Genomic DNA, 56,608 nt, shown 5'->3' with positions numbered 1-56,608 from the left:
GGCCTTCGGCGTCGGTCATCACCTGGGTCATCGAGGTGGGGGCGGAGCTGGTGCGCTGTACGAGCTGGCGATTGATATGGTACTGATCGAGCATGGCGGTGATGTAGTCGCCATCGTTATCCTCGCCAATCAGGCCGACCGCCTGCAGCGGCAGCCCGGCGTGCATTTTGGCCAGGGTCAGCAGGACATTCAGCGGCGCGCCGCCGGTGGCGCGTTCGCTATGGACAATTTCCACCAGCCAGCCGCGCTCCGGCCACTGCCCGATCTGGTGGACATGATCGACCAGCATGTTGCCTGCGGCAATAATGCCTTTCCGTTCCATGATCGCTACTCCGCGCCGTCATATTCGTTAAGCGTAGCGCACAATCGGCGGAACGATTGTGCGCCTGGTTGCGCTTATTTCACGGTCCAGCCTTTGTAAGAGCTGACGTTATTTTTGTCGATCATCGTCACCGGGATCAGTACCGGCGCGGTCGGCGCCGGTTTGCCCTGCAGGATGTCGTAGCCAATCTCCACCGCCTTCGCCGCCATCACCTGTGGGTCCTGCGCTGGGGTGGCGACGAACAGCGAGTTCTTACGCTTCAGCGCCTCTTCGCCGTCCGGGCTGCCGTCGACGCCGACGATGAAGAACTCGCTGCGCTGCGCCTGTTTCGCTGCCAGATCGGCACCAATCGCCGTCGGATCGTTGATCGCGAACACGCCGTCAATCTTCGGATTGGCCGCCAGCAGGGAGGTCATCACCTCCAGGCCGCCTTCCCGGCTGCCTTTGGCGTTCTGGTTGGCGGAGAGGATTTTAATGTCCGGGTGTTTTTTGAACTCCGTTTCGCAGCCTTCGACGCGGTTTTGTACGGCGGAGACCGGCGGCCCGTTGATGATCACCACGTTGCCTTTGTTGTTCAGGCGGTCGCTAATGTATTTACAGGCCAGCTCGCCCGCCTGGGTGTTATCGGAGGTGATGGTGGCGTCGGCCCCTTCGGCGGCGACGTCAACCGCCACCACCACGATCCCGGCCTCTTTGGCCCGCTTCACCGCCGGGCCAATGCCTTTCGAATCGGCGGCGTTGAGGATGATCATATCGACTTTGGCGGCGATAAAGTTATCGATCTGCGCCACCTGCTGGCCCAGATCGTAGCCGCTGGAGACCAGCGTCACTTTGACGTTATCCCCCGCCAGTTTGCGGGCCTCCAGCTCCGCCCCTTTGGTGATCTGCACAAAGAACGGGTTGGCAAGGTCGCCCACCGTCACGCCAATCGCTTTCAGCTCTTTGGCCGACGCAAAAGGGGAGGCGGCCAGCAGCGCGCCAGCACACAGCGCGGTGACTATCGGTTTTAAACGCATTCGCTTTTCCTCGCAGGTAAGATGTTGTTGTTATGCACTTTGATGATGTCGGGTACGGTATTTGTCGATCAGCACCGCAATGATGATCACCGCCCCTTTGATCACCAGTTGCCAGAAGTAGGAGACCCCCATCAGGGTCATGCCGTTATTGAGGGTGGCGATAATTAGCGCCCCCACCAGCGTACCGGTGATGGTGCCGATACCGCCGACGAAGCTGGTGCCGCCGAGAATGACCGCGGCGATGGCGTCCAGCTCGTAGCCGACGCCGAGGTTGCCGTTGGCACTGTACAGCCGCGAAGCGCTCATCACCCCGCCAAGGCCGGAGAGCAGGCCGCTCATGCCATAGACAAACAGCAGCACCAGCCAGACTTTGATGCCGGTCAGCCGCGCCGCCTGCATGTTGCCGCCCACCGCGTAGATATGCACCCCAAGGGTGGTGCGGCGCAGGATAAACCAGCACACCGCGATCACCGCCAGGGCGATGACTACCAGCCACGGCACCGGGCCGAGGTAGTCATTGCCGATCCACTCGAAGCTGATATCGGAGTTGATCACCGTGGTGCCGTCGGCCAGCAGATAGGCGGCGCCGCGCAGCGCCGTGTAGGTGCCGAGGGTGACGATAAACGGCGGTAGCCCGGCGAAGGCGACCAGCGCGCCGTTGAACAGGCCGAGCAGCAGGCCGAGCATCAGCGCCGCCGGAATCGACAGCAACGCAAACTCCGGGATCAGCGACACCACCATCGCGGCCACTGCGGTGGTGCCAAGGATGGAGCCGACGGAAAGGTCAATGCCGCCGGTGAGGATGATGAAGGTCATTCCCGCCGCCAGCACAATGTTGATCGAGGCCTGGCGGGTGATATTCAGCAGATTGCTTTCCGTGAAAAAGTTGGGGGCGATAAAGCCGAAAACGGCGACGATCAGGATGAGGATCGGCAGAATGCCGACGGTCTGCATCAGGTCGCCCATCAACATTTTTTTCGCTGAAGCGGATTTCGCGACCGGCGCGGAGTTCTCTTTCGGTATGCTCATAGTTGCCCTGCCTTAAGGTGAGAATCGGTCACGCCGGTGGCCAGCGTCATGATACTTTCCTGGCTAATATCACCGGCCTGTAGCTCGCCGGCGATAACGCCCTCGCGCATCACATAGACCCGGTCGCTCATGCCCACCACTTCGGGCAGCTCGCTGGAGATCATCAGAATGGCGACGCCCTGGCGCGCCATGTCGTTCATGATGCGGTAAATTTCGCTTTTCGCGCCGACGTCGACGCCGCGGGTGGGTTCATCGAGGATTAGAATGCGCGGGCCAATCGCCACCCAGCGCGAAATTAACAGCTTCTGCTGGTTGCCGCCGGACAGTCCGCCGGCGCGCACCTGGGCGTGCGGCACGCGGATGTTAAGCAACTGGATGGCGTCATCGGAGATGGTTTGCGCCTTCCGGCGGTTGAGCATTCCCCAGGTCGCGTCGCGCTCCAGCGTCGCCATGGTGATGTTTTCCTGGGCTGCCAGTTCGAGAAACAACCCCTGTTCTTTGCGGTTTTCGGTCAGAAAGCCGATCCCGAGGTCGATGGCTTCCCGCGGCGAGTGGATCACCACCGGCTCGCCGTCGATCTCAATCACCCCGGCGGTGGCTTTGCGCACCCCGAAGATCAGCTGCGCCAGTTCGGAACGCCCGGCGCCGACCAGCCCGGCGAGGCCGACGATTTCGCCGGCATGCACCACCAGGCTGCTGGGCTTAACCTTGCCGCCATCGGTCAGATCCTCGACCCGCAGGCGCGGCTGGCCGCGGGGAATGTCCCGTTCTTTATTGAACAGATCGCTGAGCGGCCGACCGACCATCATGCGCACCAGCTCCGGCGCGTTGAGCTTGTCGCGCACCAGGCTGCCGACATACTGCCCATCGCGCAGGACGCTGACCCGGTCGGAGAGCTCATACACTTCCGCCATGCGGTGGCTGATATAGATGATCGCCATCCCCTCATCGCGCAGGCGCAGGATGAGCTCGAACAGGCGCTGGGTTTCCCGCGAGGAGAGGGCGGCGGTGGGTTCATCCATCACCAGAATGCGGCTTTGACGGTGCAGGGCGCGGGCGATCTCCACCTGCTGTTGTTCGGCGATGGTCAGGGTCATCACCCGGTCGCTGGCTTTGAACTGGGCGCCGAGACGGTCGATCACCGCCTGCGCCTGGCTGAGCATGGCTTTGCGCTGCACCAGACCACCGCGCGCCAGCTCGCTGCCGAGGAAAATGTTTTCCGCGACGGTCAGGTTCGGCGCCAGCTGCATCTCCTGGTAGATCAACGTGATCCCGGCGGCCAGCGCGTCCTTGGGGCCGCGGATCGTTTGCGGTTTTCCGTCGATCAGGATCTCGCCGCTGGTGGCGCTATAGGCGCCGGCGAGGATCTTCATCAGCGTGCTTTTTCCGGCGCCGTTCTCCCCCATCAGAGCATGGATCTCGCCGGGCCAGACCGCCAGGTCGACGCCCTTCAGCGCGTAGAATTTGCCAAAAGCTTTGGCGATATGGCGCATTTCCAGTACCGGGGTGGCGGTCATCGCGGCGCTCCTGTCTGTAAGAACAATAGCTGCAGTCCACCATCGAAAAATAAATGCAGAATGTCAGAATCCATTCATATTTGTCATAGTGATAAATAGTTAACCGCGATCACAGTTACGCGGCGTCATTTTCTGCACCGTCACGCTTATCTGCCGACCGATCCTTCACCGGAGTTGTTATGACCGCTCGCCGATACCCGTTTTTCACCAGCGCCCGTGGCCGCCTGCTCTCCTTTAATCTGCTGATGGTCGTGGTCACCCTGTTGGTCAGCGGCGTGGCGGTGTTCGGCTTTCATCACGCCAGCCAGCTGCAGGAGCAGGTGCAGCGCCAGACTCTCAACGACATGCGAGGCAGTATGGATCTGGCGCGGGACACGGCGAATGTCGCCACGGCGGCGGTGCGCCTGTCGCAGGTGGTGGGGGCGCTGGAGTACAAAAGCGAAGCGGAACGGCTGCTGGCGACGCAGCAGGCGCTGAAGCACTCGCTGGCCCAGCTGGCGGCGGCCCCGCTGGCGCAGCAGGAGCAGGCGCGGGTGGCCAATATTATTCGCCGCAGCAACGCGCTGCAGCAGAGCGTGGCGGAGATGCTGGAGCGCGGCCAGCGCCGCCATCTGCAGCGCAATGCGCTGCTGAGTTCGCTTTACCAGAATCAGAGTAACCTGCGCCATCTCGCCGATCTTAACGATCGCGGCGGGGATAAGGCGATCGATCCGCGCCGGCTGGCCGAGATGGACCGGCTGATCGTGGCTGCGATCCATACCGTCACGCCGCGGTCGATCGTCCTGCAACTCGACCAGCTGCGCGGCGCCCTGCCGACACGCAGCGCCGATCCCGCGCTGGCGTTTGTCCTCCCTGATGTGACCCGCGAACTGGCGACGCTGGCCCCGCTGTCGGCCCAGCTGGAGGAGAGCGACCTGACGATCAGCTGGTACATGTATCACATCAAAGCGCTGGTCGCGTTGCTTAACGAAGATATCAATCAGTACGTGACCCGGGTGGCGGAAGCCTCAGAGCAGCGGGCGGCGCAGAGCCATCGGGAGCTGCGCTCCATCAGTATGTTTATTCTGCTTTCCGCGCTGCTGGCGCTGGCGATCACCGGCTGCGCCGGGTGGTACATCTACCGTAATCTCGGCTCGAACCTGACCGCCATCTCGCGGGCGATGTCGCGGCTGGCTCAGGGAGAGCCGAACGTCTCGGTGCCGGCCCTGCAGCGGCGCGACGAGCTGGGGGAGCTGGCGCGGGCCTTTAACGTTTTCGCCCGCAATATGGCGTCGCTGGAGCACACCACCCGGCTGCTGAAAGAGAAGACCAACCAGATGGAGATCGATCGGATTAAGCGCCAGGAGCTGGAGGAGGCGCTGCTGCATAGTCAGAAGATGAAGGCCGTCGGCCAGCTGACCGGAGGTCTGGCGCATGACTTTAACAACCTGCTGGCGGTGATTATCGGCAGCCTTGAGCTGGTGGAGCCGGATGCGCGCGATGCGCCGCGCCTCTCCAGGGCGCTGAAGGCGGCGGAGCGTGGGGCGCTTCTGACCCAGCGGCTGCTGGCCTTTTCGCGCAAGCAGGCGCTGCATCCCCAGGCGGTGGCGATGGCGCCGCTACTGGAGAACCTCAGCGAGCTGATGCGTCACTCCCTGCCGGCGACCTTAAGCCTGGAGATTGAGGCGCAGTCGCCGGCGTGGCCGGCATGGATAGACGTTGGCCAGCTGGAAAACGCCCTGATCAATCTGGTGATGAACGCCCGCGACGCCATGGCGGGGCGCGACGGGGTCATCAAAATACGCACCTGGAATCAGCGGGTCACCCGCAGCAGCGGCCAGCGGCAGGATATGGTGGCCCTGGAGGTGATCGATCATGGCAGCGGGATGTCGCAGGCGGTGAAAGCCCGGGTGTTTGAACCTTTCTTCACCACCAAAGCCACCGGCAGCGGCAGCGGCCTGGGGCTGTCGATGGTGTATGGCTTTGTGCGCCAGTCTGGCGGCCGGGTGGCGCTGGAGAGCGCGCCGGGGCAGGGGACGACGGTGCGGCTGCAGCTGCCGCGAGCGTTGACCGAGGTTGAGAAGGAGGTGGCGCCAGCGGTGGACGAGCCGTCCCCGGCGGGCGAGCGGCTGGCGCTGGTGCTGGAAGATGAAGAGGATGTCCGCCAGACGCTATGTGAACAGCTGCATCAGCTGGGCTGGCTGACGCTGGAAACCGCCAGCGGTGAAGAGGCGCTGCAGCTGCTGGAGGCCTCGCCGGATATTGCCCTGCTGATTAGCGATCTGATGCTGCCCGGGGCCCTGAGCGGCGCCGATGTGATCCATACCGCCCGACGCCGCTTTCCGGCGCTGCCGGTGCTACTGATCAGCGGCCAGGATTTGCGTCCAGCGCAGAACCCGGCCCTGCCGGAGGTTGAGTGGCTGCGTAAGCCGTTTACCCGAGCCCAGCTGGCGCAGGCGCTGAGCGCGGCGTACGCGAGGATTTGAGATTCCTCCGCTACCCGGGTTTCATGCGGATGATTAAGGTAGCGGCAGGACTCTGATGAGATTGGCCCCGATGAAACGTTACGCAACCGCACTGCTCTTTTGCACTCTGTCGCTGACCAGCCTGGCCGCTCGCGCCGATATTATCGATGACGCGATCGGCAATATTCAGCAAGCCATTAACGACGCCTATAACCCCGGCAGCAGTCGCTCCGATGACGACGACAGATACGATGACGATGGCCGGTATGATGACGGGCGCTATCAGGGGAGCCGTCAGCAGAGCCGTGACAGTCAGCGCCAGTATGACGAGCGGCAACGCCAGCTGGACGAGCGCCGCCGCCAGCTGGATGAACGCCAGCGTCAGCTCGACCGCGATCGTCGTCAGTTAGAAAGCGACCAGCGTCGTCTGGATGATAGCTACTGATCGCCCCCCGCAGGCCAGCGCTTAATCCAGCGCTATTTCCATCCCGTCATAGCCCGCTTCGAAACCTGTCGGCAGCGGGTTATCCATCATCCAGACGTCAAACTGGTGGCTGATATGGGTGAGGATCACCCGCGGACAGCCAATGACCTGGTTAAGGCTGCGGACGGTGTTTAGATCGTTATGGTTACGCGGGGTCTGCGCGCGCGGCTCATGACTGCAGTCGATGATCATCGCCTGCGGGCGGTTATTGAGCAAAAACTTCAGCGACTTGTCCGGCAGCCCGGCGGTATCCGAGAGCCAGGCCAGCCGGCTGTGGGCCGACTCCAGCAGATAACCAAAGGTCAGCTTCGAGTGATTAAGGGGTAGGGGCGTCACCCGCAGCCCCTGCAGGTTAAACATCACAAACGGCGTGACGGTATGGCTAAAGTCAAGCAGACCGGGGTGTTTGAGCAGATCGTCGCAGCCGGCGTCATCCGGCGGGCCATAGACCGGAATCGACGCGCCGACTCCCCAGCGCAGCGGAAACAGCCCCTGCACATGATCCAGATGGTAGTGGGTCAGCAGCACCTGTTGAAAGCTGCCGGCGGGATGATGCTCCATCAGATCCGGTCGTCCGGCATCGAGCAGCGTCACGGCGCTGTTGAACGTGACCACTCCGCTACAGGGGCGGCGTCGGTGGCTCTCCTCGCGGCGGGCGCGTCGGCAGGCCGCGCAGTCGCAGCCGAAGACCGGCACCAGCTGAGCGCCGCCGGTGCCGGTTAAGCGGAGGGTCAGGCTCATCGCGTCACCTTTTGTTTATACCAGTTGATCCGCTTCGCGCGCCGCGTGGCTGCGCAGCAGGCGGAAAAATTCATCGACCGATTGTCGGAGACTGCCGTCGTTATTCAATGTCAGGCAGTTGTCCGGCTTATAGCGCGCGGCGCGTTCCAGACGCTGGGCGATTTCCAGCGCGTTTTCCCGGCCGCGCTGCTCCAGCCGCTGGCGCAGCACCGGCGGCGAGACGGCGAGACAGATCGGCACCAGCACCTCGCCGTAACGTTCCCGGGCCAGCGCCAGATGGGCGCGGGAGCCGTTGGCCACCACGTCAAAGCCGGCGTGCAGCCAGAGGTCGATCTCCACGCCAATGCCATAGTAAGTATTGTTGGCGTGCCAGCTGAGAGCAAAAAGATGCTGCTCGGCGCGGGTAAAAAACTCATGTTCGCTGAGGGCGATATGATTCTCGCTGCCCGCGTTAAACGGGCGGGTTATGTAACGATGGGCCACCAGCAGCTGCGGGTGCTCGCGCTGGCGCAGCGCCGCCAGCAGGCTATCTTTACCGGAGCCGGAGGGGCCCACCAGCCAAATCAGTTTTCCTGGCATTAAAAGACCCTCTTTCCCTGGCGCCAGACATGGTCGATCTGGATATGTTCGCCGCGACGGTGCGCCAGCACCAGGTCGGCGCGTTTTCCCTCGGCGATGACGCCGCGATCGTCAAGGCCCAGCGCCTGCGCCGGATGCTGACTGACCAGACGGATCGCCTGTGGCAGGGTGAAGGCATTGTCCTCGGCGTCGGCGATGCGGAAAGCGGCATCCAGCAGGCTGGCGGGGTAATAGTCAGATGAGAGGATGTCCAGCAAACCGTGGCTCGCCAGCTGGTGGGCGGCGACGTTGCCGGAGTGGGAACCGCCGCGCACGATATTCGGCGCCCCCATCAGGACGTGCATCCCGTGCTGACGTGAAGCCTGCGCCGCGGCCAGCGTGGTGGGAAACTCGGCGATCACGCTCCCTAGCTGGTGGGATTCGGCCACATGCGCCTCGGTGGCGTCGTCGTGGCTGGCGAGGGCGATACGGCGGGCGCGGCACATGGCGGCGATGGTCTGGCGATTGGGCTGCGACCAGGTGGCGGCCAGAGCCATCTGCTCGGCTTCAAAACGGTCCATTTCGTCATGCGTCAGATGATATTTGCCCTGATAATAATCGCGGTACTTGCTGCGATCGGCGTACTGACGCTGGCCCGGCGAGTGGTCCATCAGAGAGACCATGCTCACCGACTCGCGATCGATCAGCTTTTCAAACAGCGGCAGCGTGGTGTGATGCGGCAGCTCGCAGCGCAGGTGCAGGCGGTGTTCGGCGCGGTTGAGACCGCGCTTTTGCGTCTCCTCCACGGCATTGACCATCTTCTCCAGATTCTCAAGACGATCGCCGCCATCGCGCACGTCGCCAATCGCCACGGCGTCCAGCACGGTGGTGATGCCGCTGGCGACCATCATGGCGTCATGGCTGCTCATCGCCGAGTGGGCCGGCCAGTCTACCTTCGGCCGCGGGGTAAAGAACTTGTCGAGGTTATCGGTATGCAGCTCGATAAGGCCCGGCAGCAGCCAGCCGCCTTCCCCATCCAGCGCCTGCGGCAGCCGGCTCTGGCTTTCGGCGAAGGCGAGGATGCGACCGTCCTGGACTTCCAGCGAACCGTGGACCACTTCGTCGTCGAGAACCAGTTTTACGTTATTGATAATCATGCTGTCATTCCCATAGAGTGCAGTCGGTCGGCGACCTGACGGCGTACCCCTTCGTCATGGAAAATCCCCACGATGGCCGCGCCGCGCGTTTTGGCATCGTGGATCAGGTTGACCACGGCAGCACTGTTTTTGTCATCCAGTGAGGCGGTGGGTTCATCAAGGAGCAGGATCGGATAGTCGACCGCAAAACCGCGGGCGATGTTGACCCGCTGCTGCTCGCCGCCGGAAAAGGTGGACGGCGCAAGGTGCCACAGGCGTTCCGGAACGTTGAGGCGGGTCAGGATCTGGGCGGCTTTCGCGGCGCTCGCTTCGCGCGGCGTCCCAAGATCGAGCAGCGGCTGCATCACCACCTCCAGCGCCGAAATGCGCGGGATCACCCGTAGAAACTGGCTGACCCAGCCGATGGTGATTTTGCGCACTTCCAGCACCTTGCGTGGGGTGGCGGTGACCAGGTCCACCCATTCGTCGCCGTGGCGGATATGGATATGGCCGCTGTCCGGCAGATAATTGGCGTACAGCGAACGCAGCAGGGTCGATTTGCCGCTGCCGGAGTGACCGTGGAGCACCACGCACTCCCCGGCGTTAACGGTCAGCGAGGCGTCGGCCAGCACCGGCAGACGCACGCCGTGCTGCTGGTGCAGAACAAAGGTTTTATGGACGTTTTCAACGCGGATCATGTTAGCTCTCACGGGGTTGAGTTGCCGGGTGGCGCTTCGCTTACCCGGCCTACGAATAACGCACCTGTGGGCCGGGTAAGGCGCAGCCGCCACCCGGCAAAACAGCATTAATTCTGTAACACCGACGACACCAGCAGCTGGGTGTAAGGATGGTGCGGATCGTCGAGCACCCGGTCGGTTAAGCCACTCTCCACCACCTGGCCCTGCTTCATCACCAGCAGACGGTTCGCCAGCAGGCGAGCGACGCCGAGATCGTGGGTAACAATCACCACCGCCAGATTCAGCTCCACCGCCAGGCCGCGCAGCAGGTCTAGCAGCCGCGCCTGCACGGACACATCCAGCCCGCCGGTGGGTTCATCCATAAACACCAGCTTCGGCTGGGTGACCAGATTGCGGGCGATCTGCAGACGCTGCTGCATGCCGCCGGAGAAGGTGGTGGGCAGGTCGTCGATGCGCGAGGGCGGGATCTCCACCTCCTGCAGCCACTTTTCGGCGGTGGCGCGAATGTTGCCGTAGTGGCGGGCGCCGGTGGCCATTAGCCGTTCGCCGATGTTGCCCCCGGCAGAGACCTGGCGACGCAGACCGTCCATCGGGTGCTGATGCACTACGCCCCATTCGGTGCGCAACAGGCGTCGGCGTTCGGCTTCGCTCATGGCGTACAGCGAGCGCTGCTGGTACAGCACCTCGCCCTGCTGCGGCGTCAGGCGGCCGGAGATTGCCTTCAGCAGGGTGGTTTTACCGGAGCCGGACTCGCCGACGATGCCGAGCACTTCTCCCGGCCACAGCTCGAAGGAGACATCGCGAAAACCTTTATCCGGGGCGTAGAGATGGGTCAGGTTATTCACAGCAAGTAATGGCTGGTTCATTTTTTCTGCCCCTCGCTCTGCTGGCGGCAATAGTCGGTATCGGAGCAGACAAACATCCGCTGGCCGCTGTCATCCAGCACCACTTCGTCGAGGTAGCTGTGGCGCGAGCCGCAGATGGCGCAGGGCTCATCCCACTCCTGCACGGTAAAGGGATGGTCGTCGAAATCGAGACTCTCCACCGGGGTATAGGGCGGCACGGCGTAGATCCGCTTTTCGCGCCCGGCGCCGAACAGCTGCAGCGCCGGCATCATGTGCATTTTCGGGTTATCGAATTTCGGGATCGGCGAAGGGTCCATCACGTAGCGGCCATTGACCTTCACCGGATAGGCGTAGGTGGTGGCGATATGGCCGAAGCGGGCGATATCTTCATACAGTTTCACCTGCATGACGCCGTACTCTTCCAGGGCGTGCATGGTGCGGGTTTCGGTTTCACGCGGCTCGATAAAGCGCAATGGCTCCGGGATCGGCACCTGGTAGATCAGGATCTGATCTTCCACCAGCGGCGTCTCCGGGATCCGGTGGCGGGTCTGGATCAGGGTGGCGTCTTCGGTACGCTCGGTGGTGGCGACGCCGGTGACGCGCTTAAAGAACTGACGAATCGACACCGCGTTGGTGGTGTCATCCGCGCCCTGGTCAATCACCTTCAGCACGTCGTTCTCACCGATGACGCTGGCGGTCAGCTGGATGCCGCCGGTGCCCCAGCCGTAGGGCATTGGCATTTCGCGCCCGCCGAACGGCACCTGGTAGCCGGGAATCGCTACCGCTTTGAGAATAGCCCGGCGGATCATGCGCTTGGTTTGCTCGTCGAGGTAAGCAAAGTTATAGCCAGTCAGTGGGTTAGCCACGTTCGTTCTCCCGTTGCAGGCGTTTCAGCAGCGCCAGTTCGGCCTGGAAATCGACATAGTGCGGTAGCTTCAGATGCGAGACGAAGCCGGCCGCTTCGACGTTATCGGCGTGGGCCAGCACAAACTCTTCATCCTGCGCCGGGCCGGCAATCTCTTCGTCATAGTCCGGCGCCTGCAGCGCACGGTCGACCAGCGCCATGGCCATCGCTTTGCGCTCGCTCATGCCGAAGGTCAGGCCGTAGCCGCGGGTGAAGTGCGGCGGCTCCTCCTGCGGGGCGACGAAGCCATTAACCATCTCGCACTCGGTCAGCAGCAGCTCGCCAATATTGACGCTAAAGCCCAGCTCTTCCGGGACGATTTCCACCTGCACGTAGCCGCTGCGGATCTCGCCGGCAAACGGATGGTTGCGGCCATAGCCGCGCTGGGTCGAATAGGCCAGCGCCAGCAGGTAGCCTTCATCGCCGCGCATCAGCTGCTGCAGGCGCGAGGAACGCGAGCAGGGGTAGACCGGCGGGGTGCGGGTGATATCGTCGGGCGGCGTGCCGCGATCTTCCTCGGTCTTCGCCAGCCCCTGCTGCGTGAGCAGGCTAAAGACGTGCGGCGTCGGCTCTGCTTCGCCATCGGCTTGCTGCACAGACGGCGCTTCGCCATTGGCCAGCAGGGTAAAATCGAGCAGGCGGTGGGTGTAGTCGTAAGTGGGGCCCAGCAGCTGGCCGCCGGGGATATCTTTATACACTGCGGAGATGCGGCGTTCGAGGCGCATCTCCGCGGTATTAATCGGTTCGCTGACCGCCAGCCGCGGCAGGGTGGTGCGGTAGGCGCGCAGCAGAAATATTGCTTCGACGTTATCGCCGCTGGCCTGCTTCAGCGCCAGCGCCGCCAGTTCGCGGTCGGCGATGCCGCCCTCGGTCATCACCCGGTCCACCGCCAGGCTGAGCTGGTCGCTTATCTGTTCGACGCTCAGTTCGGGAAGCCGTCCATCGCCCCGTCGTTTCTGTTCCTGTAAGGCGTGAGCGGCGCGGATCGCCTTCTCGCCGCCCTTGACGGCAACGTACATTTAGCACACCTCCACGTGGGTGGTGCGCGGGATCGCCAGCAGGCGCTCGCCGCAGGTGAGGATCAGGTCGATGCCCAGCGGGAACGGGTGCGGGCGTTCGGTTAATTCGTCGATGATGCAGTCCGGCAGCTGCGGCGCGATCATTCGCTCTTCGGCAATGCCTGCCCCGGTCAGGCGCAGCATGCGTCCGCCGCTGAGGCTGGCAAGCTGAACGATCAGTGTGACGCCGGTTTCCGGCGCGGTGACGGTGCCAGCGGAAAGGACGTTGAGCTGCTCGGCGCTGATACCGTCATTGGCGACGGCAAAAACCGCCTGCTGCGGCTGGTCCACCAGCGGCGCGCCGGTATGAAAGCGCAGATTCTGTCCCACCAGATCGTTACGCAGAGCGCTGGCGAGCCAGACCGGTGTTTCATGATCGGCAAGGGTCAACAGCAGGCTGGTGGAGGCCACGTTCAATGGCTGCCAGCCGTGCTGAAGCTGCTGCAGGGAGACAATCACCCCCGGCTCGCTCATCGCTTTCAGCAGGCGACGAAAACTGTGTTGGGCATCCTGCACAGCCAGGGTAAAAGCGGGTTGTAAGGTCATACGTTATCTCCGCGAACCAGGGTAAAGAAGTCGACCCGGCTGGCGTTGACTTCGGCGCGTCGGGCTTCAATGCGCGCGCTGCGTAGCGCTTCCAGCGGGGTTATCAGGGTTTCCATTAAGGTGTGAAAATGGCGGGGCGACTGCAGCAGGGCGTCGATCGCCGCGCAGCGTTCAGCGTGCGGGCGGTCGCGGCCTAAGATCCAGCTGTAACCGAGGGTACCGTCAGCCAGGCGTACCGCTGCGCGGGTAAGGGTGGCGTCGCCGGCAAAGAAGCGGTCGCCGATACCGCCCATGCGGGCCTGGAGCTGTACCAGCCCGGTCTCCGGGGTGCGAATCAATTCATATTCCGGCGCCAGCTGCAGGGACTGCATGCGCGCCAGAAGGTCCTGCGGTTCACTGTGGGCCAGCACGGACATCCAGCGCTGGCGGGTGGCGGTATCGAAGTGCATTCAGTGCTCCATGGTAAATTCAATCATGTCGGCGCGGGTCAGGCTGACGGAGTACTCCGCCGTGAGCGACTCGCCCTCGCGGCTATTGAGCGTGCGGACGCAGAGCAGCGGCGCCATATTGGGGATTTCCAGCAGCTTGCTCTCTTTTGCCTGCGCGCGGCGGGCGCTAATTTTGGTGCGTACGCGGGTCAGTTCGACGTCGAGCCGATCGCGTAGCAGATCGTGCAGCGAGCCGTGGCTGAAGGTCTGTAGCACCGGCCAGAAGCGCAGGTCAGCGAAGTAGTGGTCAATCAGGCACAGGGCGACGCCATTGACCCGGCGCAGGGTACGCAGGTGGATCACGTTCTCGCCCTCATTGATGCCAAAGGCCTCGGCGACATGGGCGCTGGCGGGGCGCAGCACCGACAGCAGCTTTTCGCTGGTGGGATCGCTGCCTTGTTCCAGCAGGTTTTGGCTGAAGCGCGCCTGGGCGTTAAGCGGGTAGTCGATGGGGCGCATCAGCACCAGCACACCCACGCCCTGACGGCGCTGAACCCAGCCGCGCTCAACCAGCTGGTCGATAGCCCGGCGCAGGGTGTGGCGGTTAACGTCGAAGCGCGTCGCCAGCTGCTGCTCGGCGGGCAGATAGTCGCCGCAGCGATAGTGGTGGCGCAGCTCCTGCTCAAGTCGGGCGGCGATTTCCTGATAGCGCGTGGGGTAACTGGTCGGATGTCTGGACAGGTGCATGGTCATCAAGCCTCACACAGCATAGGCGAGGAGCTTCCTCGCGTTGTGGGCCGATCCTGACCGGTTTATGTTGCATTTCGGTTAAGTGACGATGACTAAAGGATGAAGAGTTGATGCCAGGCGGATGACAGGGCGGCCGGGCCGCCCTGGGGGCGTCAGCCTTGTTTGACCACGTTGATCATCCAGGGGACGCCAAAGCGGTCGACGACTTTGCCGAAGCCGTGGGCCCAGAAGGTTTCCTGCCAGGCCATCTCAATGCGCCCGCCGACAGCCAGCGCGTCGAACCAGCGCTGGCCTTCAGCGACATCGCTGGGATCGAGGACGAGGGTGAAGCCGGCGTAATGCACATCGGGCCCGAAGGCGCTGTCGCTCAGCATCAGCTCGCCATTATTGATGCGCAGGCTGGCGTGGGCGATAGCATCATCCTCCATCTTCTGGCCAGACGGGCAGCCGTCTGACGCTTCCTGCGCCGGGGGCGGCATTTCGCCAAAGGTCATTTTAAACATCAGCTCTGCGCCCAGCGTCTGCTGGTAGAAGGCGATCGCCTCGGCGCAGTTGCCCGCAAAGGCAAGGTAGGGACTTAAGGACATGGTGAATACCTCAGTGACCGTAACCCGTAAAGCGTAGTCGCCCGGCAGGCGATTGAGCCAGACGGCAGGGCGAAAAGGGGCGCTGAAATATGACGGCAGGCGACAGCGTAAATAGCGGTTGCCGGCGAGGGAAATAACAGGATGCGCCGGGGGACAAACGGCCACCAGGATATCGGGAGCGGCGACGGTTATATGAAAAAATAATCGCGCCGCCTACCCGAAATTAAATCAGTTCTTTTTCACAAATTCCGATTTGAGCTTCATCGGACCAAAACCGTCAATTTTGCAGTCAATATTGTGATCGCCTTCGATCAGACGGATATTTTTCACTTTGGTGCCGATTTTCAGCATCGAAGAGCTGCCTTTAACCTTCAGATCTTTCACGACGGTAACGCTGTCGCCGTCGGCCAGTAAATTGCCATTGGCATCTTTAACGATCAGAATGTCGCTCTCTTCCGTCGCCTCGGCAGGGTTCCACTCATGGGCACATTCCGGGCAGATGTACATGCCGCTATCTTCATAAGTGTAAGTCGAATCGCATTTTGGGCAGTGTGGCAGTTGCATGACGCTCCTCATGATGTCGTCGAAAAACAGGACGTTGGTCCTTTAAACAGCGGCTGATAGCCGAAAGTGGGTATGATTATAGCGCAATCACCCACTTTTGTCGGGTGTTTTTTTGCTAAAAAATAGCCGTGGTGTTATTCCGGAAAGAAGCGAATAAACGCTGAAATTAACCGCCCGAAGTGGAGCAAAATCGACGAAATAATTTCCGCGCGATCGGCAGGAAATGAACTTATTTATTTTCCGACACTCTGTAATGAGGCGGTAAATTTCTGTGAAGTTGATCGCAGATATAAACACTGTTAGGGTAAAAAAGGGGAGCAGGTCAATTTCATCAAGCATCACGATGAGCCGCTCCATTTATTCACCAGTAGCCAGAGCAGGCGTCAACAGGTTCGGTTGTACATTCTGTCAGCAGACAGTGCAGGCAAACCTGCTACGCTTGAAATGAGGAGCACAGCAATTCACCGCTCCTGACGCACGATGCGAATGGCCTTGCCATTCGGCGAAGAGGCGTGCACTCAAGGCGGAGTAGCAGAGGAAAAATATGCTTAAAAGGAAAAAAATAAAGCCCATCACCCTTAAGGATGTGACCATCATCGATGATGGTAAACTGAAAAAGGCGATCACCGCGGCCTCCCTGGGCAACGCGATGGAGTGGTTCGATTTCGGCGTCTATGGCTTTGTGGCCTACGCCTTAGGTAAAGTCTTCTTCCCCGATGCCAACCCAAGCGTGCAGATGATTGCCGCGCTGGGTACCTTCTCCGTACCATTTTTAATTCGTCCGTTAGGCGGCCTGTTCTTCGGGATGCTGGGCGATAAATATGGTCGGCAAAAAATTCTCGCGATAACTATCGTGATCATGTCGATAAGTACTTTCTGTATCGGCCTTATTCCGTCGTATGCCACGATAGGTATCTGGGCGCCGATCCTGCTGCTGCTGTGTAAAATGGCGCAAGGCTTCTCGGTCGGCGGTGAATATACCGGGGCGTCGATCTTCGTCGCGGAATACTCTCCTGACCGCAAGCGCGGCTTTATGGGCAGCTGGCTGGACTTTGGCTCCATCGCCGGGTTTGTGATGGGGGCCGGCGTGGTGGTTCTCATCTCCAGCGTGGTGGGTGAACAGAACTTTCTCGACTGGGGTTGGCGTATCCCGTTCTTCCTGGCGCTACCGTTAGGTATCATTGGTCTCTACCTGCGCCATGCGCTGGAAGAGACGCCGGCGTTCCAGCAGCATGTTGACACCATGGAGCAGGGCGACCGTGAAGGACTGCAGGACGGGCCGAAGGTCTCTTTTAAAGAGATTGCCACCAAGCACTGGCGTAGCCTGCTGACCTGTATCGGTCTGGTGATTTCCACCAACGTGACTTACTACATGCTGCTGACCTACATGCCGAGCTATCTGTCGCATAACCTGCACTACTCGGAAGATCATGGGGTGCTGATCATCATCGCTATCATGGTCGGGATGCTGTTTGTACAGCCGGTTATCGGTATGCTCAGCGACCGTTTCGGCCGTCGCCCGTTTATCCTGATTGGTAGCGTGGCGCTGTTTGCCCTGTCGATCCCGGCCTTCATTATGATCAACAGCAACGTGACTAGCCTGATCTTCGCCGGCCTGCTGCTGCTGGCGGTGGTGCTGAACTGCTTTATCGGGGTGATGGCCTCCTCGCTGCCGGCGATGTTCCCGACGCACATCCGCTTCAGCGCCCTGGCCAGCGCCTTTAACATCTCGGTGCTGATTGCCGGTCTGACGCCAACCCTGGCGGCGTGGCTGGTGGAGACCACCCAAAACCTGATGATGCCGGCGTACTACCTGATGGTTATCGCGGTGGTGGGTATGGCGACGGGCCTGTCGATGAAAGAGACGGCTAACCGTCCGCTGAAAGGGGCGACCCCGGCGGCGTCGGATATCCAGGAAGCGAAAGAAATCCTTGGCGAGCACTACGATAACATCGAGCAAAAAATCGAAGATATCGATCAGGAGATCGCCGATCTGCAGGCAAAACGGTCGCGTCTGGTGCAGCAGCATCCGCGTATCAACGACTAACCGTTTTCACTGTTAATCATGCCGCCTGGGGAAACCCCGGCGGCATTTTTTATGCCTTCGGCAAGGCCAGGCCGTGACGCCGCTGCTGGCTGAGTTTACGGTACTGCTGCGGCGGCATGCCCACGTAACGGGTAAAGGTGCTGTAGAAGCGGCTGCTGGAGCGAAAACCGGCGGTAAGGGCAATATCCAGGATGGTCTTGTCGGTATCGCTCAGCAGCGCCCGCACATGATTGATACGCATGGCGGTAATGTACTGCTTCATGGTCTGCTGCATCACCCGCTGAAAGACCCCCATCGCATAGTTCGGGTTGAGCTTCACGTGCTCGGCAACGGCATTGACGGTCAGCGCCTGGTCGTAGTGGGCAGCGATAAACTCCAGCATCTGGCTGACATAAAACTGCGCGTGGCGCGAGACGCTGTTCTTGTGGGTGCGTGAGGTTTTATTGACCAGAATCGGCTGCCAGCCGGCGAGGCTCAGCCGCTTCAGCATCAGGGCGATTTCATCGATCGCCAGCTGGCGTATCTGTTCATTCTCGTGGCTCAGTTCCTGCTGCCAGCGGCGCACTTCGAAGGCGCTCAACTGCTGCGCAGCGAGGGATTTAATCACCATCCCATGGGTGACGTGGTTGATAAGCTCCCGGTCCAGCGGCCATGAGAGAAACAGATGCATCGGTAGGTTGAATATCGCCATCTGCTGGCAATCGCCGGGGCGGGTCAGCTGATGCGGCGTACAGGCCCAGAACAGAGTGATATAGCCTTTCTCAATGCGCACCACTTCGTTATTAATCAAATACTCCACGTCGCCATCGAACGGCACGTTGACCTCCACCTGGCCGTGCCAGTGGCTGGTGGGCATGGCGTGCGGCGGGCGCAGTTCGATATCCATACGCTGATACTCGGAGTAGAGCGCCAGCGGGCTGCGGCTCTGCTTTTCGTCGCTGCTGCACATAAAGGGATCGGGGGGCAGAGAGGTGAAGCGGTGTTCCATCGTTAGCGTATTCCTGAATTGTCAGAGTGGCTGCATTTTTCGCCAGAACTGACGACAGCTTAGCGGAAGAATCGGCCCATTTTCTCTCCTTTTTGCTCAATCTGTTCCCGAAATCTCAGATTTTGTGGCGCTTAATGGCCGATCTGAGCTTTCGGGAATGCTCCGGCGGGAACAGGGCAGCGCAGCGGGGAGCGGCGTGCCACTCTGCAAGTGTTCAATGACCTGATGGAGAGTGCGTGATGTCTGCCCCAAAAATTACTTTTATCGGCGCCGGTTCGACGGTGTTCGTCAAAAATATTCTCGGTGATGTTTTCCAGCGCCCGGCGCTGAAATCGGCGCATATCGCGCTGATGGATATCGATGAAACCCGGCTGGAAGAGTCGCATATCGTGGTGCGCAAGCTGATGGATTCCGTGGGCGCGAACGGCGAAATCAGCTGCCACCGCGACCGGAAAACCGCCCTGCAGGGCGCCGATTTTGTCGTCGTTGCCTTCCAGATTGGCGGCTATGAGCCCTGTACCGTCACCGATTTTGCAGTCTGCAAGCGCCACGGCCTGGAGCAGACCATTGCCGATACGCTGGGGCCGGGAGGCATTATGCGCGCGCTGCGCACCATCCCGCACCTGTGGGCTATCTGCGACGATATGAGCGAGGTCTGCCCGGACGCCACCATGCTTAACTACGTCAACCCGATGGCGATGAACACCTGGGCGATGTACGCCCGCTACCCGCATATCAAGCAGGTGGGTCTGTGCCACTCGGTGCAAGGCACAGCGGAAGAGCTGGCGCGCGACCTCGATCTCGATCCGGCGGATTTACGCTACCGCTGCGCGGGGATTAACCATATGGCGTTCTATCTGTCGCTGGAGAAAAAGCTCGCGGACGGCAGCTACGTCAGTATCTACCCCGACCTGCTACAGGCCTACGCCGACGGGCGGGCGCCGAAACCGAACCTGCACGGCAACCCGCGCTGCGAAAACATCGTCCGCTATGAAATGCTCAAAAAGCTGGGCTACTTTGTCACCGAGTCCTCGGAGCATTTCGCGGAATACACGCCATGGTTTATCAAGCCGGGCCGCGATGACCTTCTCGCTCGCTATAAAGTGCCGCTGGATGAATACCCTAAACGCTGCGTCGAGCAACTGGCCAACTGGCATCAGGAGCTGGAGAGCTATAAGCGCGGGGAGCGCATTGAGGTGAAACCCTCCCGCGAATATGCCAGCACCATCATGAACGCCATCTGGACCGGCGAGCCAAGCGTGGTGTACGGCAACGTGCGCAATGATAATCTCATCGACAACCTGCCTCAGGGCTGCTGTGTGGAAGTGGCCTGCCTGGTGGACGCCAACGGCATCCAGCCGACCAAAGTGGGCGCGCTGCCGGCGCATCTGGCGGCGCTGATGCAGACCAATATCAACGTGCAGACGCTGCTCACGCAGGCGATCCTCACCGAAAATCGCGATTACGTCTATTACGCCACGATGATGGATCCGCACACCGCCGCGGTGCTGGGGATCGAAGAGATCTACGCGCTGGTGGACGATCTGATCGCCAGCCACGGCGACTGGCTGCCGGCCTGGCTGCACCGTTAATCCTCTTATGCCGCCGGGGGCAACGAACCCGGCGGTGCCTGTCACGCTCTATCAAACGCTGAAGGAGGCGCTGGCGACAGCGACCTGGACCCTATGAGTATTTCAATGACAACAAAGCTCAGCTACGGATTTGGTGCCTTTGGTAAAGATTTCGCTATCGGTATCGTCTACATGTACCTGATGTATTACTACACCGATATTGTTGGCTTATCGGTTGGGGTGGTTGGCACCTTGTTCCTGGTGGCAAGGATCCTCGATGCGATAGCCGATCCGATTATGGGATGGATCGTTAACTGTACGCGATCGCGATGGGGGAAGTTCAAACCGTGGATCCTGATCGGCACGATAACCAACTCGGTGGTGCTGTATATGCTGTTCAGCGCCCACCATTTCAGCGGCGGGGCGCTGCTGGCGTGGGTGTGGCTAACCTACCTGCTGTGGGGCTTCACTTACACCATCATGGATGTGCCGTTCTGGTCGTTGGTGCCGACCATTACCCTCGATAAACGCGAACGCGAGCAGCTGGTGCCTTACCCGCGCTTTTTCGCCAGTCTGGCGGGATTTGTCACGGCCGGCGTCACGCTGCCGTTCGTCAACGCCGTCGGCGGCGCCGATCGCGGTTTCGGTTTTCAGATGTTCACTCTGGTGCTGATCGCCTTCTTCGTCGTTTCCACCCTCGTCACCCTGCGCAACGTGCATGAGGTTTACTCCTCCGACAGTGGTGTGAGCGAAGACTCCAGCCACCTCTCACTGCGCCAGATGGTGGCGCTGATCTATAAAAACGATCAGCTGGCCTGCCTGTTAGGCATGGCGCTGGCCTATAACACGGCGGCGAACATTATCGCTGGCTTTGCGATTTACTACTTTACCTACGTGATTGGCAGCGCGGAGATGTTCCCGTATTACATGTCCTACGCCGGGGCGGCTAATTTGCTGACGCTGATCCTGTTCCCACGACTGGTGAAAGGGCTGTCGCGGCGCATTCTGTGGGCGGGTGCTTCGATCATGCCCGTGTTGGGCTGCGGCGTGCTGTTGCTGATGGCGCTGGGCGGCGTTTACAACATCGCGCTGATTTCGCTGGCCGGGATGCTGTTGAATATCGGCACCGCGCTGTTCTGGGTGCTGCAGGTTATTATGGTGGCCGATACCGTCGACTATGGCGAATATACGATGAATATCCGCTGCGAAAGCATCGCCTATTCCGTTCAAACGCTGGTAGTCAAAGCCGGTTCGGCGTTTGCGGCCTGGTTTATCGCCATCGTGCTGGGTATCATCGGTTATGTGCCGAATGTTGTGCAGTCGCCCCACACGCTGCTGGGGATGCAGGCGATTATGATTGCGCTGCCGACGCTCTTTTTTGCTCTGACGCTGTTTCTCTATTTCCGTTATTACAAACTGAATGGCGATATGCTGCGACGGATTCAGATTCACCTGCTGGATAAATATCGCCGGGTACCGGAAAATGACGTCGAGCCGGAACGGCCGATTGTGGTACCCAATCAGGTGTAAAAAGCGTGCGAAAACCGCTGACGAAAGAGGGGAGGGATGCTCTCTTTTTGAGCAAAAAACAGTGTCTTAAAAAGACAGAAAGAGAAAACTGTAGTTCTCTATTTTATCTCAATTATTTCTCTTTTTGAGTGTTCTGGACTGTTTGTTTCTCCGATTGTTCTCAAATAAAACTCAGAATTGTCTCTTTTTCGTGCTCTTGCGCTGCTTTTTAACTCTTGCTACTCTTTTTGGGTCTTACATTTTTCTCTTATTTGTCTCAGTGATGGAGCAATGCAATGCGCATTTTTATCGATGATGGTTCAACCAATATCAAAATGCTGTGGGAGCAAGATGGCGAAACTTTCACCCATATCAGCCCCAACAGTTTTAAACGCGGCTGGTCTGCCACCTTCGGTTCGGGGAAGCCTTTTAACTACACGGTGGATGATGAAAAGTACTCATTCGACCTGATCACTCCCGATGCGCTCCCAACCAATAACATTGACTGGCAATACAGCCCGTTGAACTCCATCGCTGTCCATCACGCGCTGCTGACCAGCGGTCTTGAGCCACAGGATGTTGAAATTGTGGTCACCCTGCCGCTGACCGAATTTTATGATGAAGATGCGCAATATCGCCTCGACAATATTGAGCGCAAGAAAAAGAGCCTGCTGCGCGACGTTAAACTGAATAAAGGCGTGGTGTTCAATATCACTAAAGTTACCGTGCGCCCGGAATCGATTCCGGCGGGCATCAGCCTATGTGATGAGCTGAAACCGTCGCATTCGGTGCTGATTATCGACCTTGGCGGCACCACGCTGGATATTTCAATGGTCGCCGGGCAGATGACCTCGGTTTCGCGCATTTACGGCGACCCGAAGCTGGGCGTATCGCTGGTGACCGACGCCGTTAAGCTGGCGCTGGCCCGGGCGAATACCGACACCTCCAGCTATAACGTCGACCAGATAATCATCAACCGCCACGACGAAGAATACCTGACCGATAACATCAACGATCCGGATGCGGTTTCTGAGGTGAAGAAGGTGATCAATAACAGTATCGAACGTCTGACCACGCGTGTCCTGACGGCCATCGATAGCTTTAAAGGCTATTCGCACGCGATCGTCATTGGCGGCGGCGCGCCGCTGGTTGCCGACGCCATTCGTGAACGGATGGGTCTGCGCGAGGATCGTTTCGTGGTGGCTGAAGAGCCGCAGTTTGCCCTGGTGCGTGGTCTGAAAATTATTGGTTAAGGAGCGTCTATGACTCTGGATCGCAGAAAAGTGCTGATTTACCTGCGCCCGGATATCAGCGCCAGCGAGCGCTTCGCGGACGCAAAAATTGAGGCCCATCACCGTGGCGACCGCGGCGATATGTCGCGTACCGCGCTGCTGGCGGGGCTGGCGTTAGGGGAAGTCGATAGCCGCTTGCCGTCGATGCTGGCGGCGTTGCTGGCGGAAGATACTAAACCGGAAACGCTGCGTAAGATGCTGGCCTCGTTCCTTGAGATCCAGCCGGCCTCTCCCGCCCCGGCAGCCGCGCCAACAGCCGCCCCGGCTAAGGCGCCGGAGCCGCCCGCGCCGGTGAGCGAGAGCGTCTCCGCGCGTAATCTCGCCGGTTCGTTACCGGATTAAGCGCTATTCCCGGTTTGCGCGACCCGGGAAACTCCCCTGCTTGCGCTGCGCTTAGTTTGTAGGCCGGGTAAGGCGTAGCCGCCACCCGGCATACAGGCGGCTCCCTGGCTGGGGCCATGCCCGGCGGCGCTACGCTTGCGCGGGCCTACGGATCCAGTGCAATGGTGGGTCCAGTGCCATTTGTAGGCCGGGTAAGGCGTAGCCGCCACCCGGCAAACAGGCGGCTCCCTGGCTGGGGCCATGCCCGGCGGCGTTACGCTCGCGCGGGCCTACGGATCCAGTGCAATGGTGGGACCAGTGCCATTTGTAGGCCGGGTAAGGCGTAGCCGCCACCCGGCATACAGGCGGCTCCCTGGCTGTGGCCGTGCCCGGCGGCGCTACGCTTGCGCGGGCCTACGGATCCAGTGCAATGGTGGGCTCCAGTGCCATTTGTAGGCCGGGTAAGGCGTAGCCGCCACCCGGCATACAGGCGGCTCCCTGGCTGGGGCCATGCCCGGCGGCGCTACGCTTGCGCGGGCCTACGGATCCAGTTCAATGGTGGGCACTGTGCCGTTTGTAGGCCGGGTAAGGTGTAGCCGCCACCCGGCATACAGGCGGCTCCCTGGCTGTGGCCATGCCCGGCGGCGCTACGCTTGCGCGGGCCTACGGATCCAGTGTAATGGTGGGTCCAGTGCCATTTGTAGGCCGGGTAAGGCGTAGCCGCCACCCGGCATACAGGCGGCTCCCTGGCTGGGGCCATGCCCGGCGGCGCTACGCTTGCGCGGGCCTGCGGATCCAGTGTAATGGTGGGCCCAGTGCCGTTTGTAGGCCGGGTAAGGCGTAGCCGCCATCCGGCATACAGGCGGCTCCCTGGCTGAGGCCATGCCCGGCGGCGCTACGCTTGCGCGGGCCTACGGATCCAGTGTAATGGTGGGTCCAGTGCCATTTGTATGCCGGGTAAGGCGTAGCCGCCACCCGGCGCGAAGACGGAACGCCACGACCCGGGATGTCGCCCCTATCCGTGGGCGAGGAAGCGCGCCAGGCGCTGCTGCAGCAGGCGATTTTCGCGGGTCAGCCGCGCGTTCTCATCCAGCAGGGTCAGCGCCACCGCAATTCCCGGCCAGTCCAGCTCCAGCTCATTACGCAGGCGTACCGCGCGGTGCACGATTGTCACCGCGCTGTCGTCGAACAGCCAGGTGTCCGCCTGCGGCTGGTGTGGCTCAATCATCCCTAAGCCGACGATCTCCGTCAGCTCCTCTTCCGACACCCCGGTACGCAGGCACAATTCGGTAATGGTAAACGTCACTGTTACTGTAGCCATCAGGCTTTCCCCCATGTCTTACGCGGATCGAAGCTGGCTTCGGCGGCGGCCAATTGTTGCCAGAGCTCACGCGCTTTTTCATCTGGTTTTGGCGGCATCACTATTTTAATAACGGCAAACAAATCGCCGGTGTGGGTTTTGCTCACGAGCCCTTTCCCTTTGATACGCAGTCGCTGCCCTGCCTGACTGCCCGGCGGCACCGTCAGCAGAATGCTCTCTTTCAGGGTGGGCACCGTCACTTTCGCGCCCAGCGCGGCCTCCCATGGCGCCAGCGGCAGGACGATCTCCAGGTTATGACCGACAATATCGAATAGCGGATGCGGGGCGATGTGGATAACCAGCCACAGATCGCCGTTCGGGCCGCCATTCTCCCCCGGCGTCCCCTGGCCTTTCAGGCGGATACGCTGACCATCGACTACCCCGGCGGGGATCTTCACATTCAGCGTTTTCGGCGTTTCGCTTTCGATCATGCCAAACACGTTGTACACCGGCAGGTTATAGCTGATGGTGCGCGTCTGCTCGGCCAGCGTCTCTTCAAGGAACACCGCCACTTCGATCTCCAGATCGTGGCCGCGCGCCGCGTGTTGACGACGACGCTGATGCGCCTGCTGGCCAAACATGGAGGAGAAGATGTCGTCGAAATCTTGCTGACTGTAGCTCTGCTCGTGGGTCTGTCGCTGGCGACCGAAGCCGGGATCGTTGCGATGCTGCCAGAGCTGATCGTATTCGGCGCGCCGTTGCTCATCTTTCAGGACTTCCCAGGCTTCGGCGAGATCCTTAAATTTGGCTTCGGCATCGTTTTCTTTACTGACGTCGGGGTGATATTTGCGCGCCAGGCGGCGGTAGGCGGTCTTGATGGTTTTCAGATCGTCGGTTGGTTGCACCCCGAGAATGGCATAATAATCCTTCAATTCCATGATTTTATCTCATCTATGCTCAGTGCGGTGGTTACATATTCCCTGGAACAGGCGTCAGTATAAAGCGTAGGGCAAATGCGCCCTGACGGGGAAGAAAAGTGGCGGAAACTTGACGCCGTCGGGGTCGACGGCGCCGTGGATAAGATTAATCTTTCGCCTGCGGCCGTGGGCGGCGGCGCCATCCGGTGAATAGCACCAGCAGCGCGCCGACGGCGCCAGCCAGGCGCGCGGTGCCCTCGCCGGCGCTGGGAAACAGCTGGCGAATGGTAGGGTCGCTGACCAGCATTGACCCGGCAATCCAGCCGATGAGCATCCCGCCCAGCAGCACCACCGTGGGAAAGCGGGTGAGCAGGACCAGCACCAGCTTGCTGCCGGCGACAATAACCGGAATGCTGATCGCCACGCCGAGGGCGACCAGCGCAATGTGCCCTTTCCCCGCAGCAGCTACCGCCAGTACGTTATCCAGCGACATAATCACATCGGCAACGGTGATGGTGATCGCGGTGCGCCACAGGCTGCCAGAGCTGCTAACCTCGCTCTCTTCTTCCTCATTCCTGACCAGCTTGATGCCAATCCACATCAGGAGCAGCGCGCCGACTATTTTCAGCCACGGCAGCGACAGGAGATACAAAGCGATCGCCAGCAGCAGAACGCGCGCCAGGATGGCGCCCACGGTACCGATGATGATCGCTTTGGTGCGTTTCTGCGGCGGCAGTTTGCGGCAGGCCATGGCGATCACCACGGCATTGTCGCCACCCAGCAGTAAGTCGATGGCGACAATCTGCAGCATAATCACTGCCATGTCCCATTGTTGAAGAAATGCATGCATATCGAGAGAAACCACCTGAAAAAAGAGCAAGAAAAACCGCTGCGCAGGGTACTCCGCCTGGGCCGCGTTGACCACTGGCGCAGACCTGCGCTATCGCGCGGGAAAGAGAGAGCCTGAAAAATAAAGTTACGAATCAAGGCGCCGTTGGGCAAGGCTTCGGCGAAAAAGGGTGATATTTTGTCACCCAGACTCACCTGCCGTTCACTTATCGCAAGGATCCCCACTATGTCTGGCCACAAGAAATACCTCTCTGTCGCCCTGCTGAGCGCTGTCTTACTGCCGGCGATGGCCTCTGCCGCTGACGCGCCGGCGACTTTCACCCCGGAACAGGAGGCGAAAATCGGCAAAATCGCCGCCGACTATCTGGTCGCCCACCCGGAAGTCCTGCTGCAGGCGAGCCAGAAACTGCAGCAAATTCAGGCTGAGCAGCAGGCCAGCGCGGCCACTCAGGCGGTGCTGAAGAACGCCGCCGTGTTGACCCAGGATAAAAATACCCCGACCTACGGCCCGGCCAACGGCAAAGTCACGGTGATCGAATTCTTCGACTACCAGTGCGTCTACTGCAGCCGTCTGGCGCCGGTGATGGAGCAGGTGATTAAAGCGCACCCGCAGACCCGCTTCGCCTTCAAAGAGTGGCCGATTTTCGGCGGCCGCTGGGAAAGCTCGCTGGAGGCGGCAAAAACCGGCCTGCAGATCTATCAACAGAAAGGGGCGGATGCCTATCTGGCCTACCATAACGGGATTTACGCTACCGGCCATAACGAAGGCAAGCTGACGACGGCGGATATCCAGCAGCAGGCGAAGAAAGCCGGCTTCGATGCGAAGAAGGCCGCCGACGTCGAACCGGTGCTGCAGAGCATAAACGATCTGGCGCAGGAGATTGGTCTGAGCGGCACGCCGGGCGTGATCGTGATGCCGACCACCGGCGCCACGGAAGCCAGCATCACCGTCTTCCCGGGGCTGGCAGACAAAGCCTCGCTGGAAGCCGCCATCAAAAAAGCCGGCGGCTAATCCCCGGCGTATTACCTGTCCAGGCCGCCGACGGCGGCCTTGCTCTCATGCGTCATCGCTCTCTTCCTGCGGCGGCGGTAACGCGTGGCTTTTTAAATCAATAATCTGCCCGATTTGATCGTGGTAAACGGTGAGCAAATTATAGCGGCTCATCTCCGAGATAATCTGCGGCGCGACGTTAAAGCTGCTCGCCAGCTCATCGTCGCGCAGAGCGAGCACCGCGGTATGACGCCGGGTACGGGCGCGGCGCCGGTTGTAGTGATACCAGAGGATCAACAGCCAGCCGTTCAGCGCGGCAATCAGCAGATACACCAGCGCCGTATTCAGGGAGTCCATCAGCGATTCCCAGCGCGGAGAGGGCGGCGCGATGAACTGCATCAGCAAATTGGCGTACAGAAAGAACAGAAAACCGAGCCAGGCCAGCAGCGTTAAGCCGGCGTCGACCAGCCGGGGCAGCACCCGATGTTCGGTTAAGATGTGCGTGTTTTCATTCATCACAGGCTTCCTTTTCCCCGGTCCGGGCTCACCCAGCGCGCGCGGGAACGTTGACGTTTCACCATCACTTTCGGAAAAGCGACCAGCGTGGTCAGCAGGCCGATCATCCAGTAGACCATCGGGAACCAGATCACCCAGAACAGCGATTTGGCGACCTTTTTCTCATAGCGCCGCTCGATATACAGGCTGGCGACGAACTGCAGCAGGCACATCAGGCCGAGCAGCATGCCGGTGAATTCCGGTGGAAACAGGCTATGCACCGCCAGATTGTCAGGCAGCGGCATCAGGCGGCTGAGGATAAACAGCAGAATGGTGATCGCATAGGCAAAGGCCCACAGCGTGGAACAGGCATACTCCAGAAACAGCGGCCACATCCGGTGATGCTGCCAGTGAAACAGGCGGCGCAGATTGACCAGAAAGACTTCGGCGCCGCCCTGGGCCCAGCGCAGACGCTGCTTCCATAACCCTTTGAGGGTCTCCGGCATCAGGATCCAGCACAGCGCTCGCGGCTCGAAAAAGATGTCCCAGTGGCGGAGCTGAAGCTTCCAGCTGATATCAATATCTTCAGTGATCATATCCGGGCTCCAGTAGCCGACGTCCGCCAGCGCCTGGCGCCGGAAGGCGGCGATTACGCCGGAGACGGTAAAGACCCGGCCATAGATCCGCTGCGTCCGTTTGATAAGCCCAATGATCGACGAGAACTCCCCAACCTGAATGCGGCCGATCAGCGTGGATCGGGTGCGGATCCGCGGATTGCCGGTGACCGCCCCGACGTGCGGATAATGGATCAACGGCGCGACCAGCCAGGCCGCGGTATCCCGGTCCAGCAGGGCGTCGCCATCGATGCAGACCAGCAGATCGCCGCGGGCGGCGGCGGCGCCCGCTTTGAGCGCCACCGCTTTTCCCTGATTGGCGGCCAGATGGATCACCCGCAGCCTCGGCTCCTCCTGCGCCAGCTGCTGGAGCACCTGGGCGGTGTTGTCCGAAGAGCCGTCGTTAATCGCGATCACTTCAAGATTGGCGTAACGCTGGGCCAGCGCTGCGCTGATGGTTTCCCGGGCGTTTTTCTCCTCGTTAAAGCAGGGGATCAGGATCGAGATCAGTGGATTGCCCGGCAGCGTCGGCGGCGGGGTATCCTCCCCCCACGGCCAGTGACGTTCCAGCTGAAACCAGAAGTAGAGACCCCCGGTGATCCACAACACTGACATAAACAGCGGCCAGAAAAAGACAAAGTCGAGGATAAGCTCGCCGGTAAATACCGCTGCGACACCTAACGGCAGCCCGAATACGAGGCATAAAATGCACAATGCGATAATGCGATCAGTCATGGTCAGGGTACCACCAGGAAGAAAATTGCGGCCTGATACGAGAGATATCAGGCTGGTTGTTAATAAAATCGTCAGGGTAGTAGCCGTAGTTTTTGACGCCGTTCAGCCGCAGCAAACGCATCCAGTCCGCCAGCTGCTGGTCGGGAATGGCGTTTTGCTGGCGTCGATTCCAGTCTCTGGCCTGCAGTTCAAAGATGGTTTTCTTCAGCGCGCCCGGGTGGCGGGCGACGGCCTGCACCAGCCGCGTCAGCCAGGCCTGGCTGGCGTCGATCGGCACGGACTCCATCAGCGGCATCGCCATGGGGACCGTCCAGTCATAGGCGGCAAGGAAGTCATCCAGGTTCTGCGCAAACCAGGCTTCGCTTTGCGACTCCAGGATCGGCAGGGCGAAGAGATTACGCGCCGTTTTCACCTGCGGGCCGCGGATGGCCTGCACTGCCTGGCGTAGATCCAGAGTGAAGCGGGTCAGGGTTTGGCTTTTGAAACGCATCCATGCCTGGCGCTCTTGCGGACGTTGGGGCACCGGGGCGGCATCGTGCCCCAGACCCGTCTGCCGCCAGGCGGCGACCGCCTCCGGGCTCACGTCTTCAAAATCGGTCAGCACGGCGTCGTCGTGAAACAGAATCCCGCTGAAGCTGGCGTGTCGGGCCAGATCTTCGTAGATGTCGGTGATCTGCTGGCGAACCCGGGGATCCCAGGGCGACAGACGGACGTACGGCTGGCGGGCAAGTAACGCCTTCCCGGTTTGCGGATCCCAGCGCTGAACGCGCGGCAGATCTGAGGCAAGATCGAAGGCCAGCACCGGCATCCAGGCATAAACCTTCACATTGCCGCGGGTCTGCAACTGCCAGGAGACGAAGTTAAACAGGTCGGCGCGCATCGGCAGCCAGCGGTTGGGGAAATAGAGCGACTTGACCGTGCCGTCGCCCTGCGGGTCGGAGAAGGCCTGCAGAAAGACGTGGCTGATTTTCATGTCATAGACGCGCTGCACCAGCTTATCGATATTCTTTGCCTGCTGGACGGGATTGGGGTCATAGACATAGTCCAGATCCACATGCATCACCCGAACAGGATCGGCTTCCTGAATCTGGGTCACGGCGCTGGCAAAGGCCTTGAGCGACGGGTTACCGGCGATCAGCAGGCGTGGAATATTGTCCAGATCCTTCACGTTGCCCAGGCCGTCGTTCAGCGTAAACGCCAGCTGATACCCTTGCTGTTTGGCGATGGTCAGGGTGCTGCCGCTGGCGGCGCCGTAGGGCCACACCCAGGCGCGCGGCGTTTTCCCGGCAACCTCATGGATTTTCGCCGTCACTTTCTGCACGTCATCGGTCATTCGCCGGGTAAACTGCGCGTCGCTTTCATAGCGGCCGGTGGTTTTATCCCAGCCGCGGTTGGCGGCGGCAGGCTCGCGGCTGCCCTGCGGATTGGCCGGCAGACCGTAGTGCGAGGCCCAGGTGTGAGCGCCGATCTCCACCAGCGGCGAGCGGCTGAGCTCGCGCACCATCTCCCAGGTAGCGAAGCGCTCGCGCGGCGTCATCAGGCCGCCAAAATTAACGGGCTGACCAGCGGGAGTGTCCACCCAGCTGCCCACCGGCGCCCACAGCGCCGGGACGTTCCAGGCTTTAAGCAGCGGCCAGACGCGGGTGTAAAAGCTGCTGTAACCATCGTCAAAACTGAGGAGAAAAGCCTTGGGCGGCAGCGACTTTAAGCCATAATGCGCATCGAGAATGTCCTGAACGCTAATCGCATGGTAGCCGTTATGCAGCAGCCAGGCGATCTGCTCATTGAGTGCGCTGGTGCGCACCGAAAGATAACGCTGGTCGGCGGCATCGTCTTCGACGTCATGGTAGGCCAGCACCAGAAAGCGATCCGCCGGCCAGGGTTGATTGGCCTCCAGTTGGGGGCGCTGCTGCGGGGCGAGGAAGGGGACTTCCTCAGCACGCACGCTGAAGATAAGGCACAGCCAGATGAGAAGCATCAGGCCGTTGCGCAGGGTCGTGTTCAGCATGGTCATCCTTAAAACCGTATATTTGCATCAAGAGTGATGGCGAGGTTGTTTTCACGTTTGCTGTCGTAGGGGCGCTTATCCCAGTTCAGCATCAGCCCGGTGTCGACGACGTTGTTCCAGCGCAGGCGCTGCCCGTAACCCAGCACCGTGATCGCCCCGGCGGCGTGATTTTTTTGCCAGTAGCTGCCGCCGCCGGCGAGTAACTGCTGGCTCCAGACGGTGTCATAGCGCTGGTAAAGCGTGTGATCGACGGCCAGCGCCGCGGTGGCGGCGAGGTCCCGTGCCGGACTGTAGTAGGCGGTGTCGGTGCGGCTATTGGCGCTGGCCGACAGACCGGGCTGCAGATCCAGCGTTAACCATGGGGTTTGCCAGAGGCGTTCTTTACCGGAGAGGGTGTACTCCTGGCGGCGGTTGCGATCGGTAAACCGGCTGGCGGCCGCGCTGAAGCGGTACTCCCGGCGTTCGTTTGGAGACCAGCGCAGCCAGCCTTCGCCGCGGTTGGCGCTGACGCCGTTGCGTAACGCGCGCAGCGGCGTCTGCTGCGAAATCCGCTCCAGTTCGCCGCCCAGCTGCCAGCGATCGCTAACGTCATGGGCGGCGGAAAGGCGGACGCCGGGCTTGTTCTCGCCGTGAAAATTGACGCTGGAGAGCTCAAGCTCGCCCCAGTAGTCGCGCGGACGCCATTCAATACCGGCAAACAGCTGGCGACGGCTGCCTTTCCCCTCTTCAAAATTGCCTTCAGCGAAGCGGTGCCCGCCGAACAACCGCCAGCTGTCGGCTAGCGGCGGGCTGTAGATCGCCGTCTCAAAACTGAGGTCGTGCGTGCCGCTCACCGGGTTGTCGGAATGCAGCCCTTTGCCAACGCTCAGGCGCAGCTCGGAGAGATGATGGATCTCGCGCGCTCTGGCCAGGCGCTGGGTGTTCAGATCCCGTGGCGAGCGGGCGACGACGTCGTCAGCCAGCAGATCCATTTGCCGCCACTCCTGCAGATCGAGGGCGACCCAGGCCTGCTGGCGCTCCAGCTGCAGGCTGGCAGGTTCCAGAGATTCCGCCGCTTTTAGCTGGCGTTCGGCTGCCCGTGGCAATCCTCTCTCCTGCAGAAGGGCGGCATAGTCTATCTGCAGGCCCTGGTTTCCAGGGGCCGTCGCCGCCAGGCGCTGCATTCGGGCTTCGGCCTGCGGCAGGTCGTTGGTAGCCGCTAAATAGTGCACGTTAAGCGACTGTGCGGTGAGCCAGTCGTCGTTCGGCTGCGGCGTTGGCGAGCCGTAGAGACGACGGATGTAGGGCGCATTCCTGGTGAGGCGGGCGACATACCGTTGCGCCGCCGGGTACTGACCGGTGTCCAGCAGAGCGTAGAAAAGCTCGTGTTCCTCATTCTGTTGGCTTGTCAGCCACGAAGGATGCTGGTGGATAAGCGTCAGCGCAGGCTCAATTTGCTTAAGGGCGATAAAAGAGGAGATGACCCAGCCGATGGCCCAGTCGGGAACGGTCTGCTGCTGGGCGATCAGGCTTTGGTATTCGCGGATGACCTGCGCGTACTCGGCGCTGGCGTACAGCGCGCCCAGACGATCAATACGCGCCCGGATGATGTCGGGCGCAGCCTGTGGGTCGGGGTGCCAGGCGGCGATCATCGCGTCATACTGCGTGAGCGCCGTGCGGGCCAGCGCGTAACGCGCCTTTTCTTCGCGGGAAGGGGTATCGGCAAGGCGCACCAGTTCGGCGGCGGCGTTCAGCTGCAAGTTACGCTTTTCCGCAGGCGTCAGTTCGACGCTATTCGCCAGGCCGAGAGCAGGGGAATCAATCCGGTTGCGGGTCAGGGTCGCCATCAGGCTGGCCAGCGCGGTTTTGTTTTGCGGTTCACGATCGAGGATCTGCGTGTCCACCAACAGCTGGTCCCAGCTTTTGCCCAGCCGCAGGTAGACATAGGAGAGCGTCTGCAGGTGCGCAACGCTCGCCTGCTCCGCCACCAGGCGACGCGCTTCGCTGAGCGCCTCGCCGTCCTTGCGGGCATCGGCGAGCGTTTTGATATAGCCGATACGATAGTCGTCGCTGCCAGGGGCCTGGCTGAGTGCCTGCTGCCAGAGGGTGAGCGAGGTTTGCCACTGCTTCTGGTTGCGCAGGGCCTGCGCCGCGGCGGCGGTGCCCCGTGCGGGAATCGGCATATAGACCTGGTAGCGTCGCCAGACTTTCACCACTTCATCGTCCTGACCGGCCCAGAGGGCCACCTGCAGCCAGTCCGCCACCTGAGAAGGGGTTAAGGCATGCCGCAGCTGGTACTGCTGAAGGTAACTGAGAAAGGGGGCGTACTGGCCTTGGCGCGCTTGCAAGATTTGCTGGTCATAGAGCGAATCCGCTCCCTGAACCAGCGCCGGGAAGAGCAAAAGCAAGCCGATTGATAGCGAGAGTTTCGTGTTGCGATTAAACAATAACGTATTTGAATAAGGTGATCTTTCCATTTCTATTTGCCATATGTTCATCAAGAATCCATTGCACAACACGACCGTCCTTTGACGGTGAGTTAAAGGATGAGGATGGTCCCATTTAGCTGACTGGCACTGCAGGTGAATGACCTATTGCAAACTAATAAACATATCTCCTGTTGATAAATGAATGGGTAATTTATACCCGATACGGCAACCGATAAATATGGATAAATTATGGTCTGCGTTTTAAGATAATTCTGTAAAATCGACTTCGTTCGAACGGAAGTGTTCAAGTTGATTTCTTTAACCTACTGATATAAATAAAAAAGAAAGTCAGGTGGAATTTTGTTTAAAAATGGCGGTGTGACTTATATTTGGTTGGGGTTAGAGTTTTTTAGGCAATATTTAAGATGATTTCTGACAAAAATTCTTAATAGCAAAAAAAGCATCTTTTCTGTGGATTTTTTTTATTTATAATCAATCTGTTTATTTCCTGTCAGAACGCAAGGAGGGTTTTCACAGCCAGATTCAGATGCCGCGCTAATGATAAATCACAGGTCTCGTTATTTTCACCGCCATGCGAAGCGTTCCATAGGGGGAGGGAAAACGTCTGGTTGACGAGAATTTGTTGATTAAATGTTAAAGGGACGATTTGTGGCAACTTTAATGATATTGGTTACCCAGGATTACTATCTTTTTCAAGGTGTTAAGAATTTTTTTCCTGATATCATTCAGTTAGATTCTAGCGGAAAAGCGATTTTAGATAATGAGGTTGATGAAGTCTCTCTGCTGGTTGATAGCCGCTCGCCGCTTTGCCATTACGATTATCTCGTGCTGGCAGCGGCGAAATCCAGAAAGCGAATATGTTGTATCGTCCTCGATATGCGCCATCGGGAAGAGCATTTACTGAGCCTGAAATCGTTTTTAAACATGTCATTATCACCCGCGGATATGGCGACATTATTTGGCCTTTTTCTGGAGATGAATAGCAAGCGTCTGACCAAAGAGTGGTTTGACGATCTGCGCTTAAGTTTGTCTGAACAGTTAATGTTACGTTTACTCATGGCGGGGATGACCATGGAGGAGGTGGCCGTCGATCTCAATACGTCACTAAAAAGCCTTTACCGCAAGCGTACTGCGCTTTATGAGCGGTTGGGGTTAGATAATTTTAATGAAGCTTGCTTATTTATCTTTCGAAATAAGCTGCTGGAGCAGACCGAACGTTCATTATGAAGCTTCGCTGTACAGAGAATGGATGGTTATCGCAAGGTATTTGTTGACGAAAATCTAATAAATTAAATAGATATTGATAGGTACAACCGTCGATACCCGGCGGTATCGATGATGGCATTCGGCATATAATTCCGGAGCTCTTTGGAAGTATTTACCGCCAATGCGGTTTGCTATGCACAGCGATTATTATAATGAATATATTCCTTGCGCCGCACAGGAATAGTTTTGTCATAAATTAACACTACCATGGTATTCCGACTCACGCGTCGGAATACCATGAGATATCGTGAAAGCATCAGAGGAGCGAGGTGGATGAGAATAAGGGACAGTATTGCTGAGCGGTTAGAGGCATGCGGGCTCTACCGTCGGGCGGCATCCAGATGGATTGAGGTGATGCAGCGTTGCCTGGACGATGAGGACCGAGAGTGGATCCGTCACCATCGCAATCAGTGTCTGAAAAAGGCGCAACGTCCGCCGGCGCCGAAAGAGGAGTTTGCCGACCTCCACCAGGCGGCGAAAGAGACGCAATATCGTATGGGCATTGCGAAGCCCTATGGCGAAGCATTCAGGCTGCCCGGCAAAGGGAAAACGGCCGCCGAGTAATGCCTTTCTTCACGACGTTTGCCTGACGGCTTCGCCTTATCCGGCCTACGGGTCCTCCACAGGTTCAAACAGCGTAGGCCCGCGCAAGCGCAGCGCCGCCGGGCGATACACATCAGACACCGTACCCGCGGTTGTGCCGGATGGCGGCATAAATGCCTTATCCGGCCTACGGGTCCCCACAGGTTCAAACAGCGTAGGCCCGCGCAAGCGTAGCGCCGCCGGGCGATACACATCAGACACCGTACCCGCGGTTGTGCCGGATGGCGGCATAAATGCCTTATCCGGCCTACGGGCCCCCGCAGGTTCAAACAGCGCAGGCCCGCGCAAGTGCAGCGCCGCCGGGCGATACACATCAGACACCGTACCCGCGGTTGTGCCGGATGGCGGCATAAATGCCTTATCCGGCCTACGAGTCCTCTGCTGGTTCAAACAGCGTAGGCCCGCGCAAGCGCAGCGCCGCCGGGCGATACACATCAGACACCGTACCCGCGGTTGTGCCGGATGGCGGCATAAATGCCTTATCCGGCCTACGAGTCCTTTCGCAGGCTCAAACAGCGTAGGCCCGCGCAAGTGCAGCGATGCCGGGCGATACACATCAGACACCGTACCCGCGGTTGTGCCGGATGGCGGCATAAATGCCTTATCCGGCCTACGGGTCCTCTGCTGGTTCAAACAGCGTAGGCCCGCGCAAGCGCAGCGCCGCCGGGCAGCGGGTGATAGAACGGAGTTCGATGAAGAGTCCGGATGCAGAAAAGCAAAAACCCGCCTTTTGGGCGGGTTCTTTAAATAGTGGTGCCCGGACTCGGACTAACGCCGCAGGCGTTGAACAGCGCGCTTGCCGCGCTGGCCCCGAAGGGGTGAGCCGCTGTGCGGCGAATAATCGAACGGAGTTCGATGAAGAGTCCGGATGTAGAAAAGCAAAAACCCGCCTTTTGGGCGGGTTCTTTAAATAGTGGTGCCCGGACTCGGAATCGAACCAAGGACACGGGGATTTTCAATCCCCTGCTCTACCGACTGAGCTATCCGGGCAACGGGGCGCATTAAACCGTAATCCGCCCACCCCGTCAACCAAATTTCTTAAATTACTTATCGATTGCTTATCTTTGCGGCAATTCTGCGTTCAAAGGCGCGTTTTGGCTTAACTTCACTGCATGCCGTTATCGCCCTCGCGGGTTTTCCAGCCGCTGGTAATGGCGATAACGTGGCGTAGTCCGGAGATGAGATAATCGCCAATGACCTCCTCGTCCTCACGCGGCGAGCTTAGGGTAATTTCCGCATCCACGCCGTGGCGATAGGCGCCATGATGGCTGAAAATGGTGCCGATATAACACTTCCCGTTCAGCCAGACCGGAATATAGGCCACCGTCTCATAGATATAGTTAACGGCGACGCCGCTGTAGTAGTTATCCGCCTCGTCAGCGGAGGTGCCCGGCGGGATGGGGCAGATCGGCGCGTCGTTGTCGCTGGCGGGTCTGTCTTTCAGCAGGCTGCCCTGCATTACCTCCAGCGAGCGCAGCAGGTCCGCTTTATCGCCGTCGCTCAGGCTGGGGGTCAGCGGCTGGTCTTTCTCCGGGGAGCGGATGCTGTTCAGCGTATAGCGATAGCGAACCGTCACCGCGGGCGTCTGGCTGGTGGTGCTGAACGGGCGTAGCAGGTAGAGGTTATCTTCGCCAAACTGGCCGTTGTACCACAGGGCATACACCTGGCCGTTGATTTTGACCCAGTGGTTCCACTGGTTAGCCCCGCGGCCATTAATGGAAAAGAGGGCGCCGGGCACCCCGGCATCGAAATCATCACCATTATCACTGTCGCTGCCGTTGACGGCGGCAAAATCATCATCACCTCGCTTGAGCACCCCGGTGTAGCTGAAGAGCCCGGTGCCGCCCACGTAGCTGTCGATGATCAGGTCGCGTTTGCCGTCGCCGTCGAGGTCGATAAGGGTAAAGCTGACTTTGCCGTTTTCTGAATCCGCGCTAATCGAGGAGCGCAGAAACGCCTGCCACTCATCATCGCTGATATCCGGGGACGGTTTACTGGTCGTGATCAGCGTATCGTCGGCGTAAGTGAGCGTGAAGTCGGTAATATGGCCGGTTAACGGAAACTGCTCGGCGACCTTATTCAGAGACAATTCTGGATCGCTTTTTTGCGCTTTCAACACTGCGTTATACAACGTGCGCAGAGCCAGGTTATCCGCCTCTTTCTGCTGCCTGGGGATCACCTGGCTGACAAAGGTCGGCAGCATCCAGGTGCCACCCGGGGTGATTTCCCGACACATACCGGTGCTGTACTTCAGGCTGGGGGGAAAGGTTTTACCATCCCAAACGCGCGTCTCGCCGGTGACGCAGTCGGCCATGCCCCGTTCTTTGTGCAAAAAGACGATAGCGCCGTCGGCGTAGCTGGAGGCCTCGGTAGTGAGCAGCCGCGGTTTGCTCAACTGGGCGTTATCGACCAGCCACAGGGCGTAACCGTCGTTATAGGGCGCTCGCCAGCAGAGCGCCTGCGCCAGAGAATGGGTTTTATCCAGCGCGGTCAGCGTGATCTGGCGATCTGCCGCCGGAATGGCCTGATTCTGCCAGTCGTCGCAGCGCTGGTTCAGCAGCGGCGTCAGGATGGGCAGCAGTTTCTGGCGCTGAAGCATACTCAACGGCACTGGCTGCGCGTTATGGAGAACCGGGGCGGCGATAATTTCCGGGGCGGGAGTGGCTGGCAAAATGGCATCGTCGCCGGCATCGCCTTTATCCAGCAGCGCATCGGCGGTGCCGGTGCGTCGCTGAAACGCATCCATTTTACCCAGCACCTCGCGGCTGCCGGCGCTGGAAAGCGGCAGGTGCTGGCCGTTAAGGGTGAATTCGATTTTGCGCTGATTCGTTAACGCCTGTAGCAGGGCGGTGGTCTGATCGCTGTCGAGGCGAAAGTGGCTGTCGTCGAGAGCGTCCAGCGCGCCAAAATCCCGGTCGTCGATCAGCAGGCTGGCGGTGGAGTCGGCGGGGATATCGTGCTCGATTTGCGCAAAGGTTACCGTGGCGGTGAGGTGCTGTTCGCTGCCCGCGTTGCGGGTCAACAGCACGCTGACCTCACCCATGCGGACGCCGTAACCCGCCGCCCGGCAGGCGCCGGTATTATCGCAGGCGAGCTCCCAGTCTTTTTGTGCAAAGGAAAAACCTTGCAGGGGAGCCGCCAGCAGGGGCGTAGAGCAGAGGCCCAGCCAGGCAGCCCAGAAGAACGCGCGCATATCAATCCCTGTCAGCAATCAGTGAGGGGGAAATTATAGGCGCGACGTGGCGGTTAGGATATCAGAATCAGGTCAAGGCGCCACCCATACGGCACTGGGCGAAGCGTAGAATATCTTCAGCCAGCCGCCGGGCGGTATCCACATCCGTCTGGCTACGTTTGACCAGCAGACGGCTCAGACAGCCCTCGACAATCAGCTCCATCTGCTTGGCGACCATTTCCGGGTCATCCACCTCCAGCTGAGTCAGCAGCTCGTGAGTGTAGGCCAGCGAAGCCTGCTTCTGCTGTTCCGCCAGCTGGTGAATGGGGTGCTGAGGATCCGGGTAGAAGGTGCAGGCGGCGATAAACAGGCAGCCCGGGTACCGCTGGTTGCTTACGCAGGTGGTGAGTGCGGCATAGCGTGCCAGCAGCTTTTGCTCTGCGCTTAAGGTCTCGTCCAGCAGGAGCTGACGACGCCAGGCATCCACCTGCTGGCTCAGATAGCGAAGCGCGTCGTACAGCAGCGCTTCGCGGTCAGGCCAGAAGCGTTTCAGGTCGCTCGTCGGGCAGGACACGCGCTCAGCGACCATCTCCAGCGACGTGTTGGCGATACCTTCAATTTCAAGAATCTTAATGGCTTCTGCCAGGACGTCTTCACGTAGCACGGTGTTCTCCTCCATCTTTCCTCCTAAAGTGTCGCTCACGCTTGCCAATCGCGCAAATGGGCGCTGAATGCCGCGGCATCCATAAAGCCGGTGACTCGCCGCTCAGGCTGTTCCTGACCCTCAGCGTTGAAGAACAGGATCGTCGGCAGACCCAGCACCTGCAGGTGTCTCAGCAGCGCGACGTCTTGCGGGTTGTTCTTCGTCACATCGACCTGTAATAACACGGTGCCTTTCAGCGCCTGCTGCACGTCAGGTGAACTAAAGGTGTATTTTTCAAACTCTTTGCAGGCCACGCACCAGTCGGCGTAAAGATCGAGCATCACCGGTTGACCTTTCGCCTGCGCCAGCGCCTGGTCAAGCTCGGCCACCGAGCTGACGCGGGTGAAAGCCAGGTGCGCCTGCTGCTCGACCGCCGGGGCGCCAAACGCCCAGTCCTGCAGAGGCCGCGCGCTGACCAGCGCGGCGGCAAGCAGAATGATCTGTACCAGCCGCATCCACGGCCGGGTAGCGCCCAGCGAGGTGATAAACGCCCAGCTGAAGAAGGCGACACCGAGCATTGACCACAGCCGTAACCCCCACTGGTCGCCGAATATGCGTTCCAGCAGGAAGACGGGCAGGGCAAGGATCACAAACCCGAAGGCGGTTTTCACATGGCTCATCCACGGGCCGCTTTTCGGCAGCAGGCGATTGCCAAACACGGTCACAAGGATCAACGGCAGACCCATGCCCAGCGCGTAAAGGTACAGCGTGCCGCCGCCCAGCCACAGATTACCGCTCTGGGCGATATACAACAGAATGGCGCTTAGCGGCGCGGTGGTGCAGGGAGAGCAGATCAGACCGGCAATAGCGCCCATCGCAAAGACCCCGCCGGGCGAGCCGCCCTGGCGCTTATTGCTGAGCAGCGTCAGCCGGGTCTGCAGCGACGACGGCAGCTGCAGCGTGAACAGGCCGAACATGGAGAGCGCCAGCAGTATAAACACCGCCGACAGGCCGACCAGGACATACGGGTGCTGCAGGGCCGCCTGGAACTGCAGCCCGGCGGCGGCTACCACCAGCCCCAGCGCGGTATAGGTCAGGGCCATCCCCTGGACGTAAATAAAGGCCAGCAGCAGGGCGCGCGCGGTGGAAAGCCGCTGTTTTCCGCCCAGCACGATGCCCGAAATCAGCGGGTACATCGGCAGCACGCAGGGGGTGAAGGCGATACCAATGCCAATCAGCAGCGCCCACAGGGCGGTGAAGGGCAGACGAGCGGGGACGTCTGCTGGCGGCGCCATGGCAGGCGCCTGCAGCACGGCGTTCTCCTCCATCGGGCGCGGTTCAACCGGCAGCGGCGGATTGAAGGCCGGGCGATGGTTCAGCGACGACACGGGCGCGGCGGCGGTTGGCTGAGCGTCGTTTGAGGCCGCCCGCACGGCGCTCAGCGGGATCACTTTAGTCTCCGGCGGATAACAGAATCCGGCATCGGCGCAGCCCTGCCAGGTGACGGTGAGAGTAGCCTCTTTGTCCGCCTCCTTCACCGTCACCGGCACGGTCAGGCGTTGGCGAAAGATCTCGCTTTTGCCGTAAAACTCATCTTCATGCCACTCTCCCGCCGGCAGCGCCGGTTCGTCGATCGTCGCCCCGGCGGCGCTGAAGGTAAACTGTTGACGATAAAGATAATAACCATCCTTGATTTGCCAGCTCAGGTTGACGTCATGCTGTTGCTGCTGAAAGTCAAAGGCGAAAGCTTGATCAGCAGGCACGAAGTTCGAGCGCCCCGGCGCGTCGAATAACCCGGCGGTGGCTGATGTGCTGCACAGCAGCAGGATCAGCGTAATGATGCGGTAAGCCATGAGAGGTAATCGTTGTCTCCATGCGTGACGGGTAGAACCAGCAGTTCTGGGGTTTGATACGGGTGGTGTGACTTCAGGCAGTCCAGCAGCGCCTGCTGATGGGCAAGGTCAGTTTTGAGTAGCATCTGCACTTCATACTCCTGCTCGAGTTTCCCTTCCCAGTAATACAGAGAGGTAGCCCCCGGCAGCAGCGTGGCGCAGGCTGCCACCTTTTCCGCCAGCGCTTTTGCCGCCAGATCCTGGGCGGTCGCTTCGTCCGGCGCGGTACAGAGCACAACAACAGCATCAGGCGTAGTCATCATGAACCTCGTATCAGCGAAAAGAGGCACTATAACACGCAAGATGCGGGGATATTAGCGTAACGAGCGGGGAAAGTGAGGGCAACGGAAGGCGGGCCCGTAGTGGGCCCGCCGCCAGCGGTATTTACAGCATAATCCCGCCAAAGATAAAGCCGAGGATCACGCACAGCGTGATAGCGATAACGCCGGGGATCAGGAAGGCGTGGTTAAAGACATATTTACCAATGCGGGTTGAGCCGGTGTCGTCCATCTCTACCGCCGCCAGCAGGGTTGGGTAGGTCGGTAGAACGAACAGCGCCGAGACCGCGGCAAACGAGGCGATAGCCGTCAGCGGGCTGACGCCCAGCAGCAGCGCGGCAGGCATCAACGCCTTGGTAGTGGCTGCCTGCGAGTAGAGCAGCGTGGCGGCGAAAAACAGTACCACCGCCAGCAGCCATGGGTAATTATGCAGCAGATCGCCGGCCACGGCCTGGATGTCGCTGATATGCGCTTTAACGAAGGTATCTCCCAGCCAGGCGACGCCGAGGACGCAGACGCAGGCGCTCATCCCGGACTTAAAGGTGCTGGCGTTCAGCACTTCGCCAGTGTCGATCTTACAGGTGATGCTAATCAGGGTGGCGATGGTCAGCATAAATACCACGATCGCCTCGTTACGCGGCAGCACCGGGTTCTTAATCAGGCCGACGGTATCGCTGATGGCCGTGGCGTAGAACATCACCGCCACGATGCCGATCAAAAACAGCAGGACAGAGCGTTTGGCGTGCGGCTGCAGCTCAAATACCTGGCTGCCGCGCAGTCTGACTTCCCCCTTGGCCAGCCGCTCCTGGTAAACCGGATCGTCTTTCAGTTCGCAGCCGAGGAAGTTGCAGACGATAGCGGTGAGCATCACCGCCAGCAGCGTGACCGGAATACAGATGGCCAGCAGCGTCAAATAGCTAACGCCCAGCGGTTCAAGGATTCCTGCGAAAAAGACCACTGCGGCGGAAATGGGCGAGGCGGTGATCGCTATCTGGGAGGCCACCACCGCAATCGACAGTGGACGAGACGGACGAATGCCTTGCTCTTTGGCAACTTCGGTGATCACCGGCAGCGTGGAGAAGGCGGTATGGCCGGTGCCAGCGAGCACGGTCATAAACCAGGTCACCAGCGGGGCAAGGAAGGTAATGTACTTCGGGTGGCGGCGCAGCATCCGTTCGGCGAGGCTGACCAGGTAATCCATCCCGCCGGCGACCTGCATGGCGGCGATAGCGGCAATCACCGCCATAATGATTTCAATAACGTCGAAGGGGATCGCACCCGGTTTAATTTGAAAAATAAGCGTCAGGACAAGGACGCCAAGGCCACCGGCAAAGCCGATACCGATGCCGCCGAGCCGGGCGCCGAGATAAATCGCCAGCAGGACAATAACCAGTTCTGCACCAAACATATATGCCTTCCTTGTTTTTTAACAAGTTGATATTGAATTGTTGTATTTTAGTAAAACCAAAAAGCAAAAAAGGCATGTCATCGCTGACATGCCTTTGAATGACTAACCTGAAAGATTACTGTTCGCTTTCATCGGTATAACGCTTTGCTTTATAAGCGGGATGCATCAGGTTTTGCGCAGAGAAAATATCATCCAACTCCGCCGCCGTCAGCAGTCCGCGCTCCAGCACCACTTCCCGTACGCTCTTGCCGGTTTCGGCACAGATCTTGCCGACGATATCGCCATTGTGGTGGCCGATAAACGGGTTGAGGTAGGTGACGATGCCGATGGAGTTGTAGACGTAGCCTTCACATACCGCTTTATTGGCGGTGATGCCGTTAATGCATTTCTCCAGCAGGTTGTAGCAGGCGTTGGTCAGGATATGAATCGACTCGAACATCGCCTGGCCGATCACCGGCTCCATCACGTTCAACTGCAGCTGACCGGCTTCGGAGGCCATGGTCACAGTGGTATCGTTGCCGATAACTTTGAAGCAGACCTGGTTGACCACCTCCGGCACCACCGGGTTAACCTTCGCCGGCATGATTGAAGAGCCAGCCTGCAGCTCAGGCAGGTTGATTTCGTTGAGGCCCGCGCGCGGACCGGAAGAGAGCAGGCGCAGGTCGTTACAGATCTTGGACAGTTTCACCGCCAGGCGTTTCAGCGAGCTGTGAACCATAACGTACGCTCCGCAGTCCGAGGTGGCTTCAATCAGATCTTCCGCCGGGACGACCGGTAAGTTGCTTACTTCAGCCAGCTTCTGCACCGCCAGCTGTTGATAGCCGTCCGGGGTGTTGAGGCGAGTACCAATGGCGGTGGCGCCGAGGTTCACCTCCAGCAGCAGCTCCGCAGTGCGCAGAATGCTTTTGGTCTCTTCATTAAGCAGCACATTGAAGGCATGGAACTCCTGGCCGAGGGTCATCGGCACCGCGTCCTGCAGCTGGGTGCGGCCCATTTTGAGGATGTCCTGGAACTCCACGGCTTTCGCCTGGAAGCCTTCGCCCAGCTGTTTAATCGCATCGATTAACTTAAGGATGGAGGCATACACCGCAATGCGGAACCCGGTGGGGTAAGCATCGTTGGTGGACTGGCATTTGTTGACGTGATCGTTTGGGTTCAGGTACTGGTATTCGCCTTTCTGGTGGCCCATCAGCTCAAGGCCAATGTTCGCCAGGACTTCGTTGGTGTTCATGTTTACGGAGGTACCGGCCCCGCCCTGGAAGACATCGACCGGGAACTGGTCCATGCATTTGCCGTTATTCAGGACTTCGTCACAGGCGGCGATAATCGCATTTGCCGCGCTTTTGGGAATGGTCTGCAGCTCCTTGTTCGCCAGCGCGGCGGCTTTCTTAACCATGACCATGCCGCGCACGAATTCTGGTATGTCGCTGATTTTGCTGTTGCTAATGTAGAAGTTTTCAATCGCTCGCAGAGTATGAACGCCGTAGTAAGCGTCCGCGGGAACTTCCCTGGTGCCCAACAGATCTTCTTCGATACGAATGTTGTTTAACATGTGAACCTTCTTTTCAAGCTGCCAATGAATTCACCAAACACACAGAATATCCAGTATTCAGTATATTTTCTGGCCGACGATTATTTCCTTAACCGGCCTGGTGCCCAAGATCATATGCTGATGATAGCGAATATCAGTAAGCTTGATCACTTATTACATTGCGGCTATGAGAAGATTTATTAATCTGTGAAATGGGTCACCGCTTTCTTATTTCTGAGAAAAATAAGCCTTTCCGCTGATTGAAAAGCCGCTCAGCATCCCATGTTAGTGGGATGCGATCAGCAAATTGATGATTACGGGCGCTGAACGCAGCGCCCGTTGATGAAGGAGACGCCGGTGCGTTGGATTCCGTTTATTGCCTTTTTTCTTTACGTTTACATTGAGATATCGATCTTTATCCAGGTTGCGCACGTGCTGGGCGTCTTTATGACCCTGATCCTGGTGATCTTTAGCTCGGTGGTAGGGATGTCGCTGGTGCGTAACCAGGGCTTCAAAAACTTCCTGCTGATGCAGCAGAAGATGGCCGCGGGCGAGAGCCCGGCGGCGGAGATGATCAAGAGCGTATCGCTGATTATCGCTGGTCTGCTGCTGTTGCTCCCGGGGTTCTTTACCGACTTCCTCGGCCTGCTGCTATTGCTGCCGCCGGTGCAAAAGCATTTGACGATGAAGCTGATGCCGCACCTGCGCTTCAGCCGGATGCCGGGCGGCGGCTTTAGCGCCGGTACTGGCGGCGGAGAGACCTTCGAAGGGGAATTCCAGCGCAAAGATGAGCAGCGCGACCGTCTGGACCATAAGGACGATCGCCGCGATTAACATCCCCCGGCCCGGTCAGCAGATGCGACCGGGCCGCTTTCTTTGCAGGCCTACACGCTTCCCGTCGCCAGCTTGCGCCTGGGTAAAAACAGCCACAGCCCCGCCAGCATCACCAGCGCGTACAGGCTTTTCCAGCCGACCATCGCCAGCAGCAGCAGACAGAGAATGCTGCCCACCACTGCCAATAGCCGATAGCGACCGCGCAGCAAACGACAACCCGCCAGCATGCACAGCAGATAGATCATGATGAAAATGCCATTGGCGTAAACGATCAGCGCGTCCAGATTGATATCGAGCAGATAGATGCCAAGGGTGCTAACTACGCAGGATCCCAGCACGGCGTTGAGGGCGTTGCGCGGGATCTGCCGTGGCGACAGCCTTGCGAGGTAGCTGTGTGGCTTATGCTGCGCTTGCGACCAGACCAGGCGGGCGAAGCTTTGAATATAGATGTTGAGGCTGGCGAAACAGGCGAGATAGCCGATGACGCAGGCTACCCACAGCGCTTCGACGCCGAACAGACGGACCACGATATTCGGTAATGACGCCGCCGCCGCCATCTCCTCGCCAAAGGCGTGGAAGTGCAGCACCAGCACGGTGCAGGCCCAGTAGACCGAGCCGGCAAGCAGCAGGCCTATCATCAGCGCCCTGGGGAAATCACGCTCGGGATGTTTAAACTCCGAGGCGAGATGCGCGAAGGCTTCCAGACCGACAAAGCACCAGAACATCACCGACAGCGCCGAAAAGAGCTGCCCGCGGTCAATCTCCGCCGGGGCCGGGAAGGGGATCTGCGCCGGGCTTATCCCGCCGCGCCACCAGACTACGACGATCAGCGCCACAATCAGTACGGCAACCAACGTCTGCAGGTTGGCGCTGGAGCTGGCGCCACGCGAACCGACCCACCAGACGATGGCCAGGGTGCCCAGCTCCGCCAGCAGCAGCTGCGCATCATGCCAGCCGAACAGCGCCTGGCCAAAACCGGTGGCGATGTGCAGGGCGGCGGGGAGTCCGACCGGGATAACCGATAAAAACAGCCAGCCGGTGACGCTGGCCAGACGTGGCCCAAAGGCCATATCGACAAAGTGGGCCACGCCGCCCGCGCTGGGAAAATGGCGGCCCAGCAGGGCGAAGACGATGGCAATCGGGAAAACAAGGAGAATGAGCAGCGGCCATGCCCACAGGCTGTTATCGCCAGCGACCAGCGCCGCCAGCGCCGGGACGGCGAAGACGCCGGTACCCAGCAATGAGGTGGAAAGCAACCCAACTCCCTGTCCCAGCCCTAACTCCTGTTTTAAACCACTCATGATTCAATCCTGCGCCAGTGAAAAAAAAGAGAGTATCACAATCGCTTTTCCTTATGACCGATTGCCTGACATGGCCGCTTTTTGTGCGCCAGCGCAAAGGTAAAAATTTTTTTTAATTTTGCCCTTGAAGCCGGAAATGGCCATCCCCATCTCTCTCTGCACTAGCCGGTAAACCGCGTTCGGCCCGGCGTCACCCATAACTGATAATGACTTTCTCGAAGGAGAGCTATCAATGAGTATTCGTCCGTTACATGATCGTGTGATCGTCAAACGTAAAGAAGTTGAAACCAAATCTGCGGGCGGCATCGTTCTGACCGGTTCTGCAGCAGCTAAGTCAACTCGTGGCGAAATCATCGCTGTCGGTAAAGGCCGCATCCTGGAAAACGGGACCGTGCAGCCGCTGGACGTTAAAGTTGGTGACATCGTGATTTTCAACGATGGCTACGGCGTGAAGACTGAAAAGATCGACAACGAAGAAGTACTGATCATGTCCGAAAGCGACATCCTGGCAATTGTTGAAGCTTAATTCGCACGACCCTGAACGAATTTGAGGAATAAAAGAAATGGCAGCAAAAGACGTAAAATTCGGTAACGACGCTCGTGTAAAAATGCTGCGCGGCGTAAACGTACTGGCAGATGCAGTTAAAGTGACCCTGGGCCCGAAAGGCCGTAACGTGGTTCTGGACAAATCCTTCGGCGCGCCGACCATCACCAAAGATGGTGTTTCCGTTGCACGTGAAATCGAACTGGAAGACAAGTTCGAAAACATGGGCGCGCAGATGGTGAAAGAAGTTGCCTCTAAAGCGAACGACGCAGCAGGCGACGGTACCACCACCGCAACCGTACTCGCTCAGGCTATCGTGAACGAAGGCCTGAAAGCTGTTGCAGCAGGCATGAACCCGATGGATCTGAAACGCGGTATCGACAAAGCGGTACTGGCTGCAGTAGAAGAGCTGAAAGCGCTGTCCGTTCCGTGCTCTGACTCCAAAGCTATCGCTCAGGTAGGTACCATCTCCGCTAACTCCGACGAAACCGTCGGTAAACTGATCGCGGAAGCGATGGATAAAGTTGGTAAAGAAGGCGTGATCACCGTTGAAGACGGTACCGGTCTGGAAGACGAACTGGACGTAGTTGAAGGTATGCAGTTCGACCGCGGCTACCTGTCTCCGTACTTCATCAACAAGCCGGACACCGGTGCCGTTGAGCTGGAAAGCCCGTTCATCCTGCTGGCTGACAAAAAAATCTCCAACATCCGCGAAATGCTGCCGGTTCTGGAAGCCGTAGCGAAAGCTGGCAAACCGCTGGTCATCATCGCTGAAGACGTTGAAGGCGAAGCGCTGGCGACCCTGGTGGTTAACACCATGCGCGGCATCGTTAAAGTGGCTGCGGTGAAAGCACCGGGCTTCGGCGACCGTCGTAAAGCTATGCTGCAGGACATCGCTACTCTGACTGGCGGTACCGTTATCTCTGAAGAGATCGGTATGGAGCTGGAAAAAGCGACTCTGGAAGACCTGGGCCAGGCGAAACGCGTGGTTATCAACAAAGACACCACCACCATCATCGATGGCGTTGGCGAAGAATCCGCAATCCAGGGCCGCGTAGCTCAGATCCGTAAGCAGATCGAAGAAGCGACCTCCGACTACGATCGTGAAAAACTGCAGGAACGTGTCGCTAAACTGGCTGGCGGCGTGGCAGTAATCAAAGTCGGTGCGGCTACCGAAGTTGAAATGAAAGAGAAAAAAGCACGCGTCGACGACGCCCTGCACGCAACCCGTGCTGCGGTTGAAGAAGGCGTGGTGGCTGGCGGCGGCGTAGCGCTGGTTCGCGTTGCGGCGAAACTCGCTGGCCTGACCGGTCAGAACGAAGATCAGAACGTCGGTATCAAAGTTGCGCTGCGCGCAATGGAAGCGCCGCTGCGTCAGATCGTTTCCAACGCCGGTGAAGAGCCGTCTGTTGTGGCAAACAACGTGAAAGCAGGCGACGGTAACTACGGTTACAACGCAGCAACTGAAGAATACGGCAACATGATCGACTTCGGTATCCTGGACCCAACCAAAGTCACCCGTTCTGCACTGCAGTACGCGGCTTCCGTGGCTGGTCTGATGATTACCACCGAGTGCATGGTGACCGACCTGCCGAAAGGCGACGCGCCTGACTTAGGTGCTGCTGGCGGCATGGGCGGCATGGGCGGTATGGGCGGCATGATGTAATCGTGCGCTCTACGGCATAAAAAAGCAGAAACCCCTGGCCAGCAATGGCTGGGGGTTTTTCTTTTGGCGCGCTTTTTAGTATAAGGCTTATACATAAAAATCATTTAAGCTGCATCAGAGCGGCAAGCACCTCCGTTTCGGTAGCGACCTGGTAAGCGCAGCCGGGGAGGGAATGAACGCGGCTCATGCCGACGCAGTTTGAAGGATGACAGATTTACATCCGGGCCAGTGCGTCCAGCTCATCGATCATGGGGAATAACATGCAGGTAAAATATTTAGCAGGGATTGTCGGCGCAGCCTTACTGTTGGCAGGTTGCAGTTCCAGCAATGAATTAACCTCTGCCGGCCAGAATGTGCGTTTCGTGCAGGAGAAGCCGGGCGCAGAATGTCAGCTGTTAGGGACCGCGACGGGTAAACAGAGCAACTGGCTCTCCGGCCAGAATGGCGATGAGGGCGGTTCCATGCGCGGTGCGGCGAACGCCTTGCGTAACCAGGCAGCAGCAATGGGTGGCAACGTGATTTACGGCGTCAGCAGCCCGACACAAAACCTGTTGTCGAGCTTTGTGCCTACCGACAGCGAAATGAACGGCCAGGTTTATAAGTGCCCGAACTGATGCGTGACGCCTCTCTCCGCGAGCGCAGAGAGAGGCGTGGTCGTTAGATGAGGATCAGGCGCTAAGCTCCGCTTTCTTTTCAAGGTAGAAGGCGTGTAGGGGACGCAGGCATTCTTCCAGACTGAGCATTCTTCCCGGCTGGGAAGGGATAATGGTACTGAAGATCTGGCATGGCGCCAGCTCCGCGTGCATCGCCTTGAGCTTGGGGCTTTTCTCGATAATCCGCGTCACAACGTTGTTTTCCAGTTCCGACAAATGCGGCGCGCTGGTTTTCACCACCGCCCCGGAGACAATTTTCTTGCCTTCGTCTGTCTCGCAGCAGTACAGCACGCCCAGATAATGGGAAAACAGGTTTAGCTTCCATTCTTCCTGGGGATACTGCTGGTAATCAATATTGGGTTGAGTGGTTAAGTCGACGGCATAACACATTAAAAAATCAAGGCTAGCAGCTAGATAAGCTGCAAGCGCTTTATCGCCTACAATTTTTAATGATTGCTGTATACCAAAAATAAGCGCTTCAACCTGCTGGTCATCGATAATCAAAGTACAGATTTGTTCATTTTGCAGAATCAGTATCAGCGTAGAATGAGTTTCTCCTGGTTTAAGCGTGATCGACATTATACGTTGCTCAGGGTTAGGCTGCTGTATCTCCTCCATTTCAATAGAAGGCATATTAGCGATAATTGACTCATTACAGGCGCTGAGTTCCTCTTTATAGCTAGCTCCATTTTCCTGCAGTCGCTGAACAGTCACCAGCAGTCTGCTCTGCAATATCAGTAGAAGGTCAGCCAGAACCGGGGCCTGTAAATAATAAGTCTGACAGAACCCATTTTCCTGTTTCACTTTTAACAGTAGAGCTAAGAAATGCTCCTCAAAGGTGATTCCAGCAGTATTAAAACCAATAAACGTTCCTTGCATTTTTTCTCCTTTTAAGCTGTTGCGATCGTTTTAGGCTGCGATAAGTCAATGATTCGATCTGCTGACGCAATGGTAGATGGCCGGTGAGCGACAATAATCCTGGTGATGCTTAATGCTGAAATAGACTGATTTATCACCGACTCATTTTTTAAGTCAAGATGGCTGGTTGCCTCATCCATAAAAAGAATACTTGGTCTACGATAAAGAGCGCGAGCGATCAGAATACGCTGCTTTTGCCCGCCTGAAATGCCCAATCCTAGTTCGCCGACAATGGTTTCATAACCCATCGGCATCTTCATGATCTCGTCATGAATATTGCAGCGTTTGGCGCATTCCATGACAAAATCAAGGTCGGCGTTATCTTCGAAGCCGCTGATATTATCGATAAGTGACCCAGAAAAAAGGCGGTCCTCCTGCAGTACGCAGGCGATACCAAGACGATAATTATTGAGACCAATTTTGGTGATATCGAGATTATCGGCTAACACATCACCGCTGGTGGGCGACAACAGTCCGCACATCACTTTTAACAGCGTGGTTTTACCGACGCCTGAAGGGCCGATCAAGGCAACTGATTCACCTGGCTCTACCGTGATATTGATATTGGAGAAAATCGGCTGTGAAAATGGGTCGTATTGATAACTAAGATTTTTTATCTCAAGTTTGGCGCCAGAGTCTTGAGAGAAAACTGCTCGTGCGGGAAGTTCTTTTTCCGGTTCACTAAAGACGATTTCTGACAGTCGTTCGTTATGTAAAGAGAGCATACGCAGCTGCATACACAGATCGATCAGGCTGGAAGCGCGCTGTGAAAACTGACCACGGTAGGCGTTAAAAGCCATAAACATCCCGAGGGTCATATTATTATCAATAACCATAATGGCGCCCAGCCAAAGAATAGCGACCTGATCAATAGTGGTAATAAAAGTATTAATACCACCAAACATCATATCAAAGCGCGTCTGTTTAATACCGGCATTGCAGGCCTCAATATTTATATTAAGCCAGTGCTGGGAACGACGCTCTTTTAGGTTCAGTGCTTTGATGGTCGAGATTCCATATAGCGACTCCATAAAGTGCGAACTGGAGCGTGCGCCTTTGATCACTTGCTCTTCTGCTACTCGGCGATAAAAGCGATAGGTACCCAGCCGCATAATGGCGTAACAAAGGGTAAAGCCGACAACCACCCATGTCAGCCAGCCGCCGTAAAGGGTCAGCATGATCAGCAGGCCAATAGTCATAATCGAGTCAATAATGCCGCTGACGATACTATTGGTAAATGTTGATCGAATGGTATCCAGTGAGGAAAAACGTGACTGTATATCCCCGAGGTGTCGTTTCTCGAAGAACGACAGCGGCAGGCTGGTTAAATGATCGAAAAGGGTAGTTTTCCACTGGATACTTGTCAGGGTATTCAGTGTTAAGGACGTCCAGGCGCGGAGCATACTGATGAAGGTGCGAAATAGCGTAAAAAAGACCAGACCAATGCAGATGACTGATAGCAGGCTTTGGTCGTGCGCCATAATCACATGGTCGGTAACCAGTTGAGTACCTATCGGCAGCAATAAGCCAATGGCTTCAACAACCACTGAGAAGGCGAAAATTTTCAACAGCGCTGACTTCAATCCGACAATATTACGCATCAGATCCAACAGGCGCAGGCGAGACTTAGCCTTTTCTTGCTGGAAATTTTGGTCGGGCCAGAGTTCTAAGGCGATGCCGGTAAAATAATTGGACATCTCCTGATTACCAATGATGCGTTTACCCAGCGCTGGGTCGTGTACGACAAAGCTGGATTTGCGTACTTTGGTCAACACCACATAGTGGTTCATCCCCCAGTGCAGGACACAGGGGAGTTTGAGCTGGCGGATTTCATCCAGATCTAACGACAGCGCCCGGCTTTTTAAACCAGCATGCTCCGCTGTTTTGCTCAAGGACATTAGCGTTACGCCCTGCGAAGGGCTGCCATAACGCTGGCGGAAATTGAACAGATCAATGTCCAGACCATAGTAGCCGCAAACCATTGCCAGACATGCGATTCCGCACTCAGCGGCTTCCGATTGCAATATAACGGGTGTTTGCTTCAGAAGTGAAAAATTAACTTTTGCGATGATTTTTTCAAATAATTGGTTAGTCATTGACAGGGCCGCTCACACTTTGAGAAATCTTATAAATAGGGGTAAACATCCACATATATAAAGGACGTTCTTCAAGAAAAACGACAGCCTGAGCTTTAAGCCCATTAGATAAGCTCAATGTTTTCCCCTTGTAACTGAATTCTTTATCCTTTATTTTTACGATTGCTTTGTAAAGTGCTAGTTCCTGTTGGGTGCTGCCATTATTTACATTTGTATATTCTGACATTTCCTGGCGTGAGGCCGGCATGGAAGAAATGGAAATTATTTCTCCGGGGAACTGCCCGAATTTATCTGCAGGAAAGGCATCATAACGGATATTAATAGAATCACCTATTTTTAAATAGGGAATGCTATTGTTAGGTAACCAAAGTATAAGGTAATACTCAACATTACCTATAGGCTTTATCTGCGCCAGGCTACTACCGTTATCGACCGTTTGGCCTTGTGTAGCAGACAATGATTCTATTCTGCCATCTGCGGTAGCTTTAACAATAAGGTTACCATTAGCATTAGATTCGATGAGTTGGTTCTTATAATCATTAGTCTGATTATATTGACTTGATATTTGATTGTCAAAATCAGCAGCTTTTGTTACTTTGTCGCTGTTAAGTTGTGTAATCTGTGATTCAAGTTGCATTTTTTGACTAACCAGAGACTGGTAGGCACTTTGCTGTTGGAAGTATAAAGAATGCTGATAGTTATATTGATCTTTAGTAATTAAACCATCACTAAGATATTTGTCGTAACTCGCAAGGTTATCATGCATTTTTTTGAGGCCGGCTTGCGTGTTTTGCAACATTCTGATCGTTACTTTAAGCGAGTCAGTAGATGTTTTTAATTGTTCATTTAGCGCGTTCAGCGTCTGTTTTTTATTGTGAACCAGTTTTTTGATAATTTCTTCTGAGTTATAAATTTTTTCATTAATAGATTCTACTTGCGCAGCACTAACGTTACCGCTACTCGTGTTACGAGAAACGTCTATCTCGTATAAAGGTTGATTCTTTTTGACAAGATCACCTATTTTAACATACTGCTTGATGATGAATCCCTGTTGTGGCGAAAACACATTAATAGAATGAGGGAGAGTGATGACCTCTCCTTTTACATCTATCCGTTGTGTAAACTTACAAAATATCACCGCAACGATCAGTGCAATTAAAAATAAAGTAGATAATAATACTATTAACCATGCAGGTAATCCAGCCAATAACAAAGCTTTTCCTCTCCAGTGATGCCTTTTATATTCGATCGCTTCCGTGCGATAAAGCTTATTATTCATATTAGTTGTTTTACGCTTTTTGTCTTTATGTTAATAAGGAAAACAAAGGCCTGAAAGGCCTTTGTTTTTAATTGTGTTGCATTATTATATTGATAAATAATTCATTAATTCAGCCAAGGTGCAAAGGTACCATCAAGGCCTTTATCTACAAATTCTAACAGGATATCAATGGATTTATCCCAGCCTAAGGCAACCGCTCCAGCTACGCCACCCATAGCGCCAAGAATAAAACCTGCAATAGCACCTACACCATTACCGATTAGACCAAATCCTAAAAGCCCGCCATTTGACCCTCCCTGGAAACCACCAACTGCGGCACCAACAATGGAACAAATAATCCCACCAAGGGCACCGATAGCAACTGCTTCAACAGCGTTGCTAGCCAGTGAAGTAAAAGCTGCTGAAGCAGAGGAAAAATCCCAAGTATAGCCGCCAGAGATTTCTTCCATTTCAAATACAGTTAATTGTTTCATTACTATTATTCCCTTAAATATTATATGGGTTGAATTTACGGGTCGATGTAACCGCCCGGTGCAGAACATTAGGTATATTTTTAAAGATAATCAATAAAATTTTCATGAATTATATGTGAATAAGGTTCTTCATTAATGACTTCACAAATAATACAAGTTGTAATTATTGTCATTGAAGAATGAACTTGCGGTGTTAGTTGAATATTTGAAAGGTTCACAAAAACCTCTATTAATCAACTGCAGTTTAAAAAATAAATCAGGGGCGTAGATAACGCCCCGGCAATAATGATTAAGAGGATGAGTTAATCTTCCTGAATAACGACTTCCAGCATTCCTTTAACAAGTCCCAATGTGACATCGGCGCTACTGTCACTTTGCCTATAGTAATCAGCGGTCAAGTTGATGGTTTTATTGAGATCATTACTGTTGTTTATTTTATAGCTGTAGCTGTCGGTATCATAGAAGACAACGGGTCTACCCGATAGCTTGAATATAACCCCTACTTTATTAGCTGCTGTTGTTCCCGTAAGCATATTGTCAACAATGCCATCACCCGATGCACTGTTTCCGCCGATCGGGTTAAACCAATAGGTGACCGTATTTCCTACGGAATCATTCGGGCAGCTAATGTTCATGGCAATGGTCTTCTGCGAGGGCGTTATCGCACCACGAGTAAGTGACATTAATTGACCTTTATCGATGCGATTCAAGGTAACCTGCGAGCGTGGAGTAGAAATATTACAAGATGTAGAACGATAATTAATGTCTTTAATGGAAATTGAAGTTACGTTATACAATAGGCGCTCTGAAGGGCTGGGGTTAGTTTTTATATTTCCAACAGAAAATGAAACCGAGGGATTCGAAGTTGATTTTGTGCTTGTGTCAATCACAGTTTTGGTTTTTATTAACCATACCGTAATGGCTTGATAGTTATTTTCTGATGAGCTCGAAATGGGAACCAGCGTTGAGCCTGCTGCTGCGGCAACCAGAGAGCCATTTTTGCTACGTAAGAGATCTGAGACCTGAAAACCGATACCTTCGATCCCTGTTTCATATACCGGACCACCCTGAAGTCCGGTGACGCCAGGAACGACGGCGGCACCGATATCAATAATATACTGGTCATCCGTATTTTTATTACAAGTGAACGATTTATATGAACCTGTACCAAACTTACGGCTATATAATACCGTGCCTACCGGAATAGACGTATCCGTTGGTATTTTTACATTACTTAGCGTTAACCCCTGGCGTTTAACATTACCATCATATGTACACTTAGCAGTAGCCTCGCTGCCAAGTATCAGTAATGTCATTAGAATAAATATTCTTTTCATTAATACCTTTCCCCTATGAATGCTTACCGGCAAATCGTTTCGATTTGACTGATGCCAGACGCTTTGCCTTCCCTGGCCGGTAAAGTAAATGAAGCATTGCACTGCTGTGCTGCGCTTTTGCCCCACTGGACGTTAAGGATCCCGGTCTGCTGCAACCCGGACATATAGACCATACCGGCATCGCTAACGATGCTTGGCTGCGATTTGCTGTCGCCGACGAGTAGAACCATCGCGCCATAAGGCACGTCCTGACCGCTGGCGGTTTTCAGATGCACAAAGGCCCGCTGGCCGATATTGCCGGCATAGTTTGCACGCACGATGGCGCCGCGCGTCGGAACGACGCTCTGCGTGGTTTCCGGCAGCTCCATATCTTCGCCAAGCGTGGAGCTGTCGAGCGTAATATCGGTGCGACGGTATGGTGTTACATATGGGACGATGGCGTAGCCGCGATAGTCGGTAGAAATGGTGTTGTCGTTAGTCAGTCTGACGTTATCCAGCCCCGGCGCTTTAACCAGTACCGCTGCGTCGGTGATGTCCTGACCCAGAGTGATGCCATCGGCATGAGCAACGATACTGCCGTTGGCGCCGTAGTCAATGCGCTCGCTGCTGCGATCATAGCTGTAGCCAGCGTTGACGCTGCCGCGGGCACCGTTATAGGTCGCCCGCATATCGCCGCTGTAGTATTCCCGGTTGCTGTACCCTTGCTGCAGGCTCCACTCCAGGCTATCGTTCTCCAGCGCATTACCACCGATGGAAACCGACTGATCGGTTGATCCCGGATTGCTGTTGGTTAACTGATAGCTGGTGTAGGTGCCAGGCAGCCAATTGCTCAGCGGCAGCGTTACGGTCAGTGTAATGCGCTGGTCGTCCCGGGCGTCTTTCCCGGAGTTATCTCCGCTCCAGGTATAGCGGTTATAGCTGTAGCCGAGGTAGTAGTTCACATTGCGGAAACCGCCGTTGTACCCCACACTGATCGACTTGTTGGTACGCTTATCATCCCAGTAATCTTCGATTAATCCGC

At 57.5% G+C, this 56,608-nt stretch carries 54 protein-coding genes, 1 tRNA gene and 1 pseudogene (2 of these 56 running past the window's edge); 16 read left to right on the top strand and 40 right to left on the bottom strand.

All coding sequences use genetic code 11. From position 1 onward, the window contains the following. The 4 genes from LPQ25_RS24145 to LPQ25_RS24130 all read right to left on the bottom strand — a co-directional run. Window positions 1-322 carry the start of a carbohydrate kinase family protein gene (locus tag LPQ25_RS24145; protein ID WP_012737174.1) on the bottom strand. It extends 686 nt beyond the left edge of the window, so only the first 322 of its 1,008 coding nucleotides appear in the window; the start codon lies at window positions 320-322; its stop codon lies off the left edge, out of view. Window positions 323-396: 74 nt separating this feature from the next. Further along, window positions 397-1,338 carry an ABC transporter substrate-binding protein gene (locus LPQ25_RS24140; RefSeq protein ID WP_002885156.1) on the bottom strand — a complete coding sequence of 314 codons (942 nt, stop codon included), beginning with the start codon at window positions 1,336-1,338 and terminating at the stop codon, window positions 397-399. A gap of 30 nt (window positions 1,339-1,368) precedes the next feature. Further along, window positions 1,369-2,367, bottom strand: coding sequence for an ABC transporter permease subunit (locus LPQ25_RS24135; RefSeq protein ID WP_012737175.1), 999 nt, complete (start codon window positions 2,365-2,367; stop codon window positions 1,369-1,371). After that, the gene (locus tag LPQ25_RS24130; protein ID WP_012737176.1) at window positions 2,364-3,884 is read right to left on the bottom strand and encodes a sugar ABC transporter ATP-binding protein; all 1,521 of its coding nucleotides are present in this window, start codon (window positions 3,882-3,884) and stop codon (window positions 2,364-2,366) included. The genes LPQ25_RS24135 and LPQ25_RS24130 overlap by 4 nt, the downstream gene beginning before the upstream one ends. A 179-nt stretch (window positions 3,885-4,063) precedes the next feature. On the opposite strand from LPQ25_RS24130, the gene LPQ25_RS24125 reads away from it, so the two are divergent. Together LPQ25_RS24125 and yjdP are read left to right on the top strand one after the other, a co-directional pair. Then, the gene (locus tag LPQ25_RS24125) at window positions 4,064-6,349 is read left to right on the top strand and encodes an ATP-binding protein (RefSeq protein WP_012737177.1); all 2,286 of its coding nucleotides are present in this window, start codon (window positions 4,064-4,066) and stop codon (window positions 6,347-6,349) included. A 70-nt stretch (window positions 6,350-6,419) separates the two neighbouring features. After that, entirely contained in the window at window positions 6,420-6,773 is a 354-nt protein-coding gene (gene yjdP, locus LPQ25_RS24120) for a DDRRRQL repeat protein YjdP (protein WP_004151729.1), read from the top strand. Window positions 6,774-6,794: 21 nt separating this feature from the next. Here yjdP and phnP read toward each other — a convergent pair whose 3' ends face one another. From phnP to LPQ25_RS27315, 13 genes are all read right to left on the bottom strand, one after another. Further along, the gene (gene phnP, locus LPQ25_RS24115; RefSeq protein WP_004210023.1) at window positions 6,795-7,553 is read right to left on the bottom strand and encodes a phosphonate metabolism protein PhnP; all 759 of its coding nucleotides are present in this window, start codon (window positions 7,551-7,553) and stop codon (window positions 6,795-6,797) included. A gap of 15 nt (window positions 7,554-7,568) precedes the next feature. Then, window positions 7,569-8,132, bottom strand: coding sequence for a ribose 1,5-bisphosphokinase (phnN, locus tag LPQ25_RS24110; RefSeq protein WP_004151727.1), 564 nt, complete (start codon window positions 8,130-8,132; stop codon window positions 7,569-7,571). Then, window positions 8,132-9,268, bottom strand: a complete 1,137-nt coding sequence (gene phnM / locus LPQ25_RS24105) for an alpha-D-ribose 1-methylphosphonate 5-triphosphate diphosphatase (RefSeq protein WP_009484481.1) — start codon at window positions 9,266-9,268, stop codon at window positions 8,132-8,134. The genes phnN and phnM overlap by 1 nt, the downstream gene beginning before the upstream one ends. Continuing rightward, window positions 9,265-9,945 carry a phosphonate C-P lyase system protein PhnL gene (gene phnL / locus LPQ25_RS24100; protein ID WP_012737178.1) on the bottom strand — a complete coding sequence of 227 codons (681 nt, stop codon included), beginning with the start codon at window positions 9,943-9,945 and terminating at the stop codon, window positions 9,265-9,267. The genes phnM and phnL overlap by 4 nt, the downstream gene beginning before the upstream one ends. Window positions 9,946-10,052: 107 nt before the next feature. Then, window positions 10,053-10,811 carry a phosphonate C-P lyase system protein PhnK gene (phnK, locus tag LPQ25_RS24095; RefSeq protein ID WP_014908098.1) on the bottom strand — a complete coding sequence of 253 codons (759 nt, stop codon included), beginning with the start codon at window positions 10,809-10,811 and terminating at the stop codon, window positions 10,053-10,055. Further along, window positions 10,808-11,656 (bottom strand): alpha-D-ribose 1-methylphosphonate 5-phosphate C-P-lyase PhnJ, encoded by an 849-nt coding sequence (locus tag LPQ25_RS24090; RefSeq protein WP_002885202.1) that lies wholly within the window; start codon window positions 11,654-11,656, stop codon window positions 10,808-10,810. Before LPQ25_RS24090 ends, phnK begins: the two co-directional genes overlap by 4 nt. After that, a complete protein-coding gene (locus tag LPQ25_RS24085) occupies window positions 11,649-12,713 on the bottom strand; it encodes a carbon-phosphorus lyase complex subunit (RefSeq protein ID WP_012737180.1) in 1,065 nt (354 codons plus the stop codon). The genes LPQ25_RS24090 and LPQ25_RS24085 overlap by 8 nt, the downstream gene beginning before the upstream one ends. Then, window positions 12,714-13,298, bottom strand: coding sequence for a phosphonate C-P lyase system protein PhnH (gene phnH, locus LPQ25_RS24080; RefSeq protein ID WP_002885207.1), 585 nt, complete (start codon window positions 13,296-13,298; stop codon window positions 12,714-12,716). Continuing rightward, complete coding sequence (phnG, locus tag LPQ25_RS24075) at window positions 13,295-13,747, bottom strand: phosphonate C-P lyase system protein PhnG (RefSeq protein WP_002885214.1); 453 nt, start codon at window positions 13,745-13,747, stop codon at window positions 13,295-13,297. Before phnG ends, phnH begins: the two co-directional genes overlap by 4 nt. Continuing rightward, the gene (gene phnF / locus LPQ25_RS24070) at window positions 13,748-14,473 is read right to left on the bottom strand and encodes a phosphonate metabolism transcriptional regulator PhnF (RefSeq protein WP_004177785.1); all 726 of its coding nucleotides are present in this window, start codon (window positions 14,471-14,473) and stop codon (window positions 13,748-13,750) included. It abuts the gene before it with no gap. Between the two features lie 155 nt (window positions 14,474-14,628). Beyond that, the gene (gene yjdN, locus LPQ25_RS24065) at window positions 14,629-15,063 is read right to left on the bottom strand and encodes a VOC family metalloprotein YjdN (protein WP_012737181.1); all 435 of its coding nucleotides are present in this window, start codon (window positions 15,061-15,063) and stop codon (window positions 14,629-14,631) included. A gap of 228 nt (window positions 15,064-15,291) precedes the next feature. Continuing rightward, on the bottom strand, window positions 15,292-15,627 hold the full coding sequence (locus tag LPQ25_RS24060; protein WP_041169006.1) for a zinc ribbon domain-containing protein YjdM: 336 nt from the start codon (window positions 15,625-15,627) through the stop codon (window positions 15,292-15,294). Window positions 15,628-15,714: 87 nt separating this feature from the next. Next, window positions 15,715-15,984, bottom strand: a complete 270-nt coding sequence (locus LPQ25_RS27315) for a hypothetical protein (RefSeq protein ID WP_016831374.1) — start codon at window positions 15,982-15,984, stop codon at window positions 15,715-15,717. 187 nt (window positions 15,985-16,171) lie between these two features. Here LPQ25_RS27315 and proP point away from each other — a divergent pair, with 187 nt between their 5' ends. Beyond that, on the top strand, window positions 16,172-17,674 hold the full coding sequence (gene proP / locus LPQ25_RS24055; RefSeq protein WP_002885227.1) for a glycine betaine/L-proline transporter ProP: 1,503 nt from the start codon (window positions 16,172-16,174) through the stop codon (window positions 17,672-17,674). A gap of 49 nt (window positions 17,675-17,723) precedes the next feature. On the opposite strand, the gene melR is transcribed toward proP, so the two are convergent. Beyond that, a complete protein-coding gene (gene melR, locus LPQ25_RS24050; protein WP_004177781.1) occupies window positions 17,724-18,662 on the bottom strand; it encodes a transcriptional regulator MelR in 939 nt (312 codons plus the stop codon). Between the two features lie 239 nt (window positions 18,663-18,901). Between melR and LPQ25_RS24045 the strand changes: the two genes are divergently transcribed. The 5 genes from LPQ25_RS24045 (at window position 18,902) to LPQ25_RS24025 (ending at window position 23,376) form a co-directional block, all read left to right on the top strand. After that, complete coding sequence (locus tag LPQ25_RS24045) at window positions 18,902-20,254, top strand: alpha-glucosidase/alpha-galactosidase (protein WP_004177780.1); 1,353 nt, start codon at window positions 18,902-18,904, stop codon at window positions 20,252-20,254. A 93-nt stretch (window positions 20,255-20,347) separates the two neighbouring features. Continuing rightward, on the top strand, window positions 20,348-21,763 hold the full coding sequence (gene melB / locus LPQ25_RS24040) for a melibiose:sodium transporter MelB (protein WP_004146676.1): 1,416 nt from the start codon (window positions 20,348-20,350) through the stop codon (window positions 21,761-21,763). A gap of 5 nt (window positions 21,764-21,768) precedes the next feature. Then, a complete protein-coding gene (locus tag LPQ25_RS24035) occupies window positions 21,769-21,891 on the top strand; it encodes a hypothetical protein (protein ID WP_004146677.1) in 123 nt (40 codons plus the stop codon). Between the two features lie 147 nt (window positions 21,892-22,038). After that, on the top strand, window positions 22,039-22,995 hold the full coding sequence (gene parM / locus LPQ25_RS24030) for a plasmid segregation protein ParM domain-containing protein (RefSeq protein WP_004146678.1): 957 nt from the start codon (window positions 22,039-22,041) through the stop codon (window positions 22,993-22,995). Window positions 22,996-23,004: 9 nt separating this feature from the next. Continuing rightward, window positions 23,005-23,376, top strand: coding sequence for a plasmid partitioning/stability family protein (locus LPQ25_RS24025; protein ID WP_004151723.1), 372 nt, complete (start codon window positions 23,005-23,007; stop codon window positions 23,374-23,376). 994 nt (window positions 23,377-24,370) lie between these two features. Here LPQ25_RS24025 and cbpM read toward each other — a convergent pair. Then, window positions 24,371-24,676 (bottom strand): chaperone modulator CbpM, encoded by a 306-nt coding sequence (gene cbpM, locus LPQ25_RS24020; protein WP_002885324.1) that lies wholly within the window; start codon window positions 24,674-24,676, stop codon window positions 24,371-24,373. Then, on the bottom strand, window positions 24,676-25,593 hold the full coding sequence (gene cbpA, locus LPQ25_RS24015) for a curved DNA-binding protein (RefSeq protein WP_002885338.1): 918 nt from the start codon (window positions 25,591-25,593) through the stop codon (window positions 24,676-24,678). Before cbpA ends, cbpM begins: the two co-directional genes overlap by 1 nt. Before the next feature lie 75 nt (window positions 25,594-25,668). Here cbpA and LPQ25_RS24010 point away from each other — a divergent pair, with 75 nt between their 5' ends. Then, on the top strand, window positions 25,669-25,782 hold the full coding sequence (locus LPQ25_RS24010) for a hypothetical protein (RefSeq protein WP_014908095.1): 114 nt from the start codon (window positions 25,669-25,671) through the stop codon (window positions 25,780-25,782). Here LPQ25_RS24010 and LPQ25_RS24005 read toward each other — a convergent pair. After that, a complete protein-coding gene (locus LPQ25_RS24005) occupies window positions 25,739-26,422 on the bottom strand; it encodes a TerC family protein (RefSeq protein ID WP_014908094.1) in 684 nt (227 codons plus the stop codon). The two genes, LPQ25_RS24010 and LPQ25_RS24005, sit on opposite strands and share 44 nt — an antisense overlap. Window positions 26,423-26,647: 225 nt before the next feature. Between LPQ25_RS24005 and LPQ25_RS24000 the strand changes: the two genes are divergently transcribed. After that, complete coding sequence (locus LPQ25_RS24000) at window positions 26,648-27,433, top strand: DsbA family protein (RefSeq protein WP_002885391.1); 786 nt, start codon at window positions 26,648-26,650, stop codon at window positions 27,431-27,433. Between the two features lie 45 nt (window positions 27,434-27,478). On the opposite strand, the gene pgaD is transcribed toward LPQ25_RS24000, so the two are convergent. The 4 genes from pgaD to pgaA are packed head-to-tail and all read right to left on the bottom strand — an operon-like array spanning window position 27,479 to window position 33,720. Further along, complete coding sequence (gene pgaD, locus LPQ25_RS23995; protein ID WP_014908093.1) at window positions 27,479-27,928, bottom strand: poly-beta-1,6-N-acetyl-D-glucosamine biosynthesis protein PgaD; 450 nt, start codon at window positions 27,926-27,928, stop codon at window positions 27,479-27,481. Next, window positions 27,928-29,256, bottom strand: a complete 1,329-nt coding sequence (gene pgaC / locus LPQ25_RS23990) for a poly-beta-1,6-N-acetyl-D-glucosamine synthase (RefSeq protein WP_002885393.1) — start codon at window positions 29,254-29,256, stop codon at window positions 27,928-27,930. Before pgaC ends, pgaD begins: the two co-directional genes overlap by 1 nt. Further along, window positions 29,249-31,264: a poly-beta-1,6-N-acetyl-D-glucosamine N-deacetylase PgaB gene (gene pgaB, locus LPQ25_RS23985; RefSeq protein WP_014908092.1), complete on the bottom strand. Its 2,016-nt coding sequence runs from the start codon at window positions 31,262-31,264 to the stop codon at window positions 29,249-29,251. Before pgaB ends, pgaC begins: the two co-directional genes overlap by 8 nt. Window positions 31,265-31,272: 8 nt before the next feature. Next, entirely contained in the window at window positions 31,273-33,720 is a 2,448-nt protein-coding gene (pgaA, locus tag LPQ25_RS23980; RefSeq protein ID WP_074424906.1) for a poly-beta-1,6 N-acetyl-D-glucosamine export porin PgaA, read from the bottom strand. A 633-nt stretch (window positions 33,721-34,353) separates the two neighbouring features. Here pgaA and LPQ25_RS23975 point away from each other — a divergent pair. Then, window positions 34,354-34,920, top strand: a complete 567-nt coding sequence (locus LPQ25_RS23975) for a helix-turn-helix transcriptional regulator (RefSeq protein ID WP_004146685.1) — start codon at window positions 34,354-34,356, stop codon at window positions 34,918-34,920. Here LPQ25_RS23975 and LPQ25_RS23970 read toward each other — a convergent pair. After that, window positions 34,915-35,038: pseudogene (locus LPQ25_RS23970) on the bottom strand (hypothetical protein). The gene LPQ25_RS23975 and the pseudogene LPQ25_RS23970 overlap by 6 nt on opposite strands. Window positions 35,039-35,166: 128 nt before the next feature. Here LPQ25_RS23970 and LPQ25_RS23965 point away from each other — a divergent pair. Next, window positions 35,167-35,523 carry a PerC family transcriptional regulator gene (locus LPQ25_RS23965; RefSeq protein WP_305953346.1) on the top strand — a complete coding sequence of 119 codons (357 nt, stop codon included), beginning with the start codon at window positions 35,167-35,169 and terminating at the stop codon, window positions 35,521-35,523. A 953-nt stretch (window positions 35,524-36,476) separates the two neighbouring features. On the opposite strand, the gene LPQ25_RS23960 is transcribed toward LPQ25_RS23965, so the two are convergent. The 7 genes from LPQ25_RS23960 to aspA form a co-directional block, all read right to left on the bottom strand. After that, window positions 36,477-36,552 (bottom strand) — tRNA-Phe (locus tag LPQ25_RS23960). Between the two features lie 115 nt (window positions 36,553-36,667). Then, on the bottom strand, window positions 36,668-38,755 hold the full coding sequence (locus LPQ25_RS23955; RefSeq protein WP_014908090.1) for a DUF1176 domain-containing protein: 2,088 nt from the start codon (window positions 38,753-38,755) through the stop codon (window positions 36,668-36,670). 67 nt (window positions 38,756-38,822) lie between these two features. Further along, complete coding sequence (locus LPQ25_RS23950; RefSeq protein ID WP_004218175.1) at window positions 38,823-39,398, bottom strand: transcriptional regulator; 576 nt, start codon at window positions 39,396-39,398, stop codon at window positions 38,823-38,825. Window positions 39,399-39,433: 35 nt separating this feature from the next. After that, entirely contained in the window at window positions 39,434-41,230 is a 1,797-nt protein-coding gene (locus LPQ25_RS23945; RefSeq protein WP_012737194.1) for a protein-disulfide reductase DsbD, read from the bottom strand. Then, window positions 41,206-41,529, bottom strand: coding sequence for a divalent cation tolerance protein CutA (gene cutA, locus LPQ25_RS23940; RefSeq protein WP_002885422.1), 324 nt, complete (start codon window positions 41,527-41,529; stop codon window positions 41,206-41,208). The genes LPQ25_RS23945 and cutA overlap by 25 nt, the downstream gene beginning before the upstream one ends. Window positions 41,530-41,653: 124 nt before the next feature. Next, complete coding sequence (locus LPQ25_RS23935; RefSeq protein WP_002885423.1) at window positions 41,654-42,955, bottom strand: anaerobic C4-dicarboxylate transporter; 1,302 nt, start codon at window positions 42,953-42,955, stop codon at window positions 41,654-41,656. Window positions 42,956-43,070: 115 nt separating this feature from the next. Then, window positions 43,071-44,507 carry an aspartate ammonia-lyase gene (gene aspA / locus LPQ25_RS23930; protein ID WP_012737195.1) on the bottom strand — a complete coding sequence of 479 codons (1,437 nt, stop codon included), beginning with the start codon at window positions 44,505-44,507 and terminating at the stop codon, window positions 43,071-43,073. A gap of 336 nt (window positions 44,508-44,843) precedes the next feature. Between aspA and LPQ25_RS23925 the strand changes: the two genes are divergently transcribed. Continuing rightward, the gene (locus LPQ25_RS23925) at window positions 44,844-45,320 is read left to right on the top strand and encodes an FxsA family protein (protein WP_002885425.1); all 477 of its coding nucleotides are present in this window, start codon (window positions 44,844-44,846) and stop codon (window positions 45,318-45,320) included. 50 nt (window positions 45,321-45,370) lie between these two features. Here LPQ25_RS23925 and yjeH read toward each other — a convergent pair whose 3' ends face one another. Then, on the bottom strand, window positions 45,371-46,621 hold the full coding sequence (gene yjeH, locus LPQ25_RS23920; RefSeq protein WP_009485424.1) for an L-methionine/branched-chain amino acid transporter: 1,251 nt from the start codon (window positions 46,619-46,621) through the stop codon (window positions 45,371-45,373). 232 nt (window positions 46,622-46,853) lie between these two features. Between yjeH and LPQ25_RS23915 the strand changes: the two genes are divergently transcribed. The 3 genes from LPQ25_RS23915 (at window position 46,854) to LPQ25_RS23905 (ending at window position 49,445) form a co-directional block, all read left to right on the top strand. Then, complete coding sequence (locus LPQ25_RS23915; RefSeq protein WP_004152420.1) at window positions 46,854-47,147, top strand: co-chaperone GroES; 294 nt, start codon at window positions 46,854-46,856, stop codon at window positions 47,145-47,147. Between the two features lie 37 nt (window positions 47,148-47,184). Then, entirely contained in the window at window positions 47,185-48,831 is a 1,647-nt protein-coding gene (gene groL / locus LPQ25_RS23910) for a chaperonin GroEL (protein ID WP_002885441.1), read from the top strand. 260 nt (window positions 48,832-49,091) lie between these two features. Continuing rightward, on the top strand, window positions 49,092-49,445 hold the full coding sequence (locus LPQ25_RS23905; protein ID WP_004152419.1) for a DUF4156 domain-containing protein: 354 nt from the start codon (window positions 49,092-49,094) through the stop codon (window positions 49,443-49,445). Between the two features lie 54 nt (window positions 49,446-49,499). Here LPQ25_RS23905 and yjeJ read toward each other — a convergent pair whose 3' ends face one another. The 6 genes from yjeJ to LPQ25_RS23875 form a co-directional block, all read right to left on the bottom strand. Next, window positions 49,500-50,363 (bottom strand): YjeJ family protein, encoded by an 864-nt coding sequence (yjeJ, locus tag LPQ25_RS23900; protein ID WP_012737196.1) that lies wholly within the window; start codon window positions 50,361-50,363, stop codon window positions 49,500-49,502. An 11-nt stretch (window positions 50,364-50,374) separates the two neighbouring features. Beyond that, the gene (locus LPQ25_RS23895) at window positions 50,375-52,498 is read right to left on the bottom strand and encodes a peptidase domain-containing ABC transporter (RefSeq protein ID WP_012737197.1); all 2,124 of its coding nucleotides are present in this window, start codon (window positions 52,496-52,498) and stop codon (window positions 50,375-50,377) included. Continuing rightward, on the bottom strand, window positions 52,491-53,777 hold the full coding sequence (locus LPQ25_RS23890; RefSeq protein ID WP_014908088.1) for an HlyD family secretion protein: 1,287 nt from the start codon (window positions 53,775-53,777) through the stop codon (window positions 52,491-52,493). The genes LPQ25_RS23895 and LPQ25_RS23890 overlap by 8 nt, the downstream gene beginning before the upstream one ends. Before the next feature lie 104 nt (window positions 53,778-53,881). Further along, on the bottom strand, window positions 53,882-54,250 hold the full coding sequence (locus tag LPQ25_RS23885) for a hypothetical protein (protein WP_012737199.1): 369 nt from the start codon (window positions 54,248-54,250) through the stop codon (window positions 53,882-53,884). 302 nt (window positions 54,251-54,552) lie between these two features. Continuing rightward, complete coding sequence (locus LPQ25_RS23880; RefSeq protein WP_014908087.1) at window positions 54,553-55,587, bottom strand: fimbrial protein; 1,035 nt, start codon at window positions 55,585-55,587, stop codon at window positions 54,553-54,555. A 23-nt stretch (window positions 55,588-55,610) separates the two neighbouring features. Then, window positions 55,611-56,608 carry the end of a fimbria/pilus outer membrane usher protein gene (locus tag LPQ25_RS23875; RefSeq protein WP_014908086.1) on the bottom strand. Its footprint extends 1,546 nt past the window's final position, so only the last 998 of its 2,544 coding nucleotides appear in the window; its start codon lies beyond the right edge, outside the window — the gene reads right to left on this strand; its stop codon occupies window positions 55,611-55,613.

Origin of the sequence: Klebsiella sp. KPN54798 (genome assembly GCF_021184225.1) — a bacterium.
Lineage (GTDB): Bacteria > Pseudomonadota > Gammaproteobacteria > Enterobacterales > Enterobacteriaceae > Klebsiella > Klebsiella pneumoniae.
The sequence above is the reverse complement of the archived record's forward strand: the minus strand, read 5'-3'. Positions and strand labels throughout refer to the sequence as shown.

Coding starts and splice junctions, on each gene's coding strand:
- LPQ25_RS24140 (WP_002885156.1), bottom strand. CDS start 1,338: ATGCGTTTAAAACCGATAGTCACCGCGCTGTGTGCTGGCGCGCTGCTG.
- phnM (WP_009484481.1), bottom strand. CDS start 9,268: ATGATTATCAATAACGTAAAACTGGTTCTCGACGACGAAGTGGTCCAC.
- pgaB (WP_014908092.1), bottom strand. CDS start 31,264: ATGCTGAACACGACCCTGCGCAACGGCCTGATGCTTCTCATCTGGCTG.
- phnF (WP_004177785.1), bottom strand. CDS start 14,473: ATGCACCTGTCCAGACATCCGACCAGTTACCCCACGCGCTATCAGGAA.
- LPQ25_RS24130 (WP_012737176.1), bottom strand. CDS start 3,884: ATGACCGCCACCCCGGTACTGGAAATGCGCCATATCGCCAAAGCTTTT.
- cbpA (WP_002885338.1), bottom strand. CDS start 25,593: ATGGAATTGAAGGATTATTATGCCATTCTCGGGGTGCAACCAACCGAC.
- phnP (WP_004210023.1), bottom strand. CDS start 7,553: ATGAGCCTGACCCTCCGCTTAACCGGCACCGGCGGCGCTCAGCTGGTG.
- LPQ25_RS23880 (WP_014908087.1), bottom strand. CDS start 55,587: ATGAAAAGAATATTTATTCTAATGACATTACTGATACTTGGCAGCGAG.
- yjeJ (WP_012737196.1), bottom strand. CDS start 50,363: ATGCAAGGAACGTTTATTGGTTTTAATACTGCTGGAATCACCTTTGAG.
- proP (WP_002885227.1), top strand. CDS start 16,172: ATGCTTAAAAGGAAAAAAATAAAGCCCATCACCCTTAAGGATGTGACC.
- LPQ25_RS23965 (WP_305953346.1), top strand. CDS start 35,167: ATGGTATTCCGACTCACGCGTCGGAATACCATGAGATATCGTGAAAGC.
- aspA (WP_012737195.1), bottom strand. CDS start 44,507: ATGTTAAACAACATTCGTATCGAAGAAGATCTGTTGGGCACCAGGGAA.
- LPQ25_RS24125 (WP_012737177.1), top strand. CDS start 4,064: ATGACCGCTCGCCGATACCCGTTTTTCACCAGCGCCCGTGGCCGCCTG.
- yjdN (WP_012737181.1), bottom strand. CDS start 15,063: ATGTCCTTAAGTCCCTACCTTGCCTTTGCGGGCAACTGCGCCGAGGCG.
- LPQ25_RS23915 (WP_004152420.1), top strand. CDS start 46,854: ATGAGTATTCGTCCGTTACATGATCGTGTGATCGTCAAACGTAAAGAA.
- phnL (WP_012737178.1), bottom strand. CDS start 9,945: ATGATCCGCGTTGAAAACGTCCATAAAACCTTTGTTCTGCACCAGCAG.
- phnN (WP_004151727.1), bottom strand. CDS start 8,132: ATGCCAGGAAAACTGATTTGGCTGGTGGGCCCCTCCGGCTCCGGTAAA.
- pgaC (WP_002885393.1), bottom strand. CDS start 29,256: ATGACTGATCGCATTATCGCATTGTGCATTTTATGCCTCGTATTCGGG.
- LPQ25_RS24025 (WP_004151723.1), top strand. CDS start 23,005: ATGACTCTGGATCGCAGAAAAGTGCTGATTTACCTGCGCCCGGATATC.
- LPQ25_RS23885 (WP_012737199.1), bottom strand. CDS start 54,250: ATGAAACAATTAACTGTATTTGAAATGGAAGAAATCTCTGGCGGCTAT.
- phnK (WP_014908098.1), bottom strand. CDS start 10,811: ATGAACCAGCCATTACTTGCTGTGAATAACCTGACCCATCTCTACGCC.
- yjeH (WP_009485424.1), bottom strand. CDS start 46,621: ATGAGTGGTTTAAAACAGGAGTTAGGGCTGGGACAGGGAGTTGGGTTG.
- yjdP (WP_004151729.1), top strand. CDS start 6,420: ATGAAACGTTACGCAACCGCACTGCTCTTTTGCACTCTGTCGCTGACC.
- LPQ25_RS24060 (WP_041169006.1), bottom strand. CDS start 15,627: ATGCAACTGCCACACTGCCCAAAATGCGATTCGACTTACACTTATGAA.
- cbpM (WP_002885324.1), bottom strand. CDS start 24,676: ATGGCTACAGTAACAGTGACGTTTACCATTACCGAATTGTGCCTGCGT.
- pgaA (WP_074424906.1), bottom strand. CDS start 33,720: ATGGAAAGATCACCTTATTCAAATACGTTATTGTTTAATCGCAACACG.
- cutA (WP_002885422.1), bottom strand. CDS start 41,529: ATGACTACGCCTGATGCTGTTGTTGTGCTCTGTACCGCGCCGGACGAA.
- melR (WP_004177781.1), bottom strand. CDS start 18,662: ATGGAACACCGCTTCACCTCTCTGCCCCCCGATCCCTTTATGTGCAGC.
- LPQ25_RS23890 (WP_014908088.1), bottom strand. CDS start 53,777: ATGAATAATAAGCTTTATCGCACGGAAGCGATCGAATATAAAAGGCAT.
- LPQ25_RS24045 (WP_004177780.1), top strand. CDS start 18,902: ATGTCTGCCCCAAAAATTACTTTTATCGGCGCCGGTTCGACGGTGTTC.
- parM (WP_004146678.1), top strand. CDS start 22,039: ATGCGCATTTTTATCGATGATGGTTCAACCAATATCAAAATGCTGTGG.
- LPQ25_RS23905 (WP_004152419.1), top strand. CDS start 49,092: ATGCAGGTAAAATATTTAGCAGGGATTGTCGGCGCAGCCTTACTGTTG.
- LPQ25_RS24000 (WP_002885391.1), top strand. CDS start 26,648: ATGTCTGGCCACAAGAAATACCTCTCTGTCGCCCTGCTGAGCGCTGTC.
- LPQ25_RS24135 (WP_012737175.1), bottom strand. CDS start 2,367: ATGAGCATACCGAAAGAGAACTCCGCGCCGGTCGCGAAATCCGCTTCA.
- LPQ25_RS23975 (WP_004146685.1), top strand. CDS start 34,354: ATGATATTGGTTACCCAGGATTACTATCTTTTTCAAGGTGTTAAGAAT.
- groL (WP_002885441.1), top strand. CDS start 47,185: ATGGCAGCAAAAGACGTAAAATTCGGTAACGACGCTCGTGTAAAAATG.
- pgaD (WP_014908093.1), bottom strand. CDS start 27,928: ATGAATGAAAACACGCACATCTTAACCGAACATCGGGTGCTGCCCCGG.
- LPQ25_RS24010 (WP_014908095.1), top strand. CDS start 25,669: ATGCGCCCTGACGGGGAAGAAAAGTGGCGGAAACTTGACGCCGTCGGG.
- phnH (WP_002885207.1), bottom strand. CDS start 13,298: ATGACCTTACAACCCGCTTTTACCCTGGCTGTGCAGGATGCCCAACAC.
- LPQ25_RS24005 (WP_014908094.1), bottom strand. CDS start 26,422: ATGCATGCATTTCTTCAACAATGGGACATGGCAGTGATTATGCTGCAG.
- LPQ25_RS24085 (WP_012737180.1), bottom strand. CDS start 12,713: ATGTACGTTGCCGTCAAGGGCGGCGAGAAGGCGATCCGCGCCGCTCAC.
- phnG (WP_002885214.1), bottom strand. CDS start 13,747: ATGCACTTCGATACCGCCACCCGCCAGCGCTGGATGTCCGTGCTGGCC.
- LPQ25_RS23945 (WP_012737194.1), bottom strand. CDS start 41,230: ATGGCTTACCGCATCATTACGCTGATCCTGCTGCTGTGCAGCACATCA.
- LPQ25_RS23935 (WP_002885423.1), bottom strand. CDS start 42,955: ATGTTTGGTGCAGAACTGGTTATTGTCCTGCTGGCGATTTATCTCGGC.
- LPQ25_RS27315 (WP_016831374.1), bottom strand. CDS start 15,984: ATGGAGCGGCTCATCGTGATGCTTGATGAAATTGACCTGCTCCCCTTT.
- LPQ25_RS23955 (WP_014908090.1), bottom strand. CDS start 38,755: ATGCGCGCGTTCTTCTGGGCTGCCTGGCTGGGCCTCTGCTCTACGCCC.
- melB (WP_004146676.1), top strand. CDS start 20,348: ATGAGTATTTCAATGACAACAAAGCTCAGCTACGGATTTGGTGCCTTT.
- LPQ25_RS23895 (WP_012737197.1), bottom strand. CDS start 52,498: ATGACTAACCAATTATTTGAAAAAATCATCGCAAAAGTTAATTTTTCA.